The 40,907-nt window shown below is 62.1% G+C and carries 43 protein-coding genes; 4 read left to right on the top strand and 39 right to left on the bottom strand.

Annotation, left to right across the window (positions count from 1 at the left end; all coding sequences use genetic code 11):
* Positions 1-61: 61 nt before the first annotated feature.
* The 6 genes from JNC80_RS18295 to JNC80_RS18270 form a co-directional block, all read right to left on the bottom strand.
* Positions 62-712 carry a hypothetical protein gene (locus tag JNC80_RS18295; protein ID WP_376711183.1) on the bottom strand — a complete coding sequence of 217 codons (651 nt, stop codon included), beginning with the start codon at positions 710-712 and terminating at the stop codon, positions 62-64.
* On the bottom strand, positions 712-4,251 hold the full coding sequence (brxC, locus tag JNC80_RS18290; protein WP_376711182.1) for a BREX system P-loop protein BrxC: 3,540 nt from the start codon (positions 4,249-4,251) through the stop codon (positions 712-714). Before brxC ends, JNC80_RS18295 begins: the two co-directional genes overlap by 1 nt.
* A gap of 3 nt (positions 4,252-4,254) precedes the next feature.
* The gene (locus JNC80_RS18285) at positions 4,255-4,857 is read right to left on the bottom strand and encodes a DUF1788 domain-containing protein (protein ID WP_029547487.1); all 603 of its coding nucleotides are present in this window, start codon (positions 4,855-4,857) and stop codon (positions 4,255-4,257) included.
* Between the two features lie 2 nt (positions 4,858-4,859).
* On the bottom strand, positions 4,860-5,462 hold the full coding sequence (locus tag JNC80_RS18280) for a DUF1819 family protein (RefSeq protein WP_376711181.1): 603 nt from the start codon (positions 5,460-5,462) through the stop codon (positions 4,860-4,862).
* Positions 5,459-6,361 (bottom strand): BrxR family helix-turn-helix transcriptional regulator, encoded by a 903-nt coding sequence (locus JNC80_RS18275; protein ID WP_376711180.1) that lies wholly within the window; start codon positions 6,359-6,361, stop codon positions 5,459-5,461. Before JNC80_RS18275 ends, JNC80_RS18280 begins: the two co-directional genes overlap by 4 nt.
* Before the next feature lie 266 nt (positions 6,362-6,627).
* Positions 6,628-7,599: a LysR family transcriptional regulator gene (locus tag JNC80_RS18270; protein WP_376711179.1), complete on the bottom strand. Its 972-nt coding sequence runs from the start codon at positions 7,597-7,599 to the stop codon at positions 6,628-6,630.
* Between the two features lie 207 nt (positions 7,600-7,806).
* Here JNC80_RS18270 and JNC80_RS18265 point away from each other — a divergent pair, with 207 nt between their 5' ends.
* Positions 7,807-8,436 (top strand): TetR/AcrR family transcriptional regulator, encoded by a 630-nt coding sequence (locus JNC80_RS18265; protein ID WP_376711178.1) that lies wholly within the window; start codon positions 7,807-7,809, stop codon positions 8,434-8,436.
* On the opposite strand, the gene JNC80_RS18260 is transcribed toward JNC80_RS18265, so the two are convergent.
* The 26 genes from JNC80_RS18260 to JNC80_RS18135 form a co-directional block, all read right to left on the bottom strand.
* On the bottom strand, positions 8,431-8,652 hold the full coding sequence (locus tag JNC80_RS18260) for a DUF2274 domain-containing protein (protein WP_038148826.1): 222 nt from the start codon (positions 8,650-8,652) through the stop codon (positions 8,431-8,433). The two genes, JNC80_RS18265 and JNC80_RS18260, sit on opposite strands and share 6 nt — an antisense overlap.
* 2 nt (positions 8,653-8,654) lie before the next feature.
* Entirely contained in the window at positions 8,655-9,755 is a 1,101-nt protein-coding gene (locus tag JNC80_RS18255) for a TraB/TrbI/VirB10 family type IV secretion system protein (protein WP_445482813.1), read from the bottom strand.
* Positions 9,756-9,784: 29 nt separating this feature from the next.
* On the bottom strand, positions 9,785-10,798 hold the full coding sequence (gene trbG, locus JNC80_RS18250) for a P-type conjugative transfer protein TrbG (RefSeq protein ID WP_376711176.1): 1,014 nt from the start codon (positions 10,796-10,798) through the stop codon (positions 9,785-9,787).
* Positions 10,795-11,484: a conjugal transfer protein TrbF gene (gene trbF, locus JNC80_RS18245; RefSeq protein ID WP_020818572.1), complete on the bottom strand. Its 690-nt coding sequence runs from the start codon at positions 11,482-11,484 to the stop codon at positions 10,795-10,797. Before trbF ends, trbG begins: the two co-directional genes overlap by 4 nt.
* Positions 11,481-12,839, bottom strand: coding sequence for a P-type conjugative transfer protein TrbL (gene trbL, locus JNC80_RS18240; protein WP_376711175.1), 1,359 nt, complete (start codon positions 12,837-12,839; stop codon positions 11,481-11,483). Before trbL ends, trbF begins: the two co-directional genes overlap by 4 nt.
* A gap of 3 nt (positions 12,840-12,842) precedes the next feature.
* On the bottom strand, positions 12,843-13,130 hold the full coding sequence (gene trbK-alt, locus JNC80_RS18235; RefSeq protein ID WP_038148836.1) for a putative entry exclusion protein TrbK-alt: 288 nt from the start codon (positions 13,128-13,130) through the stop codon (positions 12,843-12,845).
* A 20-nt stretch (positions 13,131-13,150) separates the two neighbouring features.
* On the bottom strand, positions 13,151-13,933 hold the full coding sequence (gene trbJ / locus JNC80_RS18230) for a P-type conjugative transfer protein TrbJ (protein WP_376711174.1): 783 nt from the start codon (positions 13,931-13,933) through the stop codon (positions 13,151-13,153).
* On the bottom strand, positions 13,930-16,437 hold the full coding sequence (gene trbE / locus JNC80_RS18225) for a conjugal transfer protein TrbE (RefSeq protein WP_376711173.1): 2,508 nt from the start codon (positions 16,435-16,437) through the stop codon (positions 13,930-13,932). Before trbE ends, trbJ begins: the two co-directional genes overlap by 4 nt.
* Before the next feature lie 10 nt (positions 16,438-16,447).
* Entirely contained in the window at positions 16,448-16,729 is a 282-nt protein-coding gene (locus JNC80_RS18220; RefSeq protein WP_110780670.1) for a VirB3 family type IV secretion system protein, read from the bottom strand.
* A complete protein-coding gene (locus JNC80_RS18215) occupies positions 16,729-17,061 on the bottom strand; it encodes a TrbC/VirB2 family type IV secretion system protein (protein ID WP_009450539.1) in 333 nt (110 codons plus the stop codon). Before JNC80_RS18215 ends, JNC80_RS18220 begins: the two co-directional genes overlap by 1 nt.
* On the bottom strand, positions 17,058-18,050 hold the full coding sequence (gene trbB / locus JNC80_RS18210) for a P-type conjugative transfer ATPase TrbB (protein WP_035746328.1): 993 nt from the start codon (positions 18,048-18,050) through the stop codon (positions 17,058-17,060). The genes JNC80_RS18215 and trbB overlap by 4 nt, the downstream gene beginning before the upstream one ends.
* Positions 18,051-18,196: 146 nt before the next feature.
* Positions 18,197-18,658, bottom strand: coding sequence for a ribbon-helix-helix domain-containing protein (locus JNC80_RS18205; RefSeq protein WP_015740163.1), 462 nt, complete (start codon positions 18,656-18,658; stop codon positions 18,197-18,199).
* Between the two features lie 14 nt (positions 18,659-18,672).
* The gene (locus tag JNC80_RS18200; protein ID WP_088233914.1) at positions 18,673-20,661 is read right to left on the bottom strand and encodes a conjugal transfer protein TraG; all 1,989 of its coding nucleotides are present in this window, start codon (positions 20,659-20,661) and stop codon (positions 18,673-18,675) included.
* Positions 20,662-20,836: 175 nt separating this feature from the next.
* A complete protein-coding gene (locus JNC80_RS20045) occupies positions 20,837-22,342 on the bottom strand; it encodes a DUF3363 domain-containing protein (protein ID WP_510186706.1) in 1,506 nt (501 codons plus the stop codon).
* A gap of 880 nt (positions 22,343-23,222) precedes the next feature.
* Entirely contained in the window at positions 23,223-23,930 is a 708-nt protein-coding gene (locus JNC80_RS18190; protein WP_376711171.1) for a lytic transglycosylase domain-containing protein, read from the bottom strand.
* A 4-nt stretch (positions 23,931-23,934) separates the two neighbouring features.
* The gene (locus JNC80_RS18185) at positions 23,935-24,270 is read right to left on the bottom strand and encodes a DUF736 domain-containing protein (protein WP_376711170.1); all 336 of its coding nucleotides are present in this window, start codon (positions 24,268-24,270) and stop codon (positions 23,935-23,937) included.
* Between the two features lie 35 nt (positions 24,271-24,305).
* On the bottom strand, positions 24,306-24,851 hold the full coding sequence (locus JNC80_RS18180) for a S26 family signal peptidase (RefSeq protein ID WP_376711169.1): 546 nt from the start codon (positions 24,849-24,851) through the stop codon (positions 24,306-24,308).
* Complete coding sequence (locus tag JNC80_RS18175; RefSeq protein ID WP_376711168.1) at positions 24,848-25,366, bottom strand: DUF2840 domain-containing protein; 519 nt, start codon at positions 25,364-25,366, stop codon at positions 24,848-24,850. Before JNC80_RS18175 ends, JNC80_RS18180 begins: the two co-directional genes overlap by 4 nt.
* Positions 25,363-25,617, bottom strand: a complete 255-nt coding sequence (locus JNC80_RS18170) for a ribbon-helix-helix protein (protein ID WP_376711167.1) — start codon at positions 25,615-25,617, stop codon at positions 25,363-25,365. The genes JNC80_RS18175 and JNC80_RS18170 overlap by 4 nt, the downstream gene beginning before the upstream one ends.
* Positions 25,614-26,267 (bottom strand): ParA family partition ATPase, encoded by a 654-nt coding sequence (gene parA, locus JNC80_RS18165; RefSeq protein WP_376711166.1) that lies wholly within the window; start codon positions 26,265-26,267, stop codon positions 25,614-25,616. The genes JNC80_RS18170 and parA overlap by 4 nt, the downstream gene beginning before the upstream one ends.
* Complete coding sequence (locus tag JNC80_RS18160) at positions 26,264-27,409, bottom strand: replication initiator protein A (protein ID WP_376711165.1); 1,146 nt, start codon at positions 27,407-27,409, stop codon at positions 26,264-26,266. The genes parA and JNC80_RS18160 overlap by 4 nt, the downstream gene beginning before the upstream one ends.
* Positions 27,410-27,428: 19 nt before the next feature.
* The gene (locus tag JNC80_RS18155) at positions 27,429-27,710 is read right to left on the bottom strand and encodes a helix-turn-helix transcriptional regulator (RefSeq protein ID WP_010336149.1); all 282 of its coding nucleotides are present in this window, start codon (positions 27,708-27,710) and stop codon (positions 27,429-27,431) included.
* A gap of 136 nt (positions 27,711-27,846) precedes the next feature.
* Entirely contained in the window at positions 27,847-28,344 is a 498-nt protein-coding gene (locus JNC80_RS18150; protein WP_376711164.1) for a DUF2285 domain-containing protein, read from the bottom strand.
* The gene (locus JNC80_RS18145; RefSeq protein ID WP_376711163.1) at positions 28,280-28,612 is read right to left on the bottom strand and encodes a transcriptional regulator domain-containing protein; all 333 of its coding nucleotides are present in this window, start codon (positions 28,610-28,612) and stop codon (positions 28,280-28,282) included. Before JNC80_RS18145 ends, JNC80_RS18150 begins: the two co-directional genes overlap by 65 nt.
* Before the next feature lie 128 nt (positions 28,613-28,740).
* Positions 28,741-29,016: a DNA -binding domain-containing protein gene (locus JNC80_RS18140; RefSeq protein WP_020818552.1), complete on the bottom strand. Its 276-nt coding sequence runs from the start codon at positions 29,014-29,016 to the stop codon at positions 28,741-28,743.
* A gap of 60 nt (positions 29,017-29,076) precedes the next feature.
* Entirely contained in the window at positions 29,077-29,343 is a 267-nt protein-coding gene (locus JNC80_RS18135) for a helix-turn-helix domain-containing protein (protein WP_020818551.1), read from the bottom strand.
* Between the two features lie 319 nt (positions 29,344-29,662).
* Between JNC80_RS18135 and JNC80_RS18130 the strand changes: the two genes are divergently transcribed.
* Both JNC80_RS18130 and JNC80_RS18125 read left to right on the top strand, forming a co-directional pair.
* Positions 29,663-29,983: a helix-turn-helix domain-containing protein gene (locus tag JNC80_RS18130; protein ID WP_009450556.1), complete on the top strand. Its 321-nt coding sequence runs from the start codon at positions 29,663-29,665 to the stop codon at positions 29,981-29,983.
* Entirely contained in the window at positions 29,961-31,202 is a 1,242-nt protein-coding gene (locus tag JNC80_RS18125) for a type II toxin-antitoxin system HipA family toxin (RefSeq protein WP_376711162.1), read from the top strand. The genes JNC80_RS18130 and JNC80_RS18125 overlap by 23 nt, the downstream gene beginning before the upstream one ends.
* Positions 31,203-31,297: 95 nt before the next feature.
* Here the strand turns inward: JNC80_RS18125 and JNC80_RS18120 are convergent, their stop codons facing one another.
* The 3 genes from JNC80_RS18120 to JNC80_RS18110 all read right to left on the bottom strand — a co-directional run bounded on the left by JNC80_RS18120 (position 31,298) and on the right by JNC80_RS18110 (position 32,634).
* Positions 31,298-31,624, bottom strand: a complete 327-nt coding sequence (locus JNC80_RS18120) for a DUF736 domain-containing protein (protein ID WP_038146388.1) — start codon at positions 31,622-31,624, stop codon at positions 31,298-31,300.
* Between the two features lie 181 nt (positions 31,625-31,805).
* Complete coding sequence (locus tag JNC80_RS18115; RefSeq protein WP_081874956.1) at positions 31,806-32,012, bottom strand: hypothetical protein; 207 nt, start codon at positions 32,010-32,012, stop codon at positions 31,806-31,808.
* A 181-nt stretch (positions 32,013-32,193) separates the two neighbouring features.
* Positions 32,194-32,634 carry a hypothetical protein gene (locus tag JNC80_RS18110; RefSeq protein ID WP_038146389.1) on the bottom strand — a complete coding sequence of 147 codons (441 nt, stop codon included), beginning with the start codon at positions 32,632-32,634 and terminating at the stop codon, positions 32,194-32,196.
* Between the two features lie 229 nt (positions 32,635-32,863).
* On the opposite strand from JNC80_RS18110, the gene JNC80_RS18105 reads away from it, so the two are divergent.
* Complete coding sequence (locus JNC80_RS18105; RefSeq protein WP_376711161.1) at positions 32,864-33,364, top strand: hypothetical protein; 501 nt, start codon at positions 32,864-32,866, stop codon at positions 33,362-33,364.
* 32 nt (positions 33,365-33,396) lie between these two features.
* On the opposite strand, the gene JNC80_RS18100 is transcribed toward JNC80_RS18105, so the two are convergent.
* The 4 genes from JNC80_RS18100 to JNC80_RS18085 form a co-directional block, all read right to left on the bottom strand.
* Positions 33,397-34,323 carry a DUF2493 domain-containing protein gene (locus JNC80_RS18100; RefSeq protein WP_009450561.1) on the bottom strand — a complete coding sequence of 309 codons (927 nt, stop codon included), beginning with the start codon at positions 34,321-34,323 and terminating at the stop codon, positions 33,397-33,399.
* A 307-nt stretch (positions 34,324-34,630) separates the two neighbouring features.
* Positions 34,631-35,668 carry a DUF7146 domain-containing protein gene (locus JNC80_RS18095; protein WP_376711160.1) on the bottom strand — a complete coding sequence of 346 codons (1,038 nt, stop codon included), beginning with the start codon at positions 35,666-35,668 and terminating at the stop codon, positions 34,631-34,633.
* Positions 35,668-39,990: a strawberry notch-like NTP hydrolase domain-containing protein gene (locus JNC80_RS18090; protein WP_376711159.1), complete on the bottom strand. Its 4,323-nt coding sequence runs from the start codon at positions 39,988-39,990 to the stop codon at positions 35,668-35,670. The genes JNC80_RS18095 and JNC80_RS18090 overlap by 1 nt, the downstream gene beginning before the upstream one ends.
* 157 nt (positions 39,991-40,147) lie before the next feature.
* Positions 40,148-40,792: a DUF8835 domain-containing pootine gene (locus tag JNC80_RS18085; protein WP_299363755.1), complete on the bottom strand. Its 645-nt coding sequence runs from the start codon at positions 40,790-40,792 to the stop codon at positions 40,148-40,150.
* Positions 40,793-40,907: the final 115 nt, after the last annotated feature.

The following is a 40,907-nucleotide window of genomic DNA, read 5'->3' as shown; positions in this document are numbered from 1 at the left end:
AGGGAAAGTTCAAACATGGGTCAATTCTAAATGGAAATATCTGCCCAAACTGGGTCAGTTCTCAGTGACAATCAACAACCTGATCCTTCTTCTCGCTGATAAAGAACTGGTACAGCCAGCCGATGATCTCAACATCCTGACAGGCATCTTCGGTCATCACCTCGCGCAGGCGGGCAAGGATACTGTCCGGCGACAGAAGATCGTCGGGTATCAGTAGTTCGGTATAATCCTCGGCCCGGTCGAGCATATCGGCGCGCTCGAACATATAGGGCATCGCGCCGTGCCATTCGTTGCAGGCATGGATCAGCAGCAGTCGATAGGCCTCCGCCTGCCCATCATGGGCGGGGCGGGTGCCGTTCAGATATTCGGCGATCTCTGGCCGGGCGCGATCCGGCAGGTTACCAGCCATCGCCTCGGCCAGAATCTCGGGCCGGGTAGCGCCGTCTGCGGGCGACACCACGCGCGGGTTGGTCAGGCCCGTGACATCCATGAAGCGCAACGCGGTGAAGCGGTTGAACCATGTATAGGCCGCATGCTCGATCACCTGGGCGCGGTTGCTGTTGGCGGCGACCTCCAGCTTCGCAATCGCTTTGGGATGCTCGCGGCGAGCCGCTGCGCCTTCGGCCAGCACCATGTCCAGCCGGGCAGTGACCTGATCGATCAGCAGGTTGCGCGCGCTTTGCGCAAATTTCTTCAGGGCGTTGGTATCCATCAGACAATCACTTTCTTGCCCGCGCCGATCTCGGCCAGCAGGGTCTTTTTCATCTCATCGAGGTAGCGGGTCACATCGTCCTCATCTTCGAGATAGGTTTTCGCGAAGGAGACGGTGATCGACTGCGCCTTGATATATTGCGGCTTTGCCGGTGTCGGCGGTACGTACGGCGCTGGCTGAGCTTCGGCCACGCCACCGGAAGGTGCGGGCTGAGGCGCGGGAACCGGTGCTGGTGCAGGCGTCAGTTCGGCGACCCGGGTCAGCGTATCGGCCAGAAGGTTGGAACGCACCTCGGTCGCCCGATGGCGCAAGGCCGGGATCAGGGTTTGCGAGGCCACGGCGGATTTCTGCGCGGCAAGCTCATCCCGAATACGCGTCTGCTGCTCTGGCGGTAGCGCACGGAATTCCGAGGTCTGGGTGGTTTTCTCGGCCACTCCTTCAATCGCGGCGATGACGGCGTTGCGCTCGGCCAAAACCGTTTGTTCGATGCGTTCCTTCAGGGCGTAGAAATCCGCCTTCAGTTCCTGAATCGCGGTGCCCTTGAAGCACTGCGGATCGGCTAGCGCCTGACGCAGCGCATCGGCGGCAGAATCCTCGGCAAAGGTGACGTTCTGATCCTGCGCCGTCAGGAAAGCGCGCACCTCGTCATAGATGCCCTTCTGCGGTCCGGACATGAAGCTACGGATCTTGTCGAGGATATCCTCCTTGGCATCCAGCAGCTGATCTTCCTGCCCAACCGGGCCGGTAATGAACCAAGTCGCCGACTGATCACGCATGCTGTCGAGCAGAGTCCGCAGAGGATCGAGAGCTGCAATAAAGGGGTAGCCGGTCGACTGCCGGCCAAGACCCTCCAGTTCGCTAGTCAGCTTGCGCAACTGGGCCTGCCACTCCGACCCAAGGCTGCGCGCGTCATTTCCAGAGGCGGGCAGATCGAACAGTGCCTGAAACAGTTCGCGCGATTTGCGGATCTGGGCAGCAGTGAACTCGATCTGCGGGGAAAGCAGAATGTTGCCAAGGGCATGGCTGTTGCGCAGCCCCTGCACCAGCGCATCCCCTTCCAGCAAAGCACTGTCGGCCCGAGCCTCAAGCTTGCCGCGCGCGACAAGGCTCGCGGTCAGGCAGAGAACCGCGATGGCGGGCCAGCCATAAGGTTTGGCTCCGAACTTCTCGACCAAAGCTTTGACCGAGACCCGCGTCCCAAGGCGCATCTGAGCCTGAGCATGATTCAGCACGTCCTGCTCGGCTTCGGTCAGACCGCTGCCTTCGCCGCCAAAAAGCCCGCCATCAACGCGTCCGGCTCGTCCAAGATCTGCTTCGGTGTAAGTGGCACCGCGCAGGACAGGCAGGCTGGTATAGACCTTGTCGACCAGGACCTGGAAACCTTTGACCAGCCGATCCTGCGGATCTTCGCCACCGATCTCCAGCTCGGCACCGCGCACGAAGAGCCGAGCATCCGCGATAAGGCCGCGCAGCCGCTGCACCAGTTCCTTTTCGCGCCGCGTATTCTGGTCACGCTTTTCCGCAATGATACGATCACGACCGGGTTGGGCATCCCCGCTGGTGACCTGACGCGCAAATTTTACGGTCTGAAGCCAGAGGACGAGATCGCGCGTAAAGCGCACATCACGCCCGAGCAGGACAATCATCTCATCGCTTGCCATGCTGTTCGAACGAACCACATCCGGCGCGTCGGAATCGTCGCTGAAGGGTGAGATGATGTTCACCGACAGCTCATGCTCCCGGTTCAGGCTGTGCCCGTCGAGCTTGCGGGTAAAAGCATAGTCCACACCCGTGCCAGCATGCTTGATCTTGCCGTGACGGAGGATCGCGCCGAACGCCAGTTCATCTAGCTGCCGTTCTATCTCGGCGGGATCGACGGCGATTGCCTTGATCTCGGCCTCGACGTCCTTTTCCTCATTGGTGAGGAATTCATAGACCTCGCCGTTGCGCTGGATCAGCGTCTGACGCTCCAGAAGCGACAAGGCCTCCTCGATATTGCGGCGCTGCTCGGTCTGGTCCGCCTCGAACCGGGACAACAGGAGGATCGATATGTTGCGGGCAGTCGGTTTGAATTCCTTGACGTATTTGACAAGGAACAACACCTTCAGCACCCGCACGGCAAAATCATCGCCAAGGTTCTTTTCAGCCAGTTGGATTGACTGCTGAACCGATGATTTCAGGGCGGTGCGAATCCCCTCAAACATCAGGTCAAAGGTCGCCAGCCCCCCAACCGGCGTGTCGGCCAGCTTTTTGGCCACCTCCTGAAACACCCCCAGCATAGAGCGTTCGCCGACCGAGCTGTGCTTACCCTCAAACGCGTTATGCTGCGAGAGGCCCATGATCGCGCGCTGGAACAGGTCATACTGGTAGTTCGGGAACGGGTAGCTCGCGACGAACTGGTCTTTTCCGGAGAAGTTCCTGAACTTGAAAGAATTATCGCCGAAATCGAACAAAGTGCGCAGGTTGTTTTCCTCAGCATCATAAAGATTGCCAAGGGTGATCTGACCAGCCTCGGTCTTGGCCAGCAGACGGCGCTGGATGACTTCGGCCACATCCTGAGAGTTCAGCGGCATCCGGTTGGCAAAGCGCGCCTGGATTTTCGAGAAGTCATTTTCTTGCTGCGCCGTCAGATCCCCGATGACCGAACCCATGTCCTGCTGGGCGGTGACGACAATCCAGGCCTGCCCCTTGCACTTCGTGTTCAGGCTTTCGGCAATGGTTTGCAGGTTCGTCATGAGCTTGACGTTGTCGGCGATATACTGCCCCACCTCATCGACGAAGAAATTCAGCCGGAACTTCGGCCCCTGCGCATCGATCCACGACTTCACCATATTGGCGAAATCCTCGATCGAAACCTTCGTATCCTTACGATACTGGCCAAGAATATCCTTGACCTCATCGCCCGTGACCTCGGCAAAGGCGGCGGCAATGTGCTTGCCTTCCATCAGAGCCTGTTCGCGCCCGCGCTCCCAAGGCTTTCCGGAAGATTGCGCAAAGGCCGCCTTGAAGGCATCGAGCTTGCCGCGACTGTCGAGATCACGCTCGAACTGCGCGATATGCGGGAGCTTGCCATAGTAGCCGCACATCTCGTCAAAGACCTTCTGGAAGACGGCCAGAAGCGCATCGACATCCGTCTTCGAGATCACATCCGCCTTCTGGTCGATATTGAACAAGACCGACCGGGATGGAATCGACACTGCCTTGCGCAAAGCCCCCGCCAGCATCGGATTGCCTGCGAGCTTTCGCTCAAAGATTTCGACGGCGCGCTGCCCCTCGACCTCGTCGTTCTCCAGCAGAAGGGCGAGCATCTTCAGCAGGTGAGACTTACCTGATCCGAAGAAGCCCGAAATCCACACGCCGTTCGCGGTATCGTAATTGTTGTAGGCGTCGAGGAATTGCTCCAGCCGGGCGCCGATCTCGTTGGTGATGACATATTCATCAAGCTCGGTCAGGAGGCTGGCCTTGTCGTCAGCCTTGATCACCCCATCGATCGAACGGTCGACCGGCTTGGCAAAGATATCACGCAGAAAAGTAGCCATCGGTCAGACCTCGTAATTCATGATATTGAACGCGCGGTAGTATTTGTCGTCATGGAGCAGGCCGAACAATTCCAGCGACGCTCCTGTCGCCAACGCGTGCGTGTATTTTCCCGGAAAGAACATGACCGTCGGGCGATCTTTCGCGGTGCTTTGCAGGTTGTTGAGTACGTTGTGCGACCGCAGGTAGGGGTAAACCTCGCCTACGCCTGACAGGAAGATCACGTCGTGCGGGACTTCTTCGATGTGCCGCGCAATCTCTGGAATGAGGTGTGCCTGCGGGTCCAGAACCCCCTGCAACAGTTCCTTGAGCTCCGCCTTTTCCGTTTCGGCTTCAACCTCAAGGATCTGCTCGAAGATACCCCGGTCTTCGAGGATCCTGATCGAAAGGTCATAGAGATCAATATCAAGTACGCGCACACCGGCGTGGCTCAGCCGGGCGATCAGATCCTCGCGATCCTCGCCTAGGCTCAGTCCGTCTTCGGCATCAAAAGCGCAGATAAAAAAGGGAACCTCGTTTCCCAGCCCTTGCTTTTGCAAGAACCGATCGCTGGAAACTACCCTGAATAGGTGCTCGGCGCGGGCGCGCCGATCAGTTTTCGTGCCCACAATTACCCCCCATTTCCGGGAAAGACCCGCAAGTCCGCCGGATTACTCTCCTCAATCAGCCGCTTCATGCGCCCCGACAACCAAACCGGCTGAATTCTACCTTCGACACTTAACAAACCAGCTTCACGCAATATCCGAAACAGGACCTGACGCAATTTCGCGCAGGTTGAAGCTGAAAGAGCGGCGAGGCCGGGATCGCTTTCAGCCTTCTCCGCGAGAAAGCGGTCAAAAACCTCATGGCCCAGGTCGAGCCGCCATGATTGGTAGCGTTCGCTGATCACCTCGACTGCGAATTCGTGGACAAAACGATAGGTCCGGCAGACCGCCAGCCACATCATCGCCTGCTGCTCGGCGCGGTCAGCCTCTACCGACAGGTAATGACGTTCGGCATCGGAGAGATGGCCTATCCGGTCGTATACTTCACGAAGCGCGCGGGTTTGCGAGGCCAGTTTGGGTAAGGATGACACGCCCTGGGCCAGCAAACGCTCACGAGCAGATGCCCAGTTCTCACCGGGTTGATAAGCTTGAGCAATCACGATGCTCTCATTGAGCATCAGCCCGCCCACGCCAAAGGACATCCGATATTTCGCTGCGGCCACCATCATTTAGGTACCGCCCCGCTTGCTGTGTCAGCCTCATCGAACTCATGCTGCGCACGCTCAAGGGCGGCGGCAATCTCGTCTTCGTCAGCCGCAACGATATGCTGGGTCCGGGGATCACGCAGCCTAGCCCCATCAAGGAGTCCTAGCCGCTTGAGCACATAGAGCAGCATGGCGTAGCGAACTGTCAGCACAGCGCGCCCGTCCGCCATGTTGTAATCCTTTGCGACCACCGCCTGCTGACCGACCGACAGATCAGGATGCGGCACAAGGGTGATATCGAAGGTTTCCTGCCACAGCCGGTCCTGTGCCGCAGCAGCACCAGGCTCGCCGAACTCGCCGAATCCAAGGACACGCGAGAGCAGGAAATCCTTGAAGCGCTCCGTCTCATGGCACCAGGCCCGCACATGCCAGCGCAGACCATCAAAGCCGAAGGCATGCGGGGTAATACGCCGCCATGCCGGATCGGGCCGATCGCGGTTCATGGATTGGTAGTGAAGGTCCAGCGATCTTTCCTCCCGCACTGCCGCCAGAACTGAACGCAGAACTTCGGTATCGACCTTACGGCGCAAAGTCAGAGCGATATCCATGTCAGGCGGGGCAGCGAGCCAATTCGCCCCCGCGTCGGCGAAACCTTCCGCCATCGATCGGAGCCGCATGAGATAGGCGTCCGGGTCCGGGTCTAGAAACACCGGCTGAAATTCCGGGCCGGCTACGTAGCGGCGAGCGCTTTTGTCATAGACCGCATTCTGCGGCGCACGCTCCTGATAATGGGTCAAGTCCTTTGACGCCTGCGGAACGGAGACGCCAAACGTATCGATCAGGTCAGAGCGATTGACACCCCCCTCCCAGAACAGGCGGAATTCGATGAACTCCAACCGCCTCTCGACACCCCATTTCAGCATTGCTCGTCCCGCCGCACTTGAAAGGATAAAAACTATATGGGACACCTTGTGATGTCCGTATATTTTCTATTCTAACAAACCTCAAACTGTCAAGCCCGAGGAAGGCCGGATGCGCACCGTGTCACCGTGCACAAACACGGCGAGGCAAAAGCGCTATCGAAGTCGGTCAGCCTGGACGTGGGCAAGGCCACGGCATCTTCGATACCAACACGGTCGATGCCGATTGCAGCCAATGCTCAGACGTGATCGTACAGTGCCGTCAAACCCTATTTTCGCCGGGCCAGCCCTGTCAGCGATCGTGCCAGGCTCAACAACCGCCGAGACGCCGGATTGTCGTTTTGCGCGGACCAGACCATGCTGAACGGCAGCACCTCGTCCGCAAGTTCCCGGTAGGTGATCCCAGGAAACTGGGCGACGGTTGTTGCTTCGCTCGTCAGAGTGAGGCCGCGACCGAGAGCGACCAGAGATAGGATGTTGTCGCGACCGACCTGCTGAGACTGAATATCGAGCTGGCGGCCGAGACCGGCAAGGTGAGCGACCAGGTAGTCGTGAATCTCCTGTCCCGGCGCAACGTCGCTCACGATGAACCGCTCCGAAGCCAAATCGACCCATCCAAGTTCCGGCTTGCCCGCCAAAGGGTGGTTATCGGGCAGCACCACGAAAACCTTCTCGCACCATAAATGCTCCGCCTCACAGCCATCCCATGCCGCGGTTCCCGTGATAAATGCGACGTCCAGACAAAGTTTCCGGACAGCCGCGACGTGCTCGGGCGGATTGCCATCAATAAGGTCGACCTGCACGTTCGGGTGGCGCGTGCCGAAGGCATGCAACAGATCGAACAGAAATCCTGACGCAAGGGACGAGAATATCCCCACCTTGATCAGACCTTGCTCTGCCCGGCCAACCGCCGCCACCTTGGTCACCCCAATGTCGATCTGGCGAAGAGCATGGCGAGCGTTGCGCAGGAATTCTCGCCCGGCAACGGTCAACCGCACCCCGCCAGCATGACGCATGAAAAGCGACGCCCCGAGTTCATCTTCGAGATCACGAATTCGCCGGCTGATGGAGGATTCCTGCACAGAAAGCGCGGCAGCAGCCTTGCGAAAACTCCCATAGTCGACGGCGGCAACAAAATATCGCAACTGGTTCAGCCGGACCGCAGATGTACCGGGTTTCCCCTCAACGACGTTTGTGAGGCTATCATCAGGCGAGGTCTGATTGTTCCCGATCACAGCCATGGTGCATCATCCGAAACAGCGTTCGGCTTCTGACGGGCACCCCGCCATCATCAACGCGAAAATCGATCTGTGTGCGTTCATCAGCTCTCCGCACATCCTCAAACTAAACGACGTTCAGTTACCGAATGCTGCTTCTTGACTTCCGTCCCGTCAACGAAAAAAGTAAATGTCGTTTAGTTTTCACGACAAGTTGCAACAGGCATCGGAATGGCCCGTCCCCGGAAAGAGCAAGAACTTGATATTGCTCGTCGTGCGATCGACGAAACGATCCGGCTGCTGTCAGAGCGTGGCGACCTCGACGTACCGTTGACTGCGGTCGCGCATGCCATCGGTTGCACAGCACCAGCGCTTTACGGCCATTTCCGCAACAAAAGCGCCTTGATGCGCGCCGTTCGGGAAGAAGGGTTCAACCGGCTATACAGGGAAAAGCTGGCCATCTTCGAACAGATGCGCGGCAATCCATTCGGCTATTTGCGTGATGGCAGCTATGCCTATGTCCGCTTTGCCCTGGAAAACCCCACGCTATATCGGCTGATGTTCACACCGCCGCCGAAGCTCGGGGTCAGCGATGACCCGTGGTCGAGCGAAACCGGGAGCCAGATATTCAATCTGTTTCTGACGGGGCTTCGCTGCTCTCCGGAGGAAGGTTTTTTGCGCGGCATGGATCTGAGTCGCTACAGCTTCATGTTCTGGTCAACGGTACATGGTGCGGTAAGCCTCACCCTTCAGAACCGGGAAATGGATCAGCCCGCCAAATGGGACGCGACACGAGAGGCCGTCGATACGTTGATGGAAATCATCGCCGCGACGCGCAATGGCACGCGCGGCACCTCATGAGCGAGATCTTCGGGCGCTGGCAAAGCCCCGATCTGTCGCAATGAACCGCTCCAGCATCGGCACAATCAGCCTGACAGGATCGGCAGCGGGCTGGCCGGTTTCGCGAGCCAGCACTTCGGCATAGGCGGCAAGATCGCGGTGCAGCGGCCCCGGCAGTTCCACCGTCACCTTCACGGGCTTGTCTTCGATGAGGGGGCCGAGTTTCAGCTTCGTCATGGTCAGTTCCTGTAAGGTTCGAGTACGAGATCGCGGGTAACGATGACCCTGACCGGGTAGCCCGGCCGGATCGTCAGGGTCGGCGCGACCTGCAACTGGCGCTGGACGATCTGTTGCCCGGCCTGATTGATGGTATCCTGCGCTCCGTCGCGGATGGCGCGGATCAGACGATCCTCGTCGTCGGTCGCCAGTTCCGTGCCGATGCCGAGCAGCGTGGACAGCCCCGCCGCTTTCATCAGATCCCACCAGTGGTAATCAACGCCATCTTCCAGCCCGGCATAGCCGGAAGCGTCCGCACCGGGCTGGCGCTCCAGCACGATGGAGCGGCCGTTGGGCAGGATCAGGCGGTTCCAGACCAGCAGCACGCGGCGCTGACCGAATTGCACACCGGCGTCATACTGACCGATGATTCGCGTTCCCTGCGGGATCAGGAGCAGACTGCCGGTCGGGCTGTCATAGACATTTTCCGTGACCTGCGCGGTGATCTGGCCGGGAAGGTCCGAGCGGATGCCGGTAATCATCGCCGCTGGGATTACGGCCCCTGCCTGAAGGATGTAGGGCGAGGCTGGCGCCATGATCCGATCCATGGCAACGGTCTGCCGTTCCACCGGCCCATTCAGAAATGCCGTGTGACGGTCCTGTGTTGCGGGCTGGCCACCAAGGTCAAGGCCAGCAAGGCCCGGCATATTGGAGCCAGGCGTCGTCGCCACTCTTGGCCCGGACTGGAAGAACACGGTACTGAGACGCGCAGCTTCTTCTTCGGCCAGACGGCGCTCTTCGGCAGGATCGCGCGCAGGCGTCGCCATGGCGGGCGGCGTGACGGGCTGACCCCGGTTCTGGGCGTCGAGGATCGGGCCACCGAGATCGCCCGGCAATGCCGGCCCCAGGACCGGCCCGGTATAATCCTTCGGCAGACCCGCCAGTCCATCTGCCGTGGCGCGATTCTCGGTCGAATAGAGTTCTTCACCGTTTCCGCTCATGTCGCGCGTCTGGAGCGCATAGATCAGCGCCCCGCCGATGCCGAGGAGCGCAACAGCCCCGGCACCGGCCAGCATCTTGCGCGACAGGCGCGTGACGCGCGGCGGCTCGGCATGCAGACGCATCGGCATTGGGTTGGTGGTAGCCTCTTCACTCATGACGGTTGCTCCCCGGTTTTGGCGGGCTGGGCAGCTTGCCTTTGCTCGATGCGAACGATCCTGACCGTCTGCTGCTGCTTGCCGCTACCAAGACGCAGCTCAGCCGCTCCGAACAGCCGATCAACGATCAAGATGTTCTGGTGAACGCGGGAATTGACGATCTGGGTCTCGCCCTCGGAACCGATGACGAAAATCGGTGGCATCTCTCCCTGCACGATGCCGCGCGGGAAAACGACATAGACACGGCGGCCATCATCGAAGACGGAAATCGGCCGCCATGGTGGCGTATCTCCAGTCAGGCCGTAACGATAGTTGCGCGCCGCCTCGACCGGGATGATGGGTGCTGCCGGAACGGTCTGGCGCTGACCGGCAGGCAGCGCCGGATAAGACCAGGATATGGACGGCATGTAGAGCGCCTCACGAGCGCGCAGCTCGATCATGTAGGTGCGCCGATCGGTCGACACCACGAGATTGGTTGAGATGTCGGATCGGGATGGTTTGACGAGAATATGGACCCGGCGCGACGTACCGCTCCCGCTCTCAGTATCGCCAATGATCCAGCGGGCGGTGTCTCCCGCCGCGATCGGTCCCGCGCCGGTCAGGCTTTCGCCCGGCTCCAGCGCGATATTGGTGATCTGTCCTGGTGCTGTATAGACCTGATAGAGCGCGCCTTCCGACCAGGGATAGATCTGGATGGCGTTATAGTAACCCTCGCGGCGCGGCTCGACGCGGGCGGCGGCATTGGCGTTCTCGACGCGGCCTGCCGGTGTTCCGGCAGCAGTGCCGCCGCGTGCGACCGTCCAGGCCGGCGGCGTGTGAAGCGGCCGAGGTCGGTGATCGGTGACAGCGGTCGGCACGACGGGCAACGCCGGCACATCGGCATCATAGCTGAACTGCGGCGTCTTGTTGGTGGCGCAGCCTGCCAGCATGGTGACCGAAAGCAACAAAGCTGCAAAGGCGGGTTTACCGAAAACCGGCAAGGCGGAATTGCGGGAAGACGCGATGGTCATTGGCTCATCTCCCGCGACCATGAAATTGCATTGACGTAGATGCCGAGCGGATTGGCGCGCAGACGCTCGGCATCGCGCGGAGTCTGGATCACAATGGTCAGGATCGCGGTCCAGCGCTCGGTCGTGGAAAGCTGCCCGTTCTCGTAGTGGCGCTCGGTCCAGGCGACTCGGAAGCTGTCGTTTGAGGCGCGGATGACGCTGGAAACCTCGACTGCGATCTGCTGGCGGCCAACACGGGTGAACGGATCATTGGCGCGGGCGTAATCGTTGAGCGCGGCCGCCCCCCTATCCGTGGTGAACTCATAGGCGCGCAGCCAGTTCTGGCGCACGATGATGGCGTCCGCCGGGATCGAGCGCGTCTGCTCGATGAAGCGGCCAAGATGGAAGGCGATCTGCGGATCGGTCGGACGGTAATCGGCCGTGGCTGCGGCGACGGTCTGGGCTTGGCCGAGATTATCGACCTGCACCACCCAGGGCACGACGGTCCCTCGCGCCGATTGCAGAACGAGCGCGGCAGCGAAGCCTGCCGAGAGGATCAGCGAGCCGAAGGCCATATAGCGCCAGTTCTTGGCCTGCACGCGAGCCGAGCCGATGCGCTCGTCCCAGACTTGTGCGGCTTTCTGGTAAGGCGTCTCGGGTTCGGGCGATTTGCCGTAATGGGTCGCTGGACGTCTGAAGATGTTCATGAGCGGTCACTTTCGGAGATGTTGACGGAAGAGCCGCCGCCGTGGCTGTCACCGGAGCGGACGGCATGGGCGGCCATGGTCGTGCCGTGATTGAGCGCCTGGCGGCGGTGCATCTGCTGCGCCCATGCAGGCGGGCCGCCCGCGGAGGCGGGTCCGGCAGCGTCGGCCACGCTCGCACCGCCAATGGTTCCCTGCGAGGACGATCCACCGGTGACGCCGAGCCCGGCGCGCGCGCCATCGGAGAAGCTGGATTTGACGCTTTCCGCTGCTTTCGAGGCCGTCCGTTTCAGAGGCGATGCGGCGGCGGAGCCTGCCGCGCGGGCAACACCGCCGAGGCCGGAGGCAACACCGGCAGCGCCTGACTGGCCGAGCGATCCGACACTATAGGCGGCGCTCGCCGCCCCTGCCGCAGCAGCACCGCCACGAACAGCCGCAGCTCCACCCGACAGCGCCGCTGCCCCTCCCTTCGCGGCCATGCCTGCAGCAGCGCCGCCGGCAAGCATCATGCCGCCAGCGGCAAGGCCGGTTCCAACTGCTGCACCTGCGCCAAGCTGCGGGCCGCCAGAAACCAGACCGGAAGCGATGCCGGGACCGAAGATGCCGAGGCCGAGAAGGGAAAGTGCGGCCAGCACGATCGCCATGGCGTCGTCGATGGTCGGCGTCACGCCGCCGAAACCGGCCGTAAACTGCGAGAACAATGTCGAGCCGATGCCGATGATGACGGCGAGCACCAGCACCTTGATGCCGGAGGAGACGACATTGCCAAGAACGCGCTCGGCCATGAAGGCGGTCTTGCCGAAGAGGCCGAAGGGAATAAGGACAAAGCCCGCCAGCGTGGTCAGCTTGAACTCGATCAGCGTGACGAAGAGCTGCACGGCGAGAATGAAGAAGGCCAGCAGTACCAGCGCCCAGGCGAACATCAGGCAAGCGATCTGGATGAAGTTCTCGAAAAACGACCAATAACCCATCATGTCCGAGATGGATTCGAGCAGCGGGCGACCGGCATCGAGGCCAGTCTGCGCCACCTTGCCGGGCCGCAGCAGATCGGCGGCGGAAAAGCTAGTGCCCGAACCTTTCAGGCCAAGACCAGCGAAGCTGTCGAAGATGATCTGGGCGAGATTGTTCCAGTTGCCGATCAGGTATGCGAAGACACCGACAAAAAGCGTCTTCTTGACGAGGCGTGCGATGATGTCGTCATCCGTACCCCAGGACCAGAAGAGTGCGGCCAGCGTCACGTCGATGACGATTAGCGTGGTGGCGATGAAGGCGACCTCGCCACCGAGCAGGCCGAAGCCGCTGTCGATATAGCTGGTGAAGACGCCCAGGAAATTGTCGATGACGCCGGTGCCGCCCATGGTTCACTGCCCCCCGTTCTGATGCGGGGCGGCGGGCACCGGCGTCCGGCCGAGGAACCGGTCGCGGTTCTCGGCCCAGATGGCGAGGCAGTCGGGATCGTTCACGGCTGCCTCGCCAAGTTGCTGGCAGTGGCGCAGGCTCTGGCGCAGTGGATCGGCAGGCGCCTGAAGCGCCGGGGCCGGACGGGGCTGGGCTGGTTCGTCCTCGCGTGTCATTTCGATCACCGTCGCGGTGATGGCGATGGCCACGAATATGATCGCGCCCAGCCGGGCCAGCATCTTGCCGTCCATGTCGCGCCCCTCCTGTCCGGTCAGTTGTTGCCGTTGCCGAACATCCGGGCATTGCCGGGCTGATAGCCCGATCCCGGCGTCAGAAAGCGCTCGCGCTGGATGCGGCCTTGTTCGGCGGCGGTGGCACGCTCGGCTTCGATCAGGGCTTCGGAGCGACCATTGGCGGACATCAGCGCGATCAGGTCGGAAAGCTGCTGCGACTGGAGCGCGAGAAGCTGATTGCCCGCCTGTGTCGCCTGCAACGCGCCGGTGGCGTTCTGGCTCTGCCCGACAAGGGCGGACATTTCAGCGCGATTGGTGTCGATATTGCCAACGACACCGGCCTGCACGCGCATGGCGTCCTGCAAGCCGCCGACCGTATTCTGCCAACGGGACCGCGCATCGGCGACGAGCTGGGCGTCGGTCGCGGACAGCGAAACCTTGCCGTATTTCTGGTGGAACATTTGATCGACGTTCTGCACGTCGAAGGCAATGTTCTGCGCCTGGGCCAGAAGCTGCTGCGTGCGCTGGACATTTTGCTGCAAAGTCTGGAGCGAGGAATATGGCAGATTGGCGAGATTCTTCGCCTGATTGATGAGCATCTGCGCTTCATTCTGAAGCGAGGTGATCTGGTGGTTGATCTGCTCCAGCGTGCGTGCGGCAGTCAGAAGGTTCTGCGCATAGTTGGTCGGATCATAGACGATGCGGCCGAAGCCAAAAGCGTGAGCGGGGCTTGTCAGCATGGGCGACAGTGCAACAGGCATGGCGAGCGTCAGCGCCAGCACGGATGCACTGACATATCGGGAAACGGGGATACGGATCATGGCAGGGTCTCCTTTTCTTGGCTGTCATCTGGATGGATTTGATCTGGCGCGACCGGCCGAGCGGGCTCTGTCCGTTCGACAAGATTGGTGAGGTTCGGGATCAGATCGACGGCCCATTCGACGCCGCGATCGCGCAGCCAGGCCGCGAGAAAACCGTCCTGCCCATGCTCGGCGACGAGTTCGGCGATACGGCTCTGATCGGATTTGGATGATGCGGCGCAGAGCGCGAGACCGACTTCGCTAAGGCCAAGCTCGAACAGGCGATTGCCGCGCCGCGATTGGCAGTAGTAGTCCCGCTTGGGCGTGGCCCGCGCGAGGATCTCGATTTGCCGGTCATTGAGGCCGAAGCGGCGGTAGATTGCCGTGATCTGCGGCTCGATGGCGCGTTCATTCGGAAGAAGCAGCCGCGTAGGGCAGCTTTCGATGATGGCGGGCGCGATATTGCTGCCATCGATGTCGGAAAGTGATTGCGTGGCAAAAATGACGGAAGCGTTCTTCTTCCTGAGCGTCTTCAGCCATTCGCGGAGCTGATTGGCGAACCCCTCATCATCGAGCACCAGCCAGCCTTCGTCGATGATGAGCAGGGTTGGCCGCCCGTCGAGGCGGTCGCCGATCCGATGAAACAGATAGGACAGGACGGCAGGCGCTGCGCCAGCGCCGACCAGTCCCTCGATCTCGAAGGCCTGTACATCGGCTGATCCGAGATGTTCGGCCTCGGCGTCGAGCAACCGGCCATAGGCGCCGCCAATGCAGTAAGGGCGCAACGCTTGTTTCAGATCGTTGGATTGCAGCAGCACGGCAAGGCCGGTAATGGTCCGTTCCCCCGCCGGGGCGGATGCCAGCGATGTCAGCGCCGTCCAGATGTGTTCCTTCACCTCCGGCGTGATGGTCACGCCCTCGCGCATCAGGATCGCGGCGATCCAGTCGGCGGCCCAGGACCGCTCATAGGCGTCATCGATCCGCGCCAGCGGTTGCAGGGAAACGGACGCCTCATCCCCTTCGGTCAGCCCACCGCCCAGATCGTGCCAGTCGCCGCCCATAGCGAGCGCAGATGCCCGGATCGATCCCCCGAAATCGAAGGCGAATATCTGGCTGCGATCATAGCGGCGAAATTGCAGCGCCATCAGCGCCAGCAGCACGGACTTGCCCGCGCCGGTCGGGCCGACGACAAGCGTATGGCCGACGTCGCCGACATGAAGGGAAAGCCGGAACGGTGTCGAACCCTCGGTCTTGCCGTAAAGCAAGGGGGGCGCTCCGAGATGTTCGTTCCGTTCCGGCCCCGCCCACACGGCCGATAGCGGGATCATGTGGGCAAGGTTAAGCGTCGAGACCGGCGGCTGCCGGACATTGGCATAGGCATGTCCGGGGATCGAGCCGAGCCAGGCATCGACGGCATTGACCGTTTCGGGCATGGCCGTGAAATCGCGGCCCTGAATGATCTTTTCGACCAGCCGCAGCTTCTCGTCGGCGATCCGCGGATCGGCATCCCAGACGGTAACGGTCGCCGTGACGTAGGCCATGCCTGTCATGTCGGCCCCAAGTTCCTGCAAGGCCATGTCGGCATCGAGCGCCTTGTTCGACGCATCGGTGTCCACGAGCGCAGATTGCTCGTTGGTCATCACCTCTTTCAGGATCGCGGCGATGCTCTTGCGCTTGGCGAACCATTGCCGCCTGATCCTGGTCAGCAACTTCGTTGCGTCGGTCTTGTCCATCAGGATCGCGCGGGTGGACCAGCGATAGGGAAAAGCTAGCCGGTTCATCTCGTCGAGCAGACCGGGCGTCGTCGCAGTCGGAAAGCCTGTGATCGTCAGGATGCGCAGATGCGACAAGCCCAGGCGTGGCTCCAGCCCGCCGGTCAGCGGCTGATCGGCCAGCAGCGCGTCGAGGTGCATCGGCACCTCGGGCACGCGCACGCGATGGCGGTTCGTGGATATCGTGGAATGGAGATAGGTCAGCGTGCCGGCATTATCGATCCAGTGGCATTCAGGCATGAAGCCGTCGAGTAGCGCCAGCACGCGGTCGGTGCGGTCGACAAAGCCGCGCATCAGTTCCCAGGGATTAACGCCGGATTGTTCGCGCCCCTCGTAGAGCCAGGTCTCGGCGCGAGCCGCATCTTCGGCGGGTGGCAGCCAGAGGAAGGTCAGGAAGTAGCCTGACACGAAATGCGTGCCCGCTTCCTCGAAGGCAGCTTTGCGCTCGGCATCGACCAGAGCGGAGGCCGGATCAGGAAATTGGCTGCCGGGATAGGTCGCGGCTTCGCTTCGTTGTGCCTCAACAAAGATCGACCAGCCGGAGCCGAGGCGGCGCACGGCGTTGTTGATACGCCCGGCGACCGCGACCAGTTCGGCGGCAACAGCGGAATCCAGATCCGGCCCGCGAAACTTCGCAGTCCTCTGGAAACTGCCGTCCTTGTTCAGTACGACGCCCGAGCCAACCAGCGCGGCCCAGGGCAGGAAATCCGCGAGGCGGGTGGCGGTACGGCGATATTCGGTGAGGTTCATCATGGCCGCGCCCTCACACCGACAGATGACCGGGGATGCGCAGATGCCTGCGCCCGACCTCGACGAAGAGCGGATCGCGTTTGGCAGCCCATACCGCGAGGAAATGACCGACTGCCCAGATGGCGATGCCAACCAGCCAGAGACGGAGGCCGAGGCCGACGGCGCCGGCCAGCGTGCCGTTGACAATGGCAATCGAACGCGGTGCGCCGCCGAGCAGGATATGCTCGGTCAGCGCCCGGTGAACCGGGATGGAGAAGCCCGGCACCGTATCGAGCTGTTCAAACCCGCCCGCCATCAGATGAGCGCCCCGCCGCCGAACGAGAAGAACGACAGGAAGAAGCTCGACGCGGCGAAAGCGATGGACAGGCCGAAGACGATCTGAATCAGGCGGCGGAAGCCGCCGGAGGTATCGCCAAAGGCCAGCGCCAGGCCGGTGGCGATGATGACGATGACGGCGATGATCTTGGCGACAGGACCCTCGATCGACTGGAGGATCGACTGAAGCGGTGCCTCCCAGGGCATGGAGGAGCCGGAGGCGTGTGCGGCAGGCGCCAGCATCAGACTGATGGAAACAGTGGCAGCGGCGGTTGCCATGATGCGGCAGCCGCGTGAAATCGTGCGGATCATGAAGGGTTTCCTTTCGGGGTGGTTGCCAAAGTGATGGGATGCGTGATGGCGTAATCGCCGTCCGGCCCCAGCCCATCGACGCGGGCGAGTTCGACCAGCCGGCGGGAAGAGCCGCGTCCGGCAAGAACGGCGACGAGGTCGATTGTCTCGGCAATCAGGGCGCGCGGGACGGTGATGACGGCTTCCTGGATGAGCTGTTCGAGGCGTCGCAGCGCGCCAATGCCGGAACCGGCATGGATGGTGCCGATCCCGCCCGGATGGCCGGTGCCCCAGGCTTTAAGGAGGTCGAGAGCTTCGGACCCGCGCACCTCGCCGACCGGGATGCGATCCGGGCGCAGGCGTAGCGACGAACGCACCAGATCGGAGAGCGTCGCCACGCCATCTTTGGTGCGCATCGCGACCAGATTGGGCGCGGCGCATTGCAGTTCGCGCGTGTCTTCAATGATCACGACGCGGTCCGAAGTCTTGGCGACTTCTGCCAGCAGCGCGTTGGTCAGCGTGGTTTTTCCGGTCGAGGTGCCGCCCGCGACAAGGATATTGGCGCGCGTGGCGACGTTCAGGCGCAGCACCTCGGCCTGAGCACTGGTCATGATCCCGGCGTTTACATAGTCGTCGAGCGTGAACACCGCGACGGCAGGCTTGCGGATGGCAAAGGTCGGCGCCGTGACGACAGGCGGCAGCAACCCTTCGAAGCGCTCTCCGGTCTCGGGCAGTTCAGCCGACACACGCGGATTGCGGGCATGAACCTCGGCGCCGACATGATGGGCGACCAGCCTGACGATCCGCTCGCCATCGGCAGCCGACAGCCTCTCCCCCGTATCGGCCAGCCCTTCGGAGAGCCGATCCACCCAGATGCGGCCATCGGGATTCAGCATCACCTCGACCACAGCTGGATCTTCCAGAAACCGGGCAATCGATGTACCGAGCGCGGTGCGCAGCATCCGCGCACCACGCGCAATCGTCTCGGGTTTCTGATGTGATGCGGTCATGGCGGCCCCGTTCATGGCGGGACGCGCAAAAGACGGACCCCGGATTGGGGTCGATTAAAAGAACCTGATTTAGGGCCGTTTCAACAGATGTTTACGCGTGTGCGGGCATCGGCGGCGCAGGGCGGTAAATAGGATGGATCGAAAGTTCAGAGCTGGTTTCCATCCGCTTCGGACTGGCCTTGTGACGAAAGATCGTGAAGCGAATCGATATCCCGCGACAACTCTTTCAGGAATCTGTCGCCGGAAGCCAGGCGCTTGCCCAGCGTCTGCATGAAGCCTTCGAAGCGCTCGTTGCCCTTGATGCGTGCCGACTGTTTCGCGCTATCTGACAGCGGCGGCGTCATGGTGAGCCAGAATTGTACGAACAGCGAAAGCGTCTCGCCGAGGATGGCGACATCTTCGTCCAGCATATCGAACTGGCGGCCAAGCTTATCCAGGCGTCGCGACATTGCGGCTTCCAGCCGTTCGGTCGTGTCACCGGACAGGAAGGATGCGACCGCAGCCTCGATCACTGCGGATTTTGAAACATTGCGACGCAGCGCCAGACCCTCGACCTGCTTCAGCAGATCCGGGGAGAAGTAGACATTCATGCGGGTGCGGCTCGTCATGCCTGTCTTCCTTCTCAAAGCTCGATGCCGTCATTTGGGTCGAGTGACGCCTGCCGCGCGACCATGCGCATCCGCTGACGCATGGCACGGGCTTTGGCGGCATCGACGTCGGGCTCATCATCGAGAAAATCGAACTCCTGCGATGGCGGCGGTGGTGGCGGGATGATTTCCTCATGTTCGGGAAGCTCCGGCTCAAGACGGATACCGGCATTGGCAGGATCGTCGTCGGACCTGTTCGACGCGGGTCCGTGGCCGGCCGCGGCCGCAACAACACGGCTCGTCCAGTCGTCTGGTGCCGATGTTTCCATCTTCACCGACTGCTTGTGCAGATCGGGCGGCGGCAGCACCCGTTCCTGAAGCCGCGCATCGGCATAGTAGCGCGCCTTGGCGGCGCGGATGGGCGGCACACCCGCTACCATGACGATCTCGTCGGTTGGCGGAAGCTGCATGATCTCGCCCGGTGTCAGGAGCGGCCGCGCTGTTTCCTGCCGCGAAACCATGAGATGCCCGAGCCAGGGCGCGAGGCGATGGCCCGCATAGTTGGTGGAATCGCGCATTTCCGTGGCCGTGCCGAGCGCATCACTGATCCGCTTGGCGGTGCGTTCATCGTTTGCGGCAAAGGCGACACGCACATGGCAGTTGTCGAGAATGGCGTTGTTCTGTCCATAGGCCCGCTCGATCTGGTTGAGCGACTGCGCGATCAGGAACGCTTTGAGGCCGTAGCCGGCCATGAAGGCGAGCGCCGATTCAAAGAAATCAAGCCGCCCGAGCGCGGGGAACTCGTCCAGCATCAACAGGAGACGATGGCGTTTTCCGGTGGTTTCCAGTTCCTCGGTCAGCCGCCGCCCGACCTGATTGAGGATCAGACGGATCAGCGGCTTGGTCCGATTGATGTCCGAGGGCGGTACGACGAGGTAGAGGCTGACCGGTTCTTTTGCTCCGACCAGATCAGCAATGCGCCAGTCGCAGCGGGCCGTCACGCGGGCCACGACCGGATCTCGGTAGAGACCGAGAAAGGACATCGCCGTGGACAGCACGCCGGAGCGTTCGTTCTCGGATTTGTTCAACAGCTCGCGTGCCGATGAGGCGATGACGGGATGCACACCGGCTTCGCCCAGATGCGGCGTGTCCATCATGGCGCGCAAGGTCGCCTCGACCGGACGGCGCGGATCGGACAGAAAGCTCGCGACCCCCGCCAGCGTCTTGTCCTTCTCGGCATAGAGAACATGCAGGATGGCGCCGACCAGTAGCGAATGGCTGGTCTTTTCCCAATGGTTGCGCTTGTCGAGACTGCCCTCGGGATCGACCAGAATATCCGCGATGTTCTGGACATCGCGGACTTCCCACTCCCCCTGACGGACTTCCAGCAGCGGGTTGTAAGCTGCGGAATGCACATTGGTCGGATCGAACAGCAGGACGCGGCCGTGATGGGACCGGAAGCCGGCCGTCAGATTCCAGTTCTCACCCTTGATGTCGTGCACGATGCAACTTCCCGGCCAGGTCAGCAGCGTCGGCACAACGAGACCGACGCCTTTGCCTGATCGGGTGGGCGCGAAACAAAGGACATGCTCGGGGCCGTCGTGCCGGAGATAGTCCTTGCTGTGCCTGCCAAGGACCACGCCATCGGGACCGAGCAGTCCGGCAGCATGGATTTCCTTGTCCTCGGCCCATCGCGCAGAACCGTAGGTGGCGACGTTGCGCGCCTCGCGCGCCCGGATGATCGACATGAAAAAAGCGGCGGCGATAGCGAACAACGCCCCGGACGTGGCGATGAACGCGCCTTCGGTGAAAATACCGGGCGCATAGGCGTCATAGGAAAACCACCACCAGAAGAAGGCCGGAGGATAATAGACCGGCCATCCCGCAACATCGAACCATGGATTGCCGAGCTGGGGCTGAAAGCCAAGGCGGAAGGCCACCCATTGTGTCGAAGTCCAGACCATCACCAGGACAATGGTGAATACGACAATGATCTGGCCCCAGAGTATTCGGCCACCACGCATACAGGCTCCAATCGGCAAGAGAGTCGGAGCCGATCAAAGAATAGACGTTTTCGAAAGCGGCAACAGGAAAAGCAGGGGTGCCGTGTTGCCGGATACTATCGGCGGCACATCGGACAGGCCCTTTCAGATGTCGATGTCGACAGAACAATTTGCGAGGTGCCAGATCGGCAAAGGCTCAAATCCCGAGCCCTCGTGTTCGCCCCATTTGCCACGATACCGATCCACCCTGCACGATGCCCGCAATCTCGCGGCCGAGCTGGCGGTCGATCACTGGCCGCCATGGGACAAGAGTGAACTCGTGGCTCTTTTCGACAATGGCGAACTTGCCGCTCGATAGATGTGCGGTCCCGGTCAACTTGCCGCTGATATTTTCGCCATCGGCAGCCGCCCGGAACGGCAAGCCTTTGCTGCTGGCCATTTCCGCACCGACGCGGGCCACTTCCCTTTCTCGCAGATTGGCGAGCAGGTTGCGCCGATAGAGGATGCGTCCATTCTGCTGCCGCGTGGCATCGCCCTGTGCGATATGGTGTTCACGCCGCTGGTCCATAGCCTCGCGCACCTGCTGGCCGAACCCTGCCGGGGTAAGGTCCGAGGCGTCCGGTGTGACCAATCGCCGGTCCAGCCAGGTCGCGCCATCCGCGCCGATCTGCTTTTCCAGATCGAAGGTCGAGACGACACGGATGCTGGCCTGCCGGTTGCGACCGGCATCATAGGCGGTGGCGCGGCTCTCGAAGTCTTCGGGGATGTGCCACTGGTCGGCGTCGATCCGCTCGGCAATCCCGGCCCGGCGTAGCGATTCCAATCGCCGGACATGGGCATCGACATAGCCCTCATAATCGCCACCCGGCACACGTCCCTCGAACTTCGCCTGTTCGAGGTGGCGGCTCGGTCGGTAGATACCATTTTCCGAGATCGCAGCGATGGTACGATCAGAGGGACGTTGTGCTGTATCGGCGGGACCGACTTCCACGATGCTGCCGATCCGGGCATCTTCGACGCGGGCCGGATCAATGCCGGGAAGATGGTGTGTTCGCCCGTCGATGCCGTCCACCACGAGCGTCAGGTTCTCGCCCATCTCGTCGGTGGGATATTTGTCCACGACGCGGCCGGTGATGGGCGCCGCGGGTGCGGCATCGTGAAGCTGGAAGGTCATCGGATCACGTTCCTGCCCATCGGCCTTCAGCGCCTTGTGCATGTTGCGGATGATGTCACCGCGCTCACCGAGTTCACGCAGCGCCGGTTCCATCTTCGCGCCAAGCTCCCAGACGCCGGGTGCATGTTCCGTAGCCAGCCCCATCTTTTCCAGCTTGGCGAGACGGCGCAGGCGAAGTGTGCGGTTGAACTGGCGGCGTGCATCTGCCGGTTCGTGGCGCAGATCGAGGAACCTTTCTTCGGCTTCCTCGGTCATGGCGCGGTCGATGCGCGTGAAGCGGTCCTGATCGATTTCGGCAGACAGCTTGCGGCTCTGCTCGATCTCGGTCACGGGGCCGAGTTCCAGCGTGGTCAGTTCGCTCGCCCGCTCACGAATACCATTGGCGAGATAGTCGCCATTGATAACCAGGTTCTCGCCCAGATCGTCCTTCCCCCGAACGATGATATGGGCATGGGGATGGCCGGTATTGTGGTGATTGACCGCCACCCAATCGAGCTTCGTGCCAAGATCGCCCTCAATGCGGCTCATCAGATCGCGGGTGTGCTCGGTGAGATCGGAAAGATCGGCGGCATCTTCCGGCGAGACGATGAAGCGGAACTGGTGGCGATCATCCTTGCCGCGGTCAAGAAACGCATCTCCATCGGCGCGGTCCTCGTTCGCCGAATAAAGCTGGCCGCGCTCGCCATCACGCGATGTCCCGTCTCGCTGGATATAACGCAGATGGGCAGCCCCTTTGCCATTCTTTCCCGCGCCTTGGACATAACGGGTTTTGACGACGACGCGGCGCGCTCCGGCCGTACTGTGACGCCAGCCGCCCGACAGGGTTCGGGCGCGGACAAAGGCCGCACCACGACCACGCTTGACGCCCGGACCTTTGCCAGCCTGCGACGCCTTCCCGCTCTTTCCGGCAGAACCAGATGAAGACGACGAGGATGTCCGTGATGCGAATGAAGATGATCTGCCGGGGCTGTTGCTATGCTGACGCGCCAGCTTCTTTGCCTGCGTCAGAAAGCTCTTCGCCTTGCCCGCCTTCGGCACGTCCGACCTGATGCGGCCAGGCTTCGGGAGAAAGCGGTTCTCGTCGTCGCCACTCATCGTCGCATCCGAAGCCGTGACGGCGGAAAATCGGCCGATATTCGGTTAGAGTGCCGGTCAAAACCCAGCAACGCCAAGGCTTTGCGCCATATCGCGGCACGCGAGGCCCAAAAGCATGGTGCCGTGCGCCGCGTCCCAAAACAGTGTGCAGACAAGGGCTTGCCCAGAAACCGCCCCGACAGGGTGCCGGTTTCCTTTATCTTGCCCTCCGCCTTTCCTTCCCTATTTGCCCTTCCTGCCAGGAATGCTGCCAGGCGCACCCAAGCCTGACTGCACACCGAAAGCGGACCGAAGGCGCGTGGAGACGCCATGCTCATGGCGCATCTCCATTGCTCGCACGGGCCACGAATATGCCGCTGTCCTGCGGCTCCTGAACGGCGGGATCGCGCAGAGAAGCGGTTGCGTGGATGTCGCTCGATGGCTGATCAACCGCCGCTGAAATGCCGCCGGATTGCGCAACGAAGAGCGGAGCTTCGCGCCAATCCGGTGGCGGCGGCACGATTATCGGCACATCAGGCACAGTCGCACTGCCGAGAACAGGTGCGAGCGTGGCGACATAGGCGCGTGTTTCTGCGGGCAAAACGCGGCCCGTCGCCAGATGCTCGTCATAGCGACCGGGACCGGCATTGTAGGCGGCAAGCATGGCCGCGACATTGCCGTAGCGGTTCCACATCTCGCGCAGATACGCCGTGCCTGCGAGGATGTTATCGCGCGGATCGTAAGGGTCGCGCCCGAGACCATGGCGGCGGCGCAGGCCCGCCCAGGTATCGGGCATGACCTGCATCAGTCCCATCGCGCCCGCCGATGAAATGGCGCGCACATCGCCCGCACTCTCCACACGCAGCACGGCTCGAATCCAATGCTCTGGTATGCCGAAGCGCAGTGATGCCTCGGCAATGAACGCAGCATGGGGATGCGCGGTGACGGGCGCAGGTTGCGTCGTGACCTGCGCCATGGCCGGCATCGAGCCGCTGCCAGCCGACAGCAGGGCCGTGAAGAGAAGAAGGGTGCGGGATCGCATGATCTCAGTCCCGATCTTCGCGGGGCCGCGGGCGGCTCCAGTGCAGCGACCATGACGAGCCTGCATCGTCGTCGCGAAACAGATTGGCGCGGATCGGCTGCGGTAAGGCGGGATCGTCGAGCAGCACCGAGAGATATTCGCCAGCCTTTTCGCCGGTGCGTTTCCATGCAGCGCCGACCTCCGGCCCGTCATGTTCAATGAAATGAACGCGATAGTCCGGTGCATTCTCCGCAGCGGATTGTTCAGCGGGCACGATGACGAGATCGCGCTTCATGGTGAGCGTTACGAGCTGACCCGCGAAGCCGGATGCGTCACGCGAGAATTGACCGATCTGTGGCATTGTATGTCTCCTGTGTTTGTGGGTTTGGCGTGGGTTCAATGCGTGACCGCCCGCCATTCGTAGCGGCCATCGCCTTCCTCATCGGTCCAGAGCGGAAGCGCCCGCCCGATGACGGAACTGGCGAGAACAGGTCCGAAGTAACGGCCGTCGAGGCTGTCCCGGATTTCCCAATTCATGAGGAAGAGTTCGCCGTCGCGGATGATGCGGCAGCCCTGCCAGACCGGCAGATCGCGTCCCATGCGGTCGCGCTCCAGCGCGTCCCCCATCTCGGCGTTATCGACGGTGATCGTCGCACCGCTGCGGCAGACGCGCTGTCCCGGCAGGCCGAGGACGCGCTTCAGCAGCGGCACGCCGCGCCCGATATAGCCGCGCTCGACCATGAACCGCTCCAGCGGTTCAGGCGGCATGATGGCGACGAGTTCGGGAATTTCGAGCGCATCGGCGGGAGCAACCGTGTAGAGGCCGATGGGGGCGCTGGCGGTCGCATTCCAGATCAGCCGGGTTGGCAGATCGACGACAGCCGTGACGACAAGCGTGCCAACGGCTATCATTGTCACGGCGAGGATATGACGGCGGCTCATGGTGCAATCCTCCGGCGGCTGACCCATGCGGCATGGCGCTCCGGGGTGTAGGGATTGGGTTCCTGGCCGGCGATCATGTGGTTGTGGACGTGCCGCCAATGATCCGGCGCAACATCCGCCGGATCGACGCCAAGCGCGTCCACGGCATCGATCAGGGCCAGCACCCGCTGGACCTTTGGCCAGCCATCGATACGCAGCAGGATCTCACCGCCAGGACGAACGAAGGGCACGGTCTGGAACGGTTCGCCACGTCCGACAGCGCGCAGGATGTCGAGCCGCGAGACGATGGTGCCGTAATCGTTGGAGGCCCAGCGGACGAAGGCGAAGATGCTTTCGGGTGCGAAGCCGACGAGACTGCGGCGGCGGTCGATGATCTGCTCAAAGCTCTTGTGGCCGAAGCGTATCCAGCGCTCGACATTCCGCTTCTGGAAGGTCAGTTCGACAAATGTGGTGAAGGGCGCTGGACCGTCCGCCAACGGACGCTCATGCGCGCCACGCCCGGTTCTCCCGATCATGACGGATCTCCTTCGGTGGGTGGAAACTGGCTGTCGAGCAAAGCGCGCAGCATGACGGCGACGGTGACACCGCGCCGGAAAGCGGCAACCTTGATGCGCCCGCGCAGTTCGGGCGTAATGTCGATGGTCAGGCGGGCGGTGAACGCCTCCGTCGCCGACTTGCCGGTTGTCGGCGCATCGGCAGCTCTGACCCAGCTATCGGGATTGCCCGGACGCGATGCGAAGCCGGATTTGACGGGCGGACGGGTCATGGCACGATCCTCCCGATCCCGAGGCTATCGATCTCGGCCACCAGCGCTGTGACTTCCCGTGCGGCCCGTTCGCCGCCATCGGTCTCCGATACCAGCCGTCCGGTCTGTGCGGTTTCGGCGAAGGCGACACGCTGGCCGATCGTCGTGGCCAGCAAGGGCGGATCATGGTCAGCCAGTGTCTCGGCCGTTTCGCGAGCGATCACGGTGCGCGCCCCACATCGGTTCAGCAGAAAGCGGGCGGCAAGCTCGGGACGATAGATGCGTGCTTCGTTCAGAAGCGCCAGCATCTCGGCCGAGGCCCAGCCGTCGAAGGGCGATGGCTGCACCGGGATCAGCACCAGATCGGCTGCAAGCAGCGCAGAGCGCATCAGACCGGCGACACGGGGCGGACCATCGATGACGACATGATCGGCGTCACGCGCCAGCTCCGGCGCTTCCCTGTGCAGCGTATCGCGGGCAAGGCCAATGACGGTGAATAGCCTCGGCAGCCCCTCATGGCTGCGCCGCTGCGACCAGTCGAGTGCGGAGCCTTGCGGATCGGCATCGATCAGGATGACGCGCTTGCCTTGCGCAGCCCAAACTCCGGCGAGATGCAGCGCCAGCGTGCTCTTGCCCACGCCGCCTTTCTGATTGAGGAGCGCGACGATCATCGCCGCCCCCCAGGCTTGCCACGAGGAAGTTCAGGCGTGTTCGCTGGCGCGATTGTTCCTGGGTTTGCGTGTGTCAGCTTGCCTTTGCGGACACCCGATTTCAGCGTCGCGCCAACCTTCGCGATGAGCTTTTCCACATCGCGCCGCCGCTCTTCAAAGTTAGATTCTGTGTTAGACTCTAAGTTAAGGGCGCGATTTTCGCTTTTGTTACCGAAGGATAAGCGGTGTTTGGGTTCCCGATAGCACGAGCCTCCGGTTCCTGATGGCACGATAGTCCGGGTTCCCGATAGCACGAGACTATCCACAGGTTTTCCACAGGCCGGGACAGGCTCGAAAGCGAGCAGCATCCGGCCGCCGGTTTCGACCTCGGCGAACAGGGTGTAGCCGGGCAGTGGCTGGCGGCGGATAATGTCGCGCAGCTCGAAGGCGAAGCGCTTGAACGGCGACAGACTGCCCGATTTCTGGTGCAGGTGACGGAAGTCGAACCGCCAACCGTTTTTCTGCCGCCCACCATGCTTGCGCACCAGGCGATAGAGCCAGCGATCCAGCCCGCCGGTCAGATTGAAATAGGCCCGGTCGATGGTGAGGATCAGGGCGTCATCCAGAACCGCACTGTAGAACCAGTCGGGCACGATCATCTCGATGCCGTCCGGGCGGCCATTGGCATCGGTCCGCTCGTGCCATTCGTTGATCCACGAAAAACGATGTCGCCGTCCATTCGCGCGCTGGCGGATCGAGGTTGCAACCGTGGTCGATTGCAGCCGGTCCAGCGCCGCCTTCAGGCGCTGATAGTCCCTCAGGGAGGTTCCGCGCCCTGTGAATGTCAGGATTTCATAAGGCGTTGCCGCCATCAGGCGCGACGTGCGCAGACCGGCGTCCCGCGCTTCCACGATCTGGCTGGCCGCCCAGATCAGTATATCGGCGTCCCAGATCGTCGCCATACCGTGATCGGGAACAGCTTCGACACGGATCGAGACGTTGCCCAAGGCAAAGTCAATCGGGCGGATACGGTGCGATTTGGAAAGGGAAAAGAAAGGATAGGCCATGAGATCCTGCGCGTCTCGTGGCGCGAGTTCACCGGGAAGCGCCCGAAACAGATCGAGTTGCCCGCGTTCCGAGGCGGATGGGTGCTGCGCTGCCATCAAGGGCTGACCGCCGTGTTCAGCGCGTAATGCGCTTGGGCGAGGTGAATGCGGTCGGCGGCAGAGGTTTCGCCGGGAGAACCTGTCCGCGTGGGTCCGACGTGGAGGTAACCGATCCGCGCGCAACCCAGGCTGCGAGATCCTCGACCGAATAGACAACGCGGCCGCCGAGCTTGTGATAGGCAGGTCCGGTTCCGTAGGTTCTGTGCTTTTCCAGTGTGCGCGCGGACAGGCTGAGGAAATCGGCGGCTTCCTTGGTGCGCAGGTAGCGTGGCGGCAAGGCGGCGAGATCAGGTCGCATGGGGTGGCCTCCGTGGTTGTGCAGGATGCCGCTGACGATCAACGGCATGACATGCGCACGGTGGCGAAGGCGCGGCGGCATGGGGGATGAGGAAGATCGAAGGGGTAGAATCCTCACCCTCGATCAGACGTCAGTGTCAGGGTTTGCGACGATGGCGCAAAAGGTCCTGATAACCGCCGTCGATCAGCGCGGCGGCAGATCGGACAAGGGCAATGACAGAGGCGCGCAAAGCCGATGTCTTCCACGGCTCAGCGCGAACGCGCGCCTCTCCGTAGATGGCGATGGCAATCTCACGATAGGTCGCGTGGTTGGCGTTTCCGTCGGCAGCTTGCATCATCAGGCGAAACCGCCGGCGCTGATACGGCGTCATCCTGGGGTCGCGGCGCGCGGGTTTCCCGGCCAGCATGTGCCAGAGCCTGAGAATGGCTTCGAGCCGATCCGGCAGATTTTGGTCAAGTGGCAGGATGATCGCCGGCTGCGAATTGGCATCGGTGTCGGCGAGGATCAGATATTGAACGCCGTCGCTGACGTCACAGACACCATATGTCCCCTCTGGTCCGCAGATGGCATCAGCAAAATCGACCGATAAGGCGGACGGAGAAGGCGGAAGAAAATCGGGCGCTGCCCCGAGCATCAGCATGTCCGGATTGGCAACAGGCGACCAGATGACCGGTTGGTCGAGCGCGGAAAAGCCGGGGTCTGCCGGGAAATCGCAACCCCCAGCGATGTTGGACGTGATCCGCAAGGGGAAGATGCCCGGCGCCTTGCGCTACAAGGTCATCGAAACAGGCCTGATAGGACGCGTTACGGCGCAGGCATTCCCAGGCGACGCCCTCAACGGGCAGCGCATCGTAGAATTCATACTGGTCCTGGTCTCGCCAGCGGGATGTATCCGGCTTCATTGCTCCGCTCCTGGTTGAAACTGCACAGGTGGAGCGTGAAAGAATTGCGGTGCCTCTACCGAGATGGAAGCCAGAACAAAGACATGGGGTGATGCTCTGAAGGCATCACTGGTGCGACGGCGGCGAGGTCAGGTCCGATCTGTCGGATGACGCAGCAGCTGACGATAGCCGCTCTGTGTCATCCAGCGCGCCCGTCCCAGATGGCTGTCATGGACCTGCCGGGCGCGTTCAGGTTCCCGAACAGGATCAATTCCGAACAGCACATTGACGGCTTCGGCCCATTCCGCCCCATCATCGGCGGCATCGAGCAGCCGCATATAGAGCTTGATATGCGCGCGGTCATATTCGGTCAGCTCGTCGCTAACAGGTGCAATATCGTCGAAGGGGGGAAGCGGAGATGTCATGTCGGGGGTCGCCACAGAGCACAGGCCGCCGCAGCGGATCGATGATTCCGCCCGCGCCCGTCAGGCGTCATGGATCTGTCGGTGTCTCTTCTCGTCTTGGCCATGTACCAGCAACACTCCTTGCCCGCGATCCGTGGACAGGAGAACAATCCCTGCTGCTTCAAGCGCCCGGCGCACCTGATCCCGCGTTGTCTCATACACCTCGAGCCGGTTCTCGGACTCAAGGCGTTTCAGGGCAGTCAGCGATATTCGGGCCTTGTCAGCGAGCGTCTCCTGCGTCCAACCCAGCAACGCGCGTGCGGCCCGCGACTGTCGAGCGGTGATCATGCATGATCACCTCCCATCGCGACCGGCGCGCATTCCAGAACTACGGCTATTTTAGTCGTCTTCGCCCGATACGCCATACGAAATCGTCGAATCTGGTCAGGGCGTTATCTGCACGGCTGAGCATGCAGCCCGACTGATTCGCCTGTATGCCGCAATTGCAGCACTTGTGCTGGCCGTAACGCCGACCAGCGCAGAATGATCCCTAAACGCTCCATGGGAAATGATAGTGATATGTTTGGAGATCATTTTCTTTGCGTTTTGCGCTGGATATGGTACCCATCCAGATCAGTGCAGCAAAAATGATCCGTAAAGGCATCACATGAAGGCGGAAGAAGAAACACTGAGGCTGATCGGCGACCATTTTCGCCGCGCGCGTCTTGCAGCGGGGTTGACGCAGGAGCAGGTGGCCGATCTTGCGGGCATTTCGCGCCCGCGCTACCGCGACATCGAGACGGGGGCGGCGGCTGCGCGCACCACGACATTGATCAACATTGCCAGGGCGCTTGGGCTGGAAATGATGCTGGTCCCGCAGGCAATGGTGCCCGCCATCGAGGCGCTTTTGCGCCCCGAGGCCGAGGATGATCATCCGGCCTTCAGCCCGCAACCGGAGAGCGACGATGACAGCCGTCCGTACCGCTGAGACCATCACCGCGCTGGACGTGTTCCTGAACAGTGCGAAGGTTGGCACGATCGTCAGGACGCCGGGTGATTTCTACGCCTTCAGCCTTGATCCGGCCTATCGCGCGACTGGAGGCCATCCGGTTCTGAGCCTATCCCTTCGCGCGGCATCAGGGGGCTTGCGCAAGGATCCGCGACCCGTCGCAGGCAGCCTGCCGCCCTTCTTTGCCAACCTGCTGCCCGAAGACCGGCTGCGCGAGGCGATGGAAAAGCACCATGCGGGTAATGTGCGGTCGGGGAATGATTTCGATCTCCTGGCCACCCTTGGTGCGGATTTGCCGGGGGCCGTTCGGGTGCTGCCCAGTGACGGTCAACCCGGCATCGGGGCGGCGCCAACCCAAGGACGGCCCAAGGCCCGCTTCTCGCTGGCAGGCGTGCAGATGAAGCTCTCGGTGATGAAGAACACCGGCAAGGGCGGCGGGCTGACCTTGCCGCTCGGGGATGACGAGGGCCAATATATTGCGAAATTCCCCTCGACCGCCTTTCCGGGCGTGTCGGAGAACGAGTTCGCGAACCTCGCGCTTGCCGAAGCCATCGGCATGAATGTGTCCGAGCGGGAACTGGTCAGCCGAGACCAGTTCGAGGGCATTCCCGAAGAGTTTGAAACACTTGCCGAGGGGCTGGTCCTGCTCGTGCGGCGTTTTGATCGCGGGGCAGACGGGCAGCGCATCCATATCGAGGATTTCGCGCAGGTTTTCGGCCTGTACCCGGCGCGCAAATATGATGGCGCCGCCTCCCACGACATCGCCTCTGTGCTGAATGTTGCGATCTCGCCGTTCGCCGCGCTGGAGTTTGTCCGGCGGCTGACCTTCTCGGTGGTCATGGGCAATGGCGACATGCACCTCAAGAACTGGTCGCTGATCTATCCGGGCGACGGCGACACGCCCGCTCTAGCACCGATCTACGACATGCTTTCGACCGTGCCCTATATTCCGGCAGATGGGCTGGCGCTGTCTCTGGGCGGCGAGCGGGCCTTCAAGGGCTTGGCCCCGGCCCGCTGGAAGACGTTTGCCAATCGGGCAAGGCTTCCCGAGCCAGCCGTGCTCAAGGCCGTTGTCGAGACGGTGAAACGCATTGATACGAAATGGTGGACACTGCCGGAGCGCGAAGTGGTCCCGCCGCCCGTGCTGGAGCGCATCGACGCCCATGTCAAAACCATCATCCCGATCCTAAGCGCCTGATCCGTGCCAGACACGACAGGGCGCGGTGGCGTGACGACTTTCCCGCGGACATGAGAAAGGCCCCGACCTTGCGGTCGGGGCCTTTGTGCCGCGCCTTAGTCGCCGCGGCGACCGTTGGGGCGGGACCAGATGAGGGAGAAGGTTTCGCCTTCTTCGTCATCGAAGAGGTTGGCGTAGATCGGAGCGTTGAAGCTCGGATCGTCCAGCTTGAGGCCCAGATAGTCGCGGCCCTCGTTGGAGCGCTTGGACCAGGCGGCGCCGATCTCGGCGCGGCCGACCAGAACCCGGTGGCTGGGGGCGTTTTCGCCGGTAGCGCGCAGGTCGGGGATGATGCGCACGCCCTTGGCCTGGACGCTGAGGGTGACGATGTCGCCGGTGAATTCGTTCGAGCCGGTCTTCTTGAAGGTGCCGATGGTTGCCATTTTAAGTCTCCGTTTTCCGTTTCCGAGCCCGCACCATTGCGGCCTCTATGGCGATCGACCGGCCGGAGACGAACGCTGGCGCACCCCCTCGGGGGCTGGACAGCACAGGAGGAACTTTCTTGTTCCGCGCGGAATGGCGGCTCTGCCGTCAGGGGAAGAAAGTTGTGACGACGCTGTTGCGCTAAAGCGGTCGAAGCGCATCGCGCTGCTCTTCGGCCAGATCAGGCCATTGAAGAGGCCGTTTGGAGTGGTCGAGACACGGGGGCTGAACGGAGATGTGGCAACCTTGAGGCTCCATCAGGATGACCTGACCGGCAACACCGGCCTTTCCTGTCACCCTGCGTCTCAGATCATGCGCATCTCTGCTTCCGGCCTGTTCCACCGGCATGCCACCACCCGCGGGTTTCCGTCAGTCTGCACGCGCTGGTGCCGACCGTCCTGCGCTCCTATGGGCCGCGTCTGTGCCCCAGGTTGATCCGGTGATTGGCCGCTGTCTGTCACCATTTTCCTGACGAAGACGGAAGACGATCAGCATCCGCTTCTGGTCGCCATCAACGGATCATTGCGGTTCAGGTTCGTGCAAAGCCGCCGTCCGCGTGGTCGGTTGCCGCCATGCCCGCAACGCGCAGGAACGCCGTCACGCCCACCGCAACCGCTCCGATCACCGAGAAGATGAGTTGCCATATCTCCGAGGGCATCATGTGCTTGACAATACCGAGCGTGGCGTAAAATCCGGCCATTCCCGCCGGAGCGACGAAGGCCAGAGCAATCAGCAGACGCGCCCACATCGGGCGGATCAGCATGAGCAGGCCCTGACCAACAGCCAGCGTCAGACCGGCGGCGAGAAGACCAACGACGATGCCGCCGAGCCAGCCAGCCCCAGTATCATAGGCCAAGGCGCCTGCATTCAGGCCAATAAAGAACGGCAAAGCGAATACGGCGAGATTGAACAGCAGCCAGCACATGGTGCCGATGGCTGCGATGGAAACGAGGATTCCGAGAACGATCATGGTGGTGTCTCCGTGCAAAAGGTTGGACGGTTGCGCCTTCCACCACCACCATGGCGCAATCACAGCATAGCAGCATTCCTCTCACCGCGCGAGAAGCGATGGCTTTCGAGGCCAGGCCTGTCCGAAAACTCGCAGTTTGAATGAGAAAGCTTATGCGTCTGGTGGACCAGTATCTGCTGCACCTCTACGATGACCATATCGTTGGGCGGAAGGATGCGGGTTAAACTTTATGGCAGAAGTCGATTGGTCAGATCGGGCATTTTACGACGATGGCGAATGGGTAAGCTGGTCAGACATTGACGAACAGCTTCGCCACAAGGAATGGGGAGCGAAGTATCCAAAGGCCATCCGATCAATGATCCCGTATTTTGAGGACCTGATCTCACTCGCTGAGAGCTACCATCTGGAGACGGGCCTGCATTTGTCCGTGTATGGCGACATCGGTGAGCTGTTCGGTGCCATCACCTACGGCATCAAGTTGAACAAGACCTACGCGCAGGGTTCGGACGGCAGGCTCGAAAACGATCATGTCGAAATCAAAACCATCACACCTTTCAAGACCAAGGACGTAGTGATGGTGGATACATCGAGGCATTTCAACAAGTTGCTCGTGGTCAAAATAAATGCGGAGTTCCAGGTCTCCGGGCGAATGGTCAGCCGCAAGCAATTGCCAAAGCGCTCAGGCCGTTATCTCCGGATTCGCTGGGAGGACCTGGCGCTCTTGCAGTAGTGCGCAATGGCGTTATGCCGAACCGGCAGCGCTCACGCGCTGCCGGTCCCGAAGCGATAGACTGGGATGCCCATCTTGCGGGCCTTGTCGGCAAGGTTGTCCTGAATGCCGGTGCCGGGGAAGATGATGACCCCGATCGGCATGATGTCGAGCATCTGGTCGTTGCGCTTGAACGGTGCTGCCTTGGCATGTTTCGCCCAGTCAGGTTTGAAGGCGACCTGTGCGACCTTGCGGTTATTAGCCCATGTGGCCGCGATGCGTTCCGCGCCCTTGGGCGATCCGCCATGCATCAGCACCATGTCCGGGTGCTTGGCGTGGACCTGATCGAGCTTGGCCCAGATCGTCCGGTGATCGGTGGTGTCACCGCCCGAGAAAGCGATTTTCGGTCCGGCGGGCAGCAGCACCTCGTTGTCGGCCCGGCGTTTTGCGGCGATGAAGTCGCGGCTGTCGATCATGGCCGAGGTCATCTGGCGATGGTTGACCCGTGAGCCGGAGCGTTGCGACCAGGGCGTTCCGGTGGTGCGCAGATAGATGTCGGCGGCGGTATCGCGGAAGGTTTCCATGCTGTCGCGGCGCTCGATCAGGCTTTGTCCCGCGCCGATCAGGGTTTCGAGCTGGACGGATTTGACCTCGCTGCCATCCTGTTCACGCTGAAGGCGCTTCTGTGCCTGCTCGTTATCGTCGAGTTTGGTCTCGATCCGCTCGACAGCGCGGTGGAAGGTGTTGACGGTGGACCAGAGGATCTCGTCGAGGTCGAAATCGAGGCTGGTGTCGGCCATGGTGGAAATCAGGGCGTCGAAGATGTCGGAAACTGCGCCCTGGATGACGTGATCTTCGGGTGTAATCCGGGGATCGGCCTCGTCTTCGGAGGGACGGTAGCCGTAGAGTTCGAGTTCTTCGATGGCATGGCCGGTCGGGGACGTGCTGTGATCGGGTTCGAAATCGTCGTGCGCGTACATGGGATGCTTCCGTCAGTTGGACCGCGACCGTCGCGGCCTTCATGGCGAGACACGCCCACGGGCGCTCCGGTCTGGCAGCGCGAGCCTCTGGCGAGGGCCTTGATGGCAAAGCCCGGCTGATTTGTTTCGCGCTGTAAAGGCGGGCTTGCCCGCCGACGGAAATCAGTCGGGCGCCGCCATTGCCTGACCGGAGCGTTTGTGGGCCGATCGCCCTCTCGGAAGGCCAAGGCGCGGTCCTCTGCTGATGACAGGATGCAGCCTGCACGCATGACAGGATCGGAACGGTCCGATCACGGCCCCGTGCCGGCTATGCAATTGAAGCCATGAAGCGGCTGACGTCCTCGGGAGCGATTTGCACCCGGATCTCTGTCCGAACGGCATCCAGTCCATGAGTTGTGAGATCTTCGTTGAAGTCCCCCATCATGGGGGAGAGCGTGATGGTCTCGATCCCGACCTCGTGCGCCCGGTCCACCAGGCTATCGCGGGCGCTGTCACCTGCCGGATCGTTGTCGCGGACGATATAGAGCCTGCGCAGGTGCGGCGGGAACAGGATGGCAGCGAGATGCCCGGCCGAGAGTGCGGAAACCATTGGCATGGTGGGCAGAGCCTGACGCAGCGACAGGATGGTTTCGATACCTTCCCCCGCTGCCATGACATCCCGCACATCCCCGAAACGAACCGCATGTCCGAGCAGGTCGCCCATTGCCTTCCTCGGCGGATCGACAGGTGCCTTGCCGGAACCGTCAGGGGCCAGCCATGTGCGGTGCGCACCGGTGATCCTGCCATCGAGGTCGGTGACGGCGGCGATCATGGCGGGCCATGTTTCGGTCGTGCCATCGTCCTCGGGCCGCCAGTAGCAGTTGGGATGGAAGCGCAGATTTGCGGTTTGGCGTAAATCCGTAATGCCGCGTCCGCGTAAATACGCTTCTGCGGTACTGCCGATCAGCGGCTGCGTCATGCGCCAGAGGCGGCGTGCTGCCTCGGATGATCCCGATGGTGCTGGCGTTCTGGACTGACGGGATGGCGGCTGCGGTTCAGGATGCGGCAGGCTGAGGAAGCGCCGGGCCTCTTCGGCAACGTCTGCGAAGTCGATCAGGCCGAGCGAGTCCCGGATCACGTCCAGCAGATCGCCATATTCACCCGTGGCCGAGTCCTGCCATTTGCCGGCAATGCCTTTCACGCTGTCGTGCAGCCGGACGAACATGGAGCGGCCAGCCGTGTTTCGGACATCACCAACCTGCCAGTAATTGCCCTGTTTGCGACCATTCGACAGATAGTGACGGCACACCGCCTCGGCCTGTCGGCCGAGACGCTGCGCCAGTTCGGAAGCGTTGAGACGCGCCATTATGCGGCCTCCCGCTCACCGATGCGCAGGGCCGGGAAGCGGTCGAGCAGTTTGCCGGTGATCTCCGGTCCTGTTGCATCGACGGGCACGAAGAAGCGCAGTTTCCACGAGATGATCTCACTGAAGAGGCCATAGGCCCGCAGCCGTTCGCGCATCGCGTCAGTAAAGCCGGTCAGTTCGATCCGGTTGGCGCCCATGACGCGGACGCGGCGCAATTGCAGCCCCTCGGCGAGATCAAGGATCGTGCGACCTTCGATCAGCGCGGTATAGGCGGCATCCGGTGTCAGGCTGTTGGTGACGCCACTGGTCGAAGCATTGGCGGCCCAGGCCGGCGATACCCGGCGACCGATGATGCGTTCGCCCTCGTCGGTCTGGAGCCGATAGACGCGGGCGGAGTCCTGCGGCAGGCGTTTCCAGATCGGCAGAAGCAGCCCTGTCACCATATGCAGGATGCTGTCGGTGAACTCCGGCACCTGGGCCAGTTCCGCCTTCCAGGCTGTGGTGAAGGCGGCACGGTCAGCCTCGATCCAATGGGTCTCGCCCGTCGCCCGCACCGGAATGTTCATCGCCTCCATGGGACGGATCAGCCGCACGCGCCGTTCGATCTCGCCATCATCCAGCATGACGCTGGTGGTCGGGATCTGCACGGCGGCGCGACCGGATCGCTCGTTGATGAGCAATCTTGCGCGGGGATCATCCAGTTCCGCGAGGGCCGCATCGAGCGTGACCGGCTGATTGCGTTTGCGCTCGGTGAGCGTCAGGAGCCGGGTTTCCGCGCCGGTGCCCGGATGGGTGTGGATCACTTGCCGGTCGGTGACGATGAAACTTTCGGCCTTCAGCGTTTCCAGCCCCATATCATAGGTGCCGGATGCAATCGCCCCGTCGATACGCGCCTGCAGAAGCTGCTCGAAGGCGGCGAACAGGATACCCTGCAATTCGATGGTCAATGCTAGCAGGCGGTTGAGGAAGGTGGTGATCGGCGGCAGGTCGTCCTTCACACCATTGCCGTCCATCAGCTTCAGGCCGGTTGCGGATTCAAACCGTTCGAGCGAGCATCCCTCGACCTTGCCGCGCACAATCAGAAGATAGAGCTGGCGCAACGCATCGCGAGCATAGGCGGATTCCAGATTATCCTCGGGACGGAACAGCCCCTGACCGCCGGTCTGGCGCTGGCCGCGTGTGATCGCGCCCAGCGTGTCGAGGCGGCGGGCGATGGTCGAGAGAAAGCGCTTCTCGGCTTTGACATCCGTGGCGATGGGCCGGAAGAGCGGCGGCTGCGCCTGATTGGTACGGTTGGTGCGACCCAGCCCCTGAATGGCGGCATCGGCCTTCCAGCCAGGTTCCAGCAGGTAATGCACGCGCAGCCGCTGGTTTTTCGCCGAGAGTTCGGCGTGATAGCTGCGCCCCGTGCCACCGGCATCAGAGAAGACCAGAATGCGCTTCTGGTCATCCATGAAGGCCGAAGTCTCGGCAAGATTGGCAGAAGGCGCACGGTTCTCGACCGCAAGACGTGCCGATGCCCCGTCACCCTTGCGTACGATCCGGCGTGAACGGCCCGTGACCTCCGCCACCATATCCGTGCCGAAGCGCTGGACGATCTGGTCGAGCGCACCGGGGACAGGCGGAAGCGAACCGAGTTGCTCCAGCATCTCGTCGCGCCGGGCCACGGCTTCGCGGCATTCCACCGGCTGACCATCACGGAAGACGGGGCGTGACGAGAGGTTCCCCTCGCCATCGGTGAAGGGTTCATAGAGCTGCACCGGGAAGGAATGCTGCAAATACGAGCCTACATATTCCCTCGGCGTGACATCGACGGAAATATCGTTCCATTCCTCGGTCGGGATCTCGGAAAGCCGCCGTTCCATCAGCGCCTCGCCGGTCGAAACAATCTGGATGACGGCCGCATGGCCCGCTTCCAGATCGACATCGATGGAGCGGATCAGAGTCGGTGTTTTCATGGAGGTCAGCAGGTGGCCGAAGAAGCGCTGCTTGGTGGACTCGAACGCTGAGCGGGCGGCGGATTTGGCCTGCCGGTTCAGCGTTCCCTCGCTGCGTGTGATGTGCGCAGCCTCCATCGCCGCGTCGAGATTGTTGTGAATGACGGCGAAAGCCCCGGCATAGGCATCATAGATGCGGCGCTGTTCGACGGTGAGCTGGTGCTCGATCAGTTCATATTCGACGCCATCATAGGAGAGCGACCGGGCGGTATAGAGGCCGAGAGATCGCAGATCGCGGGCCAGCACTTCCATGGCCGCAACGCCACCGGCTTCGATCGCCTCGACGAACTCTGCACGCGTATGGAACGGAAAATCCTCACCACCCCAGAGGCCGAGGCGCTGCGCATAGGCGAGATTGTGGACGGTGGTGGCGCCGGTTGCCGAGACATAGACCACGCGGGCATCGGGCAGCGCGTGCTGAAGCCGCAGGCCCGCACGTCCTTGCTGCGAGGCGGCGACATCGCCGCGTTCGCCTTTTCCGCCACCGGCATTCTGCATGGAATGGCTCTCGTCGAAGATGATGACCCCATCGAAATCGGACCCCAACCATTCGACGATCTGCTTGACGCGCGAAACCTTTTCGCCCCGGTCGTCGGAGCGCAGCGTGGCATAGGTGGTAAAAAGGATGCCTTCCGACAGCTTGATCTTTACGCCTTGAGGGAAGCGTGACAGCGGCGTGACCAGCAGCCGTTCCATGCCGAGCGCCGACCAGTCGCGCTGCGCGTCCTCGATCAGCTTGTCGGATTTGGAGATCCAGATCGCCTTGCGCCGACCGCGCAGCCAGTTGTCGAGAATAATGGCGGCAGACTGGCGACCCTTGCCAGCGCCGGTTCCGTCACCGAGCATGAAGCCCCGGCGGAAGCGGATCGATCCGGCAGCATCCTCGTGCGCGGCGCTCACAGTGTCGAAATGCTCGTCCACGGTCCAGCTGCCGGCAAGATGATCGGCATGGGCTTCACCGGCATAGATCACGGTTTCGAGCTGGGCATCCGACAGACGCGTGCAGATGTCGGCGGGCAGCATGGGCCGGTAGGAAGGCTTCGGCGGTGCGACCGAGGCCATGGCGGCGGATTGCACCAGCTTGGTCGGATGCGGCTGCGCGCCGGGAATACGCAGCGATTGCAGCGCATATTCCTCGTAGATGGCGTCGGACAGCCGAACGCCTTCCGGTGGCGTCCAGTCCACAGTCTCATAGGCAAGTTCGACGCCCTCCGGATCGTTGGCGGGAGCCGCAGCAGGCCGCGGTGCTGTCACACGGGCCAGATAGCCGCGCACGGTTTTCGGAGCGGCGGTCAGAGCGGGTGCCACGATCTTCGGCAATGATACCGGCGAACGCTGCGGGACATGCGCCTCGATCCATCCGATCAGCGTGGCAACATCAGGCGCGATCCCCGGTGAGGCCGGAAAACTCGCCGGATCCTCGGCGGGCAGTTTGTCGATCACGGTCAGCCGCGTGTCGATCGTGGTGCCGTGCTTTGCATAGACCGCGCCATCTACGGCGGCGCTGAACACCACGCGACCACGGGCCTGCAAGCGGATGAAGGCGTCCCGCCATGCCGGAGCTTCGGGGCCAAAGCCTGCGCCGGTGATCGTCACCAGCCGACCGCCCGGTGCAAGACGGGCCAGCGCCGAGGCAACATGGCGGTAGGCCGCATCGGCGACACGCCCACTGACATTGGCCATGACCGAGAATGGCGGGTTCATCAGCACCACGGACGGGACGGCATCCGGGGCCAGATGATCGTCGATCTGGGCGGCGTCGAACCGGGTAACGGCGAAGGCCGGAAAGAGCGAGGACAAAAGATCGGCGCGGGTGTCGGCGAGTTCGTTGAGGATCAGCGAGTTGCCGACAATCTGCGCCAGGATCGCCAGAAGGCCGGTGCCAGCGGACGGTTCCAGCACCCTGTCATCAGGTGTGATCGCGGCGGCCGTCAGAGCGGCAAGGCCGAGGGGGATCGGCGTCGAAAATTGCTGGAAGTTCTGGCTTTCCTCGGAACGCCGGGTCTGCGTGGGCAATAGTCCCGCGATCTTTGCCAACACGGAAACCCGTGTAGCCGGAGACGCGGCTTTACGGAAAAGCGCCTTTCCGTATTTGCGCAGGAAGAGAACCGTTGCGACCTCGCACGCCTCATAAGCCATCTTCCAGTCCCAGACGCCGGTAGCATCGGACGCGCCGAAGGCCGTTTCCATAGCACCGCGCAAGGTGGCGGCATCGACACGCTGACCGCGTTCGAGATGGGGGAGCAGGAGATTGGCCGCAGCCAGGATCGCAGGCGCGGCCGCCAGCGGTGTGACCGGATCGGCTACGGGGAAAACCATGTTCATGTCGGGAACCTCAGGAGAGCGGGAAGGACAAGCCCGGACAGCGCTCTCTCTCGACCACCCGGACCTGACCCTTTCCGGCCCACCTCTCACTCTCAAAGCGCAGCATGAAAAAGCGCCCCGACCGGACGGCGGGGCGCTTGTCAGTGTCTTCTCGGGATCATCCGAAGCGGCGACCGGCTTCGGTGAACGTGTATTCATTGGCGGCGATGGTTTCATCGACCGCTTCGTCCGAGGACAGATAGTCATATTCGCGCTCAAGCTGGCGGTAGAGCCAGCGGGCCAGATCGCGCAACGCCTCGATGATCGTCTCCTCGGCATCGGCGGTCATGTCCTGCCAGGTCGGGCTGTCGCGCTCGACCGAGATCGACATGCAGTATTCGTGATAATAATGGCCGCGATGGCTGGCCTCTGCGCGAATCTGATAGAAGTTTCGGCGCTGGATCGCCTGAAGGGCATCGGCGATGCGGTGCAGTTCGGTGTCCTGCGGGGCGTATTCCCGGATCAGGTGCGGCGCCTGTTTGCGGTAGGAATAGAGAGATTCGAAGCAGGCACCGTCCCCTTGTGACCAGAAGCCCCGGAACCAGATGCACGGTTCCTGCCGTGTGCCGCCGTCCATCAACCGGACGGTGCGGGTCTTGAGGTTGAGCCCGAGGATTTCGGCGATGCGCTGGAAATCCTCATAGACGGCATCGTACCAGTCATAGTCGAAGCCGCCCTCACGATACCAGGCGCGGGCCTTGTCCTTCGCCGCGTCGGAAAGTTCTCCCAAGCGATAGACGGTGGTTTCGATGATCTCAGGCATAGGGATCTCTCCCTTCCAAAACCGAGGAAAGCCAGCCGTGGACTTGCTTCGTAAAAGTGGAGAGGTTTTCTTGAGTTGAAAGGAAACTTACATGACGAAGCGAGCAGATTTTACG

Source organism: Pseudochrobactrum lubricantis, from assembly GCF_041929865.1.
GTDB classification, from domain to species: Bacteria; Pseudomonadota; Alphaproteobacteria; order Rhizobiales; family Rhizobiaceae; genus Pseudochrobactrum; species Pseudochrobactrum saccharolyticum.
This window is presented reverse-complemented; position numbering and strand designations above follow the sequence as displayed.

Excerpts from the sequence above, each read along its gene's own strand:
- trbL (WP_376711175.1), bottom strand. The coding sequence starts at position 12,839 with ATGGGCGGCACCGGCGTCATCGACAATTTCCTGGGCGTCTTCACCAGC.
- JNC80_RS18280 (WP_376711181.1), bottom strand. The coding sequence starts at position 5,462 with ATGATGGTGGCCGCAGCGAAATATCGGATGTCCTTTGGCGTGGGCGGG.
- JNC80_RS18145 (WP_376711163.1), bottom strand. The coding sequence starts at position 28,612 with ATGAAGCCGGATACATCCCGCTGGCGAGACCAGGACCAGTATGAATTC.
- JNC80_RS18100 (WP_009450561.1), bottom strand. The coding sequence starts at position 34,323 with ATGTACGCGCACGACGATTTCGAACCCGATCACAGCACGTCCCCGACC.
- JNC80_RS18090 (WP_376711159.1), bottom strand. The coding sequence starts at position 39,990 with ATGAACATGGTTTTCCCCGTAGCCGATCCGGTCACACCGCTGGCGGCC.
- JNC80_RS18120 (WP_038146388.1), bottom strand. The coding sequence starts at position 31,624 with ATGGCAACCATCGGCACCTTCAAGAAGACCGGCTCGAACGAATTCACC.
- trbB (WP_035746328.1), bottom strand. The coding sequence starts at position 18,050 with ATGACCGCATCACATCAGAAACCCGAGACGATTGCGCGTGGTGCGCGG.
- JNC80_RS18140 (WP_020818552.1), bottom strand. The coding sequence starts at position 29,016 with ATGACATCTCCGCTTCCCCCCTTCGACGATATTGCACCTGTTAGCGAC.
- JNC80_RS18175 (WP_376711168.1), bottom strand. The coding sequence starts at position 25,366 with ATGATCGGGAGAACCGGGCGTGGCGCGCATGAGCGTCCGTTGGCGGAC.
- JNC80_RS18135 (WP_020818551.1), bottom strand. The coding sequence starts at position 29,343 with ATGATCACCGCTCGACAGTCGCGGGCCGCACGCGCGTTGCTGGGTTGG.
- JNC80_RS18125 (WP_376711162.1), top strand. The coding sequence starts at position 29,961 with ATGACAGCCGTCCGTACCGCTGAGACCATCACCGCGCTGGACGTGTTC.
- brxC (WP_376711182.1), bottom strand. The coding sequence starts at position 4,251 with ATGGCTACTTTTCTGCGTGATATCTTTGCCAAGCCGGTCGACCGTTCG.
- JNC80_RS18200 (WP_088233914.1), bottom strand. The coding sequence starts at position 20,661 with ATGCGTGGTGGCCGAATACTCTGGGGCCAGATCATTGTCGTATTCACC.
- JNC80_RS18130 (WP_009450556.1), top strand. The coding sequence starts at position 29,663 with ATGAAGGCGGAAGAAGAAACACTGAGGCTGATCGGCGACCATTTTCGC.
- trbJ (WP_376711174.1), bottom strand. The coding sequence starts at position 13,933 with ATGATCCGTATCCCCGTTTCCCGATATGTCAGTGCATCCGTGCTGGCG.
- JNC80_RS18095 (WP_376711160.1), bottom strand. The coding sequence starts at position 35,668 with ATGGCGCGTCTCAACGCTTCCGAACTGGCGCAGCGTCTCGGCCGACAG.
- JNC80_RS18115 (WP_081874956.1), bottom strand. The coding sequence starts at position 32,012 with ATGCCGGTGGAACAGGCCGGAAGCAGAGATGCGCATGATCTGAGACGC.
- JNC80_RS18220 (WP_110780670.1), bottom strand. The coding sequence starts at position 16,729 with ATGGCGGGCGGGTTTGAACAGCTCGATACGGTGCCGGGCTTCTCCATC.
- trbK-alt (WP_038148836.1), bottom strand. The coding sequence starts at position 13,130 with ATGGACGGCAAGATGCTGGCCCGGCTGGGCGCGATCATATTCGTGGCC.
- JNC80_RS18185 (WP_376711170.1), bottom strand. The coding sequence starts at position 24,270 with ATGCCACAGATCGGTCAATTCTCGCGTGACGCATCCGGCTTCGCGGGT.
- JNC80_RS18265 (WP_376711178.1), top strand. The coding sequence starts at position 7,807 with ATGGCCCGTCCCCGGAAAGAGCAAGAACTTGATATTGCTCGTCGTGCG.
- JNC80_RS18150 (WP_376711164.1), bottom strand. The coding sequence starts at position 28,344 with ATGCTCGGGGCAGCGCCCGATTTTCTTCCGCCTTCTCCGTCCGCCTTA.
- trbE (WP_376711173.1), bottom strand. The coding sequence starts at position 16,437 with ATGATGAACCTCACCGAATATCGCCGTACCGCCACCCGCCTCGCGGAT.
- JNC80_RS18255 (WP_445482813.1), bottom strand. The coding sequence starts at position 9,755 with ATGCGTCTGCATGCCGAGCCGCCGCGCGTCACGCGCCTGTCGCGCAAG.
- JNC80_RS18275 (WP_376711180.1), bottom strand. The coding sequence starts at position 6,361 with ATGCTGAAATGGGGTGTCGAGAGGCGGTTGGAGTTCATCGAATTCCGC.
- JNC80_RS18085 (WP_299363755.1), bottom strand. The coding sequence starts at position 40,792 with ATGCCTGAGATCATCGAAACCACCGTCTATCGCTTGGGAGAACTTTCC.
- JNC80_RS18155 (WP_010336149.1), bottom strand. The coding sequence starts at position 27,710 with ATGCGACCTGATCTCGCCGCCTTGCCGCCACGCTACCTGCGCACCAAG.
- JNC80_RS18270 (WP_376711179.1), bottom strand. The coding sequence starts at position 7,599 with ATGGCTGTGATCGGGAACAATCAGACCTCGCCTGATGATAGCCTCACA.
- JNC80_RS18180 (WP_376711169.1), bottom strand. The coding sequence starts at position 24,851 with ATGAGCCGCCGTCATATCCTCGCCGTGACAATGATAGCCGTTGGCACG.
- JNC80_RS18295 (WP_376711183.1), bottom strand. The coding sequence starts at position 712 with ATGGATACCAACGCCCTGAAGAAATTTGCGCAAAGCGCGCGCAACCTG.
- JNC80_RS18190 (WP_376711171.1), bottom strand. The coding sequence starts at position 23,930 with ATGCGATCCCGCACCCTTCTTCTCTTCACGGCCCTGCTGTCGGCTGGC.
- JNC80_RS18110 (WP_038146389.1), bottom strand. The coding sequence starts at position 32,634 with ATGATCGTTCTCGGAATCCTCGTTTCCATCGCAGCCATCGGCACCATG.
- JNC80_RS18215 (WP_009450539.1), bottom strand. The coding sequence starts at position 17,061 with ATGATCCGCACGATTTCACGCGGCTGCCGCATCATGGCAACCGCCGCT.
- JNC80_RS18170 (WP_376711167.1), bottom strand. The coding sequence starts at position 25,617 with ATGACCCGTCCGCCCGTCAAATCCGGCTTCGCATCGCGTCCGGGCAAT.
- parA (WP_376711166.1), bottom strand. The coding sequence starts at position 26,267 with ATGATCGTCGCGCTCCTCAATCAGAAAGGCGGCGTGGGCAAGAGCACG.
- JNC80_RS18160 (WP_376711165.1), bottom strand. The coding sequence starts at position 27,409 with ATGGCAGCGCAGCACCCATCCGCCTCGGAACGCGGGCAACTCGATCTG.
- JNC80_RS18260 (WP_038148826.1), bottom strand. The coding sequence starts at position 8,652 with ATGACGAAGCTGAAACTCGGCCCCCTCATCGAAGACAAGCCCGTGAAG.
- trbG (WP_376711176.1), bottom strand. The coding sequence starts at position 10,798 with ATGACCATCGCGTCTTCCCGCAATTCCGCCTTGCCGGTTTTCGGTAAA.
- JNC80_RS18105 (WP_376711161.1), top strand. The coding sequence starts at position 32,864 with ATGGCAGAAGTCGATTGGTCAGATCGGGCATTTTACGACGATGGCGAA.
- trbF (WP_020818572.1), bottom strand. The coding sequence starts at position 11,484 with ATGAACATCTTCAGACGTCCAGCGACCCATTACGGCAAATCGCCCGAA.
- JNC80_RS20045 (WP_510186706.1), bottom strand. The coding sequence starts at position 22,342 with ATGAGCCGCATTGAGGGCGATCTTGGCACGAAGCTCGATTGGGTGGCG.
- JNC80_RS18205 (WP_015740163.1), bottom strand. The coding sequence starts at position 18,658 with ATGACGAGCCGCACCCGCATGAATGTCTACTTCTCCCCGGATCTGCTG.